Source organism: Vibrio sp. H11, from assembly GCF_004804295.1.
Lineage (GTDB): Bacteria > Pseudomonadota > Gammaproteobacteria > Enterobacterales > Vibrionaceae > Vibrio > Vibrio ostreae.
Genome location: NZ_SSHN01000007.1, coordinates 115,343 through 173,013 on the forward strand (window position 1 = coordinate 115,343; position 57,671 = coordinate 173,013).

Below are 57,671 nucleotides of genomic sequence, written 5' to 3' on the forward strand. Positions count from 1 at the left end.
CTTGCTCGCCGTAACATTGAAACGTTGAGCAAATATGAGTTCAACTGCATTGTGACCACAGACCCGCACGCGTTCCACGTACTGAAGAATGAGTATCCGGATCTGTACCCTGAAGACGAGAAGCCTCAGTACCAGGTTTGGCACCATACAACGTTCATTAACCAGTTAGCAGAAAAAGGACTGATCCAATTGCGTGCCCATCAGGGTGGCAAAGTGACGTACCACGATCCTTGTTATCTGGGCCGTTACAACGGTGAATACGATTCTCCTCGATCACTGCTCAAGCAGTTGGGAATCGAACTGGCTGAAATGGAACGTTCCGGATTCCGCTCACGTTGTTGTGGCGGTGGTGGTGCGGCGCCAATCACCGATATTCCGGGCGAACGCCGTATCGCAGATATGCGTATGGATGACATCCGTGAAACCGGAGCTGAGTTGGTGGCTGTGGGTTGTCAGCAATGTACAGCGATGCTGGAAGGTGTGGTTGAACCACGCCCTGAAGTGAAAGATATCGCCGAGATTGTTGCCGAAGCATTGCTTGAAGGTGAGGCCGGATCCAGCGATAACGCTGCCCAGGTCTGGACACCTGACGCTGTTGCAGAAACCGTGTAGGAGATCAGCATGAGTGAATTTATTGTCCGACGTGACCGTCGTGCAGAATGGATTATGCGCAACCGACTGCATCCCCAGCACGACAGTTACATTACTTTACCGACCGAAGAACGCGGACCGAGCGGCCTGATTCGCCGCTACCCGCACCGGGTAGGATTTATCGGCCCGAATGGCATCAAACGTATTGACCGCCTGAACGGTACCAATGTGTCAGCTATGGGCGCTCGCAGTAAAGGCGCTGCTCAAGAGGTTGAGCTGCCACTGCATCAGGTGGCTAACCCGGACTTTTACGTTCTGGTGGTGCCGGATATGGCTGGTGGTCGTCTCTCGAGTCATGATCGTGATGTTCTGGGACAGGCGCACCAGTTGGTGAAACAACATGGTGGTAATGGCGCAGTGATGGCGGTTGTCCTGGGCTCACATCGTGAGACTCAGTTCGACACGGCGGGTGCTGATCGTCTTCTGCATCTGGATGATGAACGTTTCGACGCTTACTGTCCGGAGCTGAAGGCTGATGTACTGGCTCAGATTGATGGTCAGTTTGCGCCAAAACATTGGTTGTTCCCGGACAGCATTGCCGGCGGTTTTGAACTGGGCGCGCGCCTTGCCGCACTGATTCACGAACGTCCGGCTACTCAGGCGTGGCAGGTCAACAGTGAAGAAAGTGTTTGCCGTGCAGCCGGTGGCCGTCGCGATATTAAACGTAAAACACCACGCCTTCTGCTCCTGGCTGAAGAGTGTGCGGCTCAAATCGACGAAACGCGTCACGAAGCTCAGGCTGTGGAATTCAGCGCTGATCTTAAGCTCAAGGCGCAAATCGAAGACCTTGGTCCGATCGCGGTTGATCCGCAGGCGGTTCCTCTGGGCGAAGCGGAATTCATTCTGTCGGCGGGTAACGGTATCCACGATTGGGAGCAGTTCCATAAAGCAGCCGAAGTGCTCGGTGCAACAGAAGGCGCCAGCCGCGTGGCGGTCGATGATGGCTTTATGCCACGTAGCCGTCAGGTTGGTGCAACCGGTAGCTGGGTGACTGCCCGTGTGTATGTCGCGGTAGGTATCAGCGGTGCAGTACAGCACCTGCAGGGTATCGGTGGCTGTGAAAAAGTGATTGCGGTCAACACAGACTCTGGCTGTGACATGGTCAAACGCGCTGACTTGAGCGTGATTGTCGACAGTAACGAACTGCTGGCAGAACTGATCACGCTGATGGAGAACTACCAAAAGGAGGAGTTGAAGGATGCAGCTTAGAACTTCTGAATCATTAAATATCAGCACTCTGGTTTCGATTGGTGCGCATCCTGATTCCGGTCGCGCACGTCGGGCCATGACTGACTCGAGAGCTGTTGAGCTGGCGATGAATCTGGCGAACAGCAAACTGGAAGTCATCCATGCTGGTGACCCGCGCGATCCCGCGCTGGGTTACTACAGCGGCATGGGTCTAAGCCAAATCCGCGTACTGGCTCAGGAATCTAACGCTGATGCCATTGATACTCTGACCGAATATTTTACCGACAACATGCCCGACATCCTGTTGACAGGAACGCGCGCTGAAAGTGGTGAATCATCCGGTTTGTTGCCTTTCATTCTGGCTCAGCGTCTGCAGTGTCCGGTTGTAACCGGCATTGCGGAAATCATCAAAGTTGAAGACGGAATCGCGGAAGTGCTGCAGGCACTGCCGCGAGGTCAGCGCCGTGCGCTTAAAGTGACGTTACCTTTTGTTGCAACAGTGGATGTTGCCGCTAAAGCGCCACGACAAAGTGCATTTGGTATTGCCCGTCGTGCAGAAATCGATGTCAGCAACAGCACTGCAAACACGATTGATGAAGAGCGAATCAGTTGGGAGGAAACTCCCGCTAAACCTAAAGCTAAACGAATGAAAGTCGTAAAAGCAAAAACAGCAGCGGACCGCTTTAAAGCGGCGACTGCAAAAGCGGCCTCTTCAGGCGGTCAGGTTATGAAAGATCAGCCTGTCAGTGAAATGGCGAAGGCGGTCTTCGACCTACTGTTAGAAGAAGGTGTTATACGCCAAAAATAACGGTTCATTCGCGGTCACAGGAAGTACCGAATGAATTGGCCTTTGGGCGTGTTTAGAAGATTGATTAAATTCAAAGAGGGATCGAATGAAAACAATAGCAGGCTCTGCACCTAAGGGCCGCGCTAGTGTGTCGCGTGTCAAATATGACACTGACTACTGCGCGGGCCAGGACAATGTGAAGATCTGGGGAATGGATATTCACAACCCGGTGTTTGGTATCAGTGTCGGATTAATTTTGCTGTTCATTATTCTGACACTTGCTTTCCCGGAAGGCGCAAAAGACGTGCTGACTGTGGCACGCAACTGGTCAATCGAGAACTTTGACTGGTTGTTCATGGTTGGTTGTAACCTGTTTGTCGTGTTTTGTCTGGCACTACTGGTTTTACCTGTCGGCAAAATCCGTATCGGTGGTGTGGATGCTCGTCCGGAGTTTTCTACACTTTCCTGGTTCAGCATGCTGTTTGCTGCCGGTATGGGTATTGGCCTGATGTTCTGGAGTGTGGCGGAACCGGTTGCTTACTACACCGATTGGTACGGTACGCCGCTGAACGCCGCACCACTGACAGAGCAGGGTAAAGAGCTGGCTCTGAGTGCAACTATGTACCACTGGGGTCTGCATCCTTGGGCGATTTACGCTGTAGTCGGTCTGGCTTTGGCGTTTTTTGCTTATAACAAAGGGCTGCCTTTAACCATCCGCTCGGTATTTTACCCAATTCTGGGTGAGCGTTGCTGGGGACCTATCGGTAACTTTATCGATATCCTGGCGGTTCTGGCGACGATTTTCGGTCTGGCGACATCATTGGGCCTGGGTGCGCAGCAAGCCGCTGGCGGTCTGAGCTACCTGATGGGGACCGAAAACAGTATTGAACTCCAGATAGGCTTCATCGTTGTGGTTACCCTGATAGCCATTATTTCGGTATCACGCGGATTGGACGGTGGCATCAAAATCCTGAGTAACATGAATATGTTACTTGCGGTTGCTTTGATTGCTCTGCTGATCGCGATCGGCCCGACACTGGCTATCGGCGACACTATCGGCACTATCGTCACCGGTTACGCAGATAACTTCCTGCCGCTATCGAACTGGATTGGTCGTGAAGATGATACCTGGTTCCATGGCTGGACGGTGTTCTACTGGGCTTGGTGGGTTTCATGGTCACCATTTGTCGGTATGTTCATTGCCCGCGTGTCTAAAGGTCGTACTGTGCGTGAGTTCATTACTGCGGTACTGCTGGTCCCAACCCTGTTGACCGTTATCTGGATGGGCGTGATGGGTGGGGCTGCACTCGACCAGGTGACTCATGGAGTCGGTGAACTGTCGAATGGTATTTCAGATGTGTCACAAGCTATGTTCCAGATGTTTGATAACTTACCGTTAACAACGTTATTATCAGTAATGGCGATTGTATTGGTTCTGTTGTTCTTCGTGACCTCATCTGACTCAGGTTCATTAGTCATCGACAGTATTACCGCTGGCGGTAAAACCGATGTACCGGTTGCGCAGCGAGTGTTGTGGGCATCTCTGGAAGGGGTGATTGCAATAGCACTGTTGCTGGGTGGCGGTTCTGAGGCGTTAACGGCATTGCAGGCCGGCGCTATCACAACAGGGTTACCGTTTACTGTCGTACTGATCATTATGTGCTGGAGCTTGTACCGTGGCCTGTGTACAGAAAAACACCTGTACTAAACTGTTATAACTTAATTAGGCTGGCCGCAAGGCCAGCTTTTGATTCACCAGGGAGAGAAAAATCAATGATGTATGCAGAACTGATCGATATGGATGATTTTATGTTGGTGATGACCAGACTAGGAATTACCACAGATGAACGACGTGACTTTGAGTACGTTACTTCCCGTATTGAGCAATGGCTGAATGAAGCCAGTGAAAAAGACTCACGCGAATTTTGGCAAACGATCGACGATATTGAAGAAGATGGCATCCTGTTGCCTGACGTCGAGAATATTATCCTTTGGAGTCGTAAATTGCCGATGGCCAGCTAATACCTTTTTGCTTGCTAATACACTATTGCCAGCGAATAGACGCTGTACGGAAAGTTAAGCCACGTTCTTGTCTGAGAGCGTGGCTTTTTAGTGACTAACGTTCGCCGTTCACTTCTGCCTGTTGGTTACGTGACGGTTTTCGAGACTTTGCGCTCATACCTGTTTTCTGCCACGTCGCTTTATGTCGTTCTTTCCCCTCATCCCATTTCCTTATCAACCGTGACCTTGTAAAACACGCCACAACTGTTTTTTATCCAGTGATAACCTTGAGTAAATAGCGCTGAGGGAACAGAGCTGGGGCATATAGTTGGGTGTCTGTGCTGCTGGTTTTGGCGGGCTTTAAAAAGCTGCAGATAAAACAAGGCCTCGCATAGCGAGGCCTCAATATTATCCTGACAAGCTAGGTTTATTTGCCATCCAGGTTGGTCAGGATGCGGTCTGAATACCAGTTCAGGAAGTCGATAACGCCAAACTCGTAAGTTTTCGAGTAAGGACCTGGCTGGTAACTCAGAGAGTTGATACCACGTTGGTTTTCTTCGCCCAGAATACGGTCCTGGTCATTGGTTGCATCCCAAACCTGGCGCAGACGCTCTGGATCGTAATCCACGCCTTCTACTGCATCTTTATGCACGAACCATTTGGTGGTAACCATAGATTCCTGAGCAGAGATAGGCAGTACGCGGAATACGATGAAGTGGTCGCTCTGCATGTGGTTCCATGAGTTAGGAAGGTGCAGAATACGCAGTGAACCAAGGTGACGGTTCTGGATACGACCCAGGGTCTTAGCACTACCCTGAGAGCCGTCGATGGTCATGACTTGAGTGCCTTCTTTCAGTGGCATACGGACCAAACGGTTGCGTTTACCAAAGTTTTTATGCTCGTGCGGAATGTTTTCGTCATCCCACTCTTTAGCCATGCGGGCACAGTAGTCAAGGAACTCTTGAGATGCTCGTGGGTCAGTCGTGTCATCCCACTCCAGCAGTGTGTTCAGCAGCTCAGGGTGGCTACCGGCACAGTGGTAACATTCGCGATTATTCTCGAGAACCAGTTTCCAGTTCGCTTTTTCATACATGTTAGACTCAACAGCCAGTTTGGTGTTTTCAACGTCGTAAGGAGCCATGTATTCGTCAAGCGTTGCCAGGAATTCATCGAAGTCTGAATCCGGAGCGTTTTCGCCCAGACAAACGAAGATGAAGCCGCCTGCGGTTTTACAGTGAACTGAACGCAGTTTGTGGTCGCCGATGTTAAAGTCGTCGCCCATTTCTGTACCTGCGTACAGAAGGTTACCTTTGGTATTGTAAGTCCATTGGTGGTAAGGACATACCAAGTTGGCAACTTTGCCGCGGTGTTCTGTACAGATACGAGAACCACGGTGACGACACGAGTTATGGAAGGCGTTTACTGAACCATCAGCATCACGCACAATCAGAACTGGGCTTTGAGCAATTTCAACGGTGAAGTAATCGCCTTTTCCTGGAATTTCGCTTGTCATACCGACAAACAGCCACTCTTTGTGGAAGATTTCTTCAACATCAATACGGAACAAGAACGGGTCGTTATACAACGGACGTGGGAGTGAGTAATCCGGTTTACGGTCACTCAGTAGCTTGGTCATTTCAGTGCGAGCCATGTCCAGGTTCGCGTAGCTGATATTTAATAAGTCGTTTTGTGTCATTGCTACTGTCTTCTTCTCGGAATTGTGGGTAATACGCCCGAGTAGGGCTTCCTTGCTAATGACCCAACTCCAGCCCAAAACAACAGGGAGCGAGTATGTGTCTGACCGTATCCTGCATCAATGTAAAAACCAGCAATAGTCTATTCACGACATTAAATGATGCTGTTTGAGACAAGCCTGAAAAAAAGCCGAAATTGGTGACTTTTTTAGACAACCCAGTGTCGTAAACGGATAACTGCCTATTACGTTATGGCTAAACAATACAGCCAACCCCAAGGAGGGATAATAACTATTCAAACCGTTGCGGAGATGCCGGACATGACTACTACGAATAATGCACTCGCCACCAATGGCGCTTTTATACCCGTTACGACACAGACTTGGAGCAACGGCCGACACGTCGTCAGGTGTGTAAAGACGATTCAGGAGACGTGGGATACTAAAACCTTCTGTTTCATGGCTGAACAGCCAATTATGTTCTTCTTCAAACCAGGTCAGTTCGTGACGCTGGAATTAGAGATTGGCGGAGAGCAAATCTTCCGCTCTTATACGATCTCCAGTTCGCCATCCGTACCTTACAGCTTCTCAATCACAGTAAAACGTGTTCCGGGTGGTTTCGTTTCAAACTGGATTCATGACAACATGGATGTGGGCACTGAGCTTGCAGTGCATGGTCCGGTTGGTGCGTTTAACAGTATTGATTTCCCGTCAGAAAAAGTTCTGCTTCTATCTGGTGGTGTTGGTATTACCCCTTTGATGTCGATGGCTCGCTGGGCTTACGACACCAATACCGATGTTGATGTTGCTTTCGTACACAGTGCACGTACTCCACGTGACCTGATCTTCCATCGTGAACTGGAGTTCATGTCATCTCGTATCTCTAACTTCCATTTGCATTTGATTTGTGAGCGTCTGGAATCTGGCCAAAACTGGTCGGGTTACCGCGGTTATCTTGATGAAGCAAAACTGAAGATGATGGCTCCGGATTTTATGGAGCGCGAAGTGTTCTGTTGTGGTCCGACACCGTACATGAGAGCGGTCAAGAGCATGCTGGAAAACCTGGGTTTTGACATGGATCGCTACCATGAAGAAGCGTTCGGTCCAACTCCTGAGGCCGTCGAAGAGCAGGTTGTTCACGATGCAGAAATGGCGGCTGAAGAGGCGGATGCTATTCTGCCAAGTGACATGATTGAAGTCGTGTTTACTAATAGCGACAAATGTGTACAAATCGCCCCGGGTGAAACGGTTCACGCAGCTGCCGCTAAAGCGGGTCTTACTATCCCGAAAGCGTGTGGTATGGGTATCTGTGGTACCTGTAAAGTTAAAAAGGTCAGTGGTAGCGTCGAAATGGCCCACAACGGTGGTATCACCGATGAGGATGTCGAAGACGGATACATCTTGTCTTGCTGTAGTATTCCAAACGACAACGTTGTTGTTGAATACTAAGCAAAGTCATAGACACTGAGTCATGATAAACACCCGGTTGCAGCAATGTAGCTGGGTGTTTCAATAATGAAATGTTAATTTATAATTATGACCTTTCTTGCATACTTAGTGCTAATGTGACGCAATCTGCACCGATATAGCTAAAATAACGTGAAATATTAATATAAAACAACATGATCGCAGAATATGGGTGACTTGACCCGATTTAGGGTGAAGAGTAATTTCAGCTATCTGTGTCATATACAGTTCTCGCTCTTAACCATTTAGTCCATTAACCATTAGTTCACGGGTATGAATACCTGATTGTTTTGTCCGGGGATTCGTGTTTAGAGTTTATCGACAGCAACCTGCGGACTATAGTTACCTGAGGACGATGGTTACCTACGGACTATGGTTAAAGGACGTTGACCAGTAATTAGAATCATGCCGGAAAAAACTGCCAATTCATCTCGTTGCACATCGTCGGATGGAATAAGTCGTGTTTATCGCCAGCGTTTCGATCATGAAACCGGACTGCACATCGAACACGATCCTCTTGCTATCGAAGAACCATTGCAGATCAGTTTGCAGTGGCAGGATCCTGACTCGAAAAAACGGCATAGTGAAGAGTGGAGTGTCACTATGCGCACGCCGGGTGACGACGCTCATTTAATCCGTGGTCTGCTGTACTCACAGCAGGTGATTATGCATTTTGATCAGATTCTGGCGCTCGAGCTGGCCGATGATGAGGCGTGTAATGCTGAAAATCACTGGTTAGTGACGCTGGATCATGCTCAGGCTCACGCGATGGATAATCAGACCCGGCGTTATATCAGCCAGTCGAGTTGTGGTGTTTGCGGGGTAACTTCAATGCGGGCGCTCAGTCTGCAAAGAGAAATCAGCGTAGACAACAGCGTTGAATGGCTTGATGTTGCCACGGTTAGCGCCATGCCGGAATTACTGTCTGCTCAGCAGCCTTTATTTGCGGCAACAGGCGCGGTGCATGGTGCCGGTTACTTCGCTGACGGTAAGCTGATTGCTGTCGCTGAAGATGTCGGCAGACATAATGCGGTGGATAAACTGATCGGCAGACTGATGCATCAACAGCTGTTGCAGCCGCAGGGGATTCTGGTTTTGAGTGGTCGGGTCAGCTTTGAACTCATGCAAAAGGCTGCCATAGCGGGCATCGCTGTGGTAGTGGCAGTGGGCGCACCGTCACGTTTAGCGGTTGATATGGCGCGCCAATTTGATATGACACTTATCGGCTTTACCAAACGCCACCGGTTCAATATTTACCACGGGCATACCCGGTTGCGGTCAGTGAAATAGTGAGAAGAATACTATGAGCATTAAACAATACACAGGATCAGCCGGCGGATGGGGCGCTTTGAAAAGTACTGCGCAACATCTGTTTAAAAGTAATAACGTCGCAAAAAACATCTCTAACTTGCTCAAGACTAACCAGGATCACGGATTCGACTGTCCCGGATGTGCCTGGGGAGAAAAACATGAACCGGGCCGCTTTCGTTTCTGTGAAAACGGAGCTAAGGCGGTCAACTGGGAAGCGACTTCGCGCCGTGTCGGCGCTGATTTCTTCCAGCAATATTCAGTGAGCTGGCTCAATAAACAGAGCGATTATTTCCTCGAATATCAGGGGCGTCTGGCAGAGCCGATGCGCTACAATGCGCAGACCGATCACTATGAACCTGTTAGCTGGGATGAAGCGTTTGAGTTAATTGCCCGCCATCTCAATAGCCTGGATGACCCAAACCAGGCTGAGTTCTACACTTCAGGTCGTGCCAGTAACGAAGCCGCCTTCTTATACCAGTTATTTGCCCGACGTTTCGGTACCAATAATTTCCCGGACTGTTCCAACATGTGTCATGAAGCGACCGGTGTTGCTTTGTCACGCACCATAGGTATCGGTAAAGGGACCGTAACCATTGATGACTTTGAAAAAGCCGATGCGATCTTCCTGTTTGGTCAAAACCCGGGAACGAACCACCCGCGTATGCTGGAAACCCTGGCCGCTGCGTATAAGCGTGGCGCTCGCGTGGTGGCATTCAATAACCTCAAAGAGCGTGGCCTGGAGCGTTTTACCAATCCGCAAAGTCCGTTTGAAATGCTGAGTAACGGTTCAACGCCGACCACCAGCCACTATTTTATGCCTAAATTGGGCGGTGATATGGCCGTGGTTCGCGGTTTGGTCAAGATCCTGCTGGCCCGTCATGAACAGGCCCAGACCCGCGGCGAGTCCTTGTTTGATCTCGATTTCATCGCTCAGCATACCGAAGGGATGGATGCTTATCTTGAAATGGTAAAAGCGACTCCATGGGAGACGATCCTGGAGCAATCCGGTCTGACCCAGAACGATCTCGAAGCGGCGGCTGATATTTATCAGGGAGCCAAGCGCGTTATCGTGACCTGGGCCATGGGGGTTACCCAGCATAAGCATTCGGTTGCGACCATTCAGGAGCTGGTGAATCTGCAACTGCTGTTTGGTCATTTAGGCGAGAACGGGGCAGGTTTGTGTCCGGTGCGCGGCCACTCGAATGTTCAGGGTGACCGCACTGTGGGGATTAACGAGAAACCACCTGCGTTGCTGCTGGAGAATATCGAAAAAGTGTTCGGCTTTGTACCACCGAAAGAGCATGGTCACAATGTTGTTAATGCTTTGCAGGCATTACATCGTGGTGACAGCAAGGTCTTTATTGGGCTGGGAGGTAACCTGGTTGCTGCCGCTCCTGACACCGACCGAGTGGCCGAAGCGATGCGTAACAGCAATTTGACGGTAAATATTGCCACCAAGCTTAACCGCAGCCACGTTAATCCGGGTAAAGACTCTCTGATTCTGCCTTGTCTGGCCGCACGGATATCGACATGCAAGCCGCTGGCCCGCAGAAAGTGACCGTTGAGGACTCGTTCTCTATGGTGCATGCATCATCAGGTCGTGTGGATATGGCCGGCGAACAGATGCGATCTGAGCCTGCGATCATCGCCGGTATCGCTAAGGCTACGCTGGGTGAAAATAATCCGGTAAACTGGCAGTCGATGGCGGACAATTACGACAATATCCGTGATCTGATTGAGCGTGTTATTCCCGGTTTCCAGGACTTCAACCAGCGCATTGAAGGCCCGGGAGGGTTCTATCTTGGTAACTCGGCTCGTGACCATAACTGGAAAACGCCGAGTGGCAAAGCTCAAATCAGCACCAATGCGTTGCCGCAGTCGATTGTTCCGTTAAACACGGCGGCAATGACTAAGAAGCCGGTATTCGTGTTGCAGACCATGCGTTCACACGATCAGTACAACACGACAGTGTATGGTATGAATGACCGTTACCGTGGCGTATATGGTGAACGTAATATTATCTTTATGAATGAGAAAGACATTGAACAACAGGGCTTTAAAGCCGGTGACTTGGTTGATGTTCAAACCTTGTGGACTGACAACACCAAACGGGAAATTTTTGGCTTCAAGATTGTTGCTTACAACATTCCGCAAGGTAACGTCGCGGCTTATTTCCCTGAAGCGAATGCGTTGATTCCGCTCGACAGTAAGGGGGATTTCAGTGATACCCCGACCTCAAAATCAATCGCAGTGCTGATAACACCAACCAAAGTCGCGCCGTTACTGGCCACCGCACAGTAAATCGTCAGATGATAAAACCCACTTCACCGTGGGTTTTATTTTTCCTGCGACACCCTTCCTACTGGAAGCTGCAGCGGTGTTGGCTGCATTCGTTCACCCCAATCACCGCATTCACATCGTCTATCATGCTCATGAGGATTCACTCATTTACCGCCACCTGTAACTCCAGGTAGTTTGGGTATATGCTGAGTAAATGCCAGCCTTTTCAGTAAGGTTTCTACTCGAAGTCCGCATCTGGAGATCTTGATGAACATTTTTGCAGATATTCCCGACCAACTACCTGAAGAGCAATTTACCAACTTATGCCGCGGGCAAAATATGCGTATTGAGCGTATTGTTTCTCACGGCCACACTTCACCCACGCAAGGCTGGTACGATCAGGATGCAGATGAATGGGTGATCGTCCTGTCCGGACATGCCAGGCTCGAATTTGAAAATGGTGGTATGCAGGAGTTAAGTGCCGGTGATTACATCAATATTCCTGCTCATGTTCGTCATCGGGTCGCTTATACTGACCCCGATGAAATCACTGTATGGCTGGCGGTATTTTATCTGGCCGTCGAGTCGTGAATCTTTACCGGTTTGATCCCATCTAACTTTTTCACTGTATTTAGTATGCAGATTGGCTCTGTGGTTGAGATGCTGTTGCTCTCTTTTGCCTTGGCCGCAAAATTTAACGATATGAAACGACAAAAAGAGCGCGCGCAAGCTGAACTACTGAAAACCCTTACTGAGCAAGAAAAAGTGCTGGAGACCCGGGTCGTGGAACGCACTACAGAACTGGAGCAGGCGAAACGGCAACTGGAAGTGTTTGTGACCCGAGACAGCCTGACCGGTGTATTCAACCGACGGGGCCTGGATCGCTGTTTTGACCAGATGAAACTGCGCTTTAACCGACCCGGTCATACCATTGCCGTTATGCTGATTGATTTGGATGAATTCAAGCCGGTCAATGACCAGTTCGGGCACCAGGCTGGCGATATACTGCTGCGCGAAATAGCGCAGCGGATGCAAAGCCTGCTCGGGACCACGGCGTGTCTGGGGCGTCTTGGCGGCGATGAGTTTGTGGTTATGATTGACGGAGACGAGATTGAATCACTTGCCGCACTGCAGGTTAAAGGTCGGCAGCTCCTGGAATCGATGGCCCGGCCGGTTTTTGTGGCGCCTGATGTGGAAGTCCAGGTTAAAGCCAGTATTGGTATTTATTACTGTCAAATCGCTAATCATCAGTTTTCGTCTGCTCTGCGAAATGCCGATATGGCGATGTATCAGGTTAAGCATCGCAGCAAAAATGATATTCAGCTAATTAGCGATAACGATAACGATGGCGAGGGAATGGTTTTGCCTGAGCAAAACGCCTGATTTCTGCTCAGGCATTTTTTGTGTTTCAGCTGGCTTTGTTCACTTACTTAGTGACGGTCGTGTGTCAAGGTATTACGGAGCCTACTGGCCAACAGCAAGTGCAATACGCTGATTGATTGCTTCCGGCAGGCCAAGGTAATACCCCTGATAGCCACAGAGAGCAAGTGCAGTCATTGCCTGAAATTGTTGCTCTGTTTCAATGCCTTCCGCTATGACGATGGCATGATGGTTCCGGGCGGTTTGCACGGCACTCAGCAGTGGCGACTGTATGCCCGCCATATAATCGACCAGTAACTGCCTATCCAGTTTGATCATGTCCGGGTTGAGCAGTTCCACGCGTTCGGCTGTTGATGCATTACAACCAAAGTCATCGATCGCTATCTGATATCCGAGATTCGACAGCCATTGAGCGGTAGTTTGTAAACGCTGCTCGTTGTCCGAATCGACTTCAATGAATTCCATCACTATCTGCGAGGGGCTCAGTCCTAATCCCTTTACCTTGTGCGTCAGATCTTTGTGATGCTGCTGTTGCTGAATGGATGAGCCGCTGAGTGGTAAGGTATTCAAAAATAAATTGCCCGATCGGTGTGACGATATAGCGAAGTTGTGGAGGTGCAACATGCGGCTCAGATATTCGATGTTCAATTTATCAGCCAGTGAAACGCGTTCAGAGTGGAAAAACAGATCCGGTCTGAGAGCAGAGCCATCGGGCAGGTAGATTCGTAGCAGAGCTTCGACCCCGATAACCAGATTATGACGGGTCACAATCGGCTGAAAGACGCTTTGTAAAGTGATGTGACGATAATGCGCAATGTAGTGGCCGTCTTCGCAGTAGGACAGGTGTTGTTTAAGTGGCGCATCGCTAGGGCTAATCATACTGCTGTTTTTGAATCCTTACTTACTCACGCACGCTTCGTTTTGCCTAGCATAGGGAGGGCTTAGGCGGTTGTTTAGTTTGTGAGTGTCGTTCACTGCTTTTGAACAGTTAATGTTTAATAACTCATCATTAAACAGTTGCTTAGTTGCATTTTTATGAAAATGACACATAAATTGATGAAACGACAGGAGCGCAAGATAGCTACTGTTTGTCAAAGAAATTACTGCTTGCCAAAGAAATCACTGTTTGTCGAAGAAATTACCGCTCGTCGAAGAAATCTTTATTGCGGATATAACGGCTCATTAAATGGTATGAGAACGGGCGGATTAACCACGACACCAGCGAACGGCCGAGGCGGATAAAGGTCGGGGTGTTTTCGTAAATTTTGCCGTTATGCAGCCACAACATCTTGCCGACGTGCCAGTAGTACAAAGGAATCGGCGGTAAAAAAGTGACAATATCGAGGTCGCAGCAAACCCGGTAGGTACGATTGGCCAATTGATAGCGTTGATAGAAACGGTAGCCGCCGATAGCGGGCTGACCAAAGGTGACGATGCGTTTGATCGAGAGCGGATAGCGGGTTTCCAGCATATCCGCCAGAACGCATCCGATGGCGCCACCGGAAGAGTGGCCGGTTATGGTTATCCGTTTGCCTTGCTCTATCAGCGGGATCACATAGCTGAGCAGACGCTCAAATACCGACAGACCGAGTTTATCCTTGTTATAGCCAGGCTGGCTTTCCTGACACATCAAATAATGAAAACCGGCATGGATCGGATAGTTGAGCCCTAAATGGCGGGTGTGTTTTTTCCACATGGCCAGGTTAAGTAACCAGTCTGCGACAGAGTGAGAACCTTTGATGACGACAATCGCTTCTTCATCCCGCTTACTCCACAGCACTCGCATCATGATTTTACCGTGCCGGTTGTAAATGATCCGTTGTCCGTTCGGATCAAACCCATAATTGGTCTGTTTGAACACCCGTGGATAGGCAAGGTTACACAGAACGGCGTAGCGTTCATATTGATAGCGCTTGAGGCTTTTCACTTTGCTTCGGCGATAATGACAGTTCGACTCACTATGCGTGACAAGTGTGAAACTTGTGTGAAAGATGCCACCTCCGGGGCGGCGGTCTCACGGGCAAACCTGACTTCACAGTAAACAGAATGCTAACAGAAACACGGATACTAATCGTGGCACCTGAGGACGTAACGCACGGTTACGCCCATTGTAGGACTGCATATAGCTGGATATATTTTCTCACCAGTTGCTGATTATTTGAGCGCTTGAGAGGATGACCAAACTTTACGTAACAGGGGCTGATATTGAAATGGTGATCTAAAGCCTGGGTCAGTTGTGATTCGCTCTCATATAAAGTAATGCCCTGCGCGCTGTACTCGTCTATTTCATCGGGCAGTTGACCCGTCCACCAGTGCAGCAGTTCCCGGCTGCGATGGCTGCGGCTTATCCAATGGTCGGTCAACAGCAACAGCAGATCATTTGGCTGAATGGCGAAAGCATACTCCTGTTTCCACTGAATGATGTCGTGCATGAGTTTGTCACGACAGGTTTTTCCTGCGCTGACCATGTGATGAGTCAGAACCCAGACCGTGCCTGCGTCGCTGCTGATGCGGTAGTGATGTGGCTGGTCGGTCTGGAGTACAGACTCAATCGGCGCATAATCACACTGGTGACCGAATTCGGTCAGGGTGCGTGCCAGCCTTCGCGCGAAGGCCAGTCCCAGATGATGCTCACTCATTCCCTGATTGTGAATCGTCGGGTAGTGCTTTTCACACAGCTTTAAACAGTCTGTCTGGAACTCATTGACACTTTGGGTAAGAATGTCCAGTAACAAGTAGTTGTTCTCCTTTACGAAAGCACAGCTAGACTACCACAGTTCCGTATATTCAATAGTGACAATCCATCACTTCTTGATCTTTTGCCGCTTTATCCATTGTGCTGTAAAGCGTTTGATTGATAATTGACCGACTCGTTGTTATTCCAGATGGGCTATGTGCCATGAGTGAGCCATCCAAAAGCCAACTCTGGTGTCGTAAGGTCAGCTCCCTTAAATCATACTGACGCCTGATAAAGACGCTCACGTCATAACGAAAAATGTGCACACAGAGTTTCACATTATCATTGTTTGTCAGAGTTTGTTACAAATAACCAACCTGGTTTCATCAAAGTAAAGACACATGATACGAATGATGGCGAGGCGATGAAAAAATCAGCGGCAATGAATTAAGTCTATCATTTTGAAATAAAAAATGATTTCATGGTGTGGTGCGATGGCCCTTTTACTTCAAATAAATTGAACGACTACATCAAAGTACCTGTCTATTCGTGACCCTAATATTCAGAAATACTCTGTTGCGAATATGTTGTAGTTCACTGATTGGGCTATTTTATTCTGATTACCAGTAAAGAGAGACGAAATGAGTACTGAAGTAACCCATTACAACCGAACCTTACAGATAATTCACTGGCTGTCTGCTATCGTCGTGATAGGGATGTTTGCGGTGGGGATCTGGATGGTGGACCTGTCTTACTACAGTACGTGGTATCAGGAAGCCCCACATCTGCACAAATCGGTAGGTATCTTACTGGCGGCCCTGACTATGTTCCGTATTGTCTGGAAAGCAGTGACGCTGTCACCAAAAATAGACGGTGCAGCCTGGGAAAAAGTGTCAGCAAAATTGGCGCATGGCTTTATTTATCTGGACTTAATCGTTCTCTTTGTCTCCGGGTACCTTATTTCGACTGAAGACGGTCGCGGTATTGACGTATTCAACTGGTTCTCGGTTCCTGGTGCTGGCGCCCTGTTCGACGGGCAGTCAGATTTGGCCGGGTTAATCCATGTTTATGCAGCTTGGACGCTGATCGGGGTAGCGGTACTACACGCACTGGCAGCATTGAAGCACCATTTTATCAATAAAGATAATACGCTACGCAAAATGATAGGAGCATCAAAATGAAAAAGACGTTATTGGCATCTGGCCTGGCACTGGCTATGGCACTACCATTCGGTGCAAGCGCAGCGGACTACGTGATTGACACGAAAGGCGCTCACGCGTCAATCAACTTCAAAGTCAGCCACCTGGGTTACAGCTTTACTATGGGGCGTTTCAACACATTCAGTGGCGAATTCTCTTACGATCCCGCCAACGTTGAAGCATCAAAAGTGTCGGTAACAGTCGATACGACCAGCTTGGATTCTAACCACGCAGAGCGTGACAAGCACATTCGCAGCGCAGATTTCATTGATGCATCAAAATACTCAACAGCGACATTCACCAGTACCAAAGTGGTTGATAAAGGTGACGGCAAACTGGCTGTAACCGGTGACCTGACTCTGCATGGTCAAACCAAACCAATCACTATCGATGCTGAATTCATCGGTGCGGGTCAAGACCCTTGGGGTGGTGAGCGTGCTGGTTTTGCCGGTACGACACGTCTTGAGTTGAAAGACTTCAACATCGCCGAGATGGGACCAACCACATACGCGGACATGCAACTTTACATCGAAGGTGTGAAGCAGTAATCGTCTGATCACTCAGAGTTGCCATTAAGGTGATTTACGCGTATTTCAAAGCGAGTGACGTGAAATAAAGGCGACTGACGTGAAATAAAGACTAACGCAAATGTAAGATAAAGCCCCTGACGGGGCTTTTTTGTGTAATTTCACACTCATCAAAAAAACTTAAGCTGGCTATCAGCTATTAGTTTAGTAACGATGCGCAGTCTATTAGGCGCGTGCTAACGTTTGCTGTTCGTTAAGGTCATCTTTGCGGGGGTGATTATGTTTATCTTCAAGTGCGAATGTTTCACTGTAGACCGGACGCAGCGCTGCGAGCACATCGTTGCGCTCCAGAATACCGACAAACTGACCGTTTTCCAGTACTGGCAACATATGGGGTTTACTGACTTTCATGCTTTTGGCGCGTTCTTCGACCGACAGTGAATTAAACTGGGTTGCAATGCCCATATTGGTTGTCGGGAAGAGCTGCTGTTTATCGATACAGAAGAACTCAACCACATCAACCAGTTTGTCATGAACATCAATAGCAATCACATCGCGAGTCATCAAATCCACTACGGTCTGCTCTGCGCTTGGTAGATAATCCTGACACCAAAGGTCGACCATGATGTCATGGGCTGAAATCACGCCAACCAAGCGGCCATGTTGATCCAGCACCGGCGCGCTGTTCAAATTGTGTCTGACTAACGTTTCAATAGCAGCAGGTGTTGTAACGTCAGTTGTCAGTGTGACTGGTTTGACGTTCATCATCTCTTTAATGGTAGTTTTATGTTTCATAGTAATGGCCTTAGTTGACGCGAGTACGGTGGTGTTCGTGATAATAGCGATAGGAGTGGGAGCAGAATGAGGGCGGCGATAGATAAACCAGTTAGACAAGCCGACTAACACTGCACCGCCGACAATATTGCCCAGAGTCACCGGGATCAGGTTAGCGCTGATGAAGTTGCGAATATTCAGATCCGCATATTGCGCTGAGTCGACGCCCAGATGCTGCCAGAAACTGTCTGGTGCAAAAGCATGGATGGTGATGCCAAGTGGAATCATAAACATGTTAGCGACACAGTGTTCAAAGCCACTGGAGACAAACATGGCAACCGGCATGATTGTCATCACGGCTTTGGTCATCGCATTCGCGGAGCTGAATGTCAGCCAGATAGCGAGACACACTAATAAGTTACAAAGCACACCAAGAGCAAAGGCTTCCAATAGGGTATGGTGCAATTTGTGCTGAGCGATATTGAGCGCATTCAGCCCCCATTGACCATGGTCCATTTGATAAAGTCCGGCAGCGCTGACCAGCAGTAACAGGAAAGAAGCACCGATAAAGTTACCGATATAAACCTTGCCCCAGATAGAAAGCATTTTTCCAAAACTTATTTGCTTGTTGGCCCAGGAGATACTCGACAACACTGAGCTGGTAAATAATTCACCACCGCAAATCACAATAAGAATCAGGCCCATACTGAAGGCGACTCCGCCGGCCAGCCGGCTCAGTCCCCAACCAGCACCCTCACTGCCGGTGGTGACGGTAATGTAAAACAGAAAGGCCAGGCCGATGAACGCGCCAGCCATCATCGCCAGGCTCAGCGTCATACCACTGGTCTTTTTGGCTTTACTTAGCGCGAATTTTTCTGCCTCAGCCATCATTTCGTATGGCGAAAAATAGTTTTGGTTATCGGAATATGCAGTCGACATCTTAGCTCCCTAATACAATCAATATTCAGCGGCAACCTAAGTTACCGTGCCAATAAACCACACACGGAGTGTGCAATAGCGGGGAGAGTAAGGCTCAGGCTAGGTTAGGTAAAATTGATAATTCTCAATACCCTTATAAATTTCACTGATATAGTGATCGCATCAGTGAAGTGAAACTGTTTGCTCATGACTGGAAAGCCATTTAGAGAGATAGGAATATCAATGCGGTACTCATTAAAACAATTAGCAGTATTTGATGCGGTGGCCGACTTCGGCAGTGTCAGTATGGCGGCGGATAAGCTCGCGCTGACGCAATCTGCAACCAGTATGTCGTTGGCTCAGCTTGAAAAAATGCTCGGGCGTCCGCTCTTTGAACGTCAAGGGAAACAGATGGCGCTGACCCACTGGGGAATGTGGCTCAGACCTAAAGCCAAGACGCTGCTGCAAGACGCACAGCGGATTGAAATGGGGTTTTATGATCAGCATTTGTTGAGTGGCGTGATTCGCCTCGGGGCCAGTCAGACTCCGGCTGAACATTTAGTCCCCGATCTCATCAGTATTATTGATAGTGATTTTCCTGAGATTCGGATCGAACTCGGGGTACGAAGAACCCAGGCAGTGATCAGTGGTGTTCTTGATTATCAGTACGATCTGGGCATCATCGAGGGACGTTGTGATGACAACCGTATCCAACAGGAAGTGTGGTGCCGGGACCATCTGATCGTCGTTGCGGCTGCGCATCATCCTTATGCCAAACACTCTGAAGTGAGTCTGGCGCAGCTTGAGCAGGCCAAGTGGGTGTTAAGGGAACCCGGTTCCGGCACCCGGCGAACGTTTGACAGTTGTGTACATAATCTGATGACAGAGCTCAATGTATGGCGTGAGTATGAACATGTACCAGTGCTGAGATCTCTGGTGGCTCAGGGGTCGTATCTCAGTTGTTTGCCGTATCTGGATGTTGAAAAACACATTGAAAGCGGTCACCTGGTCGCACTGAATGTGCCTGAGCTGAAAATGGAGAGAACCTTGTCCTTTGTATGGCGGGCGGATAGGGCGGAGAATCCTCTGGCTGACTGCATCAGACGAGAAGGGTTGCGAATGATGAAAGGGCGTCCTTTGGTGATGTAACCGATGAGATGAGAGCCGAGAGTGACACCGGACGTTAACTTTTTCTGATGGTATATCGATTGCGTCACACAAAAATAATGAAATAATTTATTGTTGCATTATAAGTGTGACAAATGTCTCTTTTATCCAAAGTGTTTAGCTCTTAGTATTCTGGCTTGATTAACGATGTCACACCCAGCGTGATGTGATTTCTCAGAGGATACTATGAGTACTTTATTTACCATTTCACTGACCACAGGAATCTTATCGGGCATTTGGGGCTGGCTCGCCGTATCACTTGGACTACTGTCCTGGGCAGGCTTTCTGGGTTGTACCAGTTACTTTGCTTCCCCAAAGGAAGGTTTACGTGGTTTGGCTGAGAGCCTGGTGACTAATCTTAGTGGTGTGTTCTGGGCGATGGTGATCATCTATGCGTCAGACTTTCTGAGCCTTGATGTTTTGGGTTACGCTGTCACTGCGCTGATCGCATTCTTTATGTGTATTCAGGCCAAAAAGCAGTGGCTGGCATACATCCCCGGAACATTTATCGGTTCGGCAGCAACATTTGCTGCTCATGGTGAATGGAAAATTGTGATTCCCTCACTGCTGCTCGGTGGCGTCTTCGGTTATCTAATGAAAAGCAGCGGTGTCTGGTTACACCGCCGCGCGCAATACGCATCAGCGCACTCGACTAGTCAGTCAGCCTGAGGCTGTTTTGCTTTACGTTATGTATTCCCGTTTGCCATGGTAATAACCCGTTTTAAGGTCCAGCGCAGTAACACTGGAATACAATCCACGCCGTTCTCCTCACAGTGGGAGACAATAGCCAGCGCCAGATCAGGCTTGGCATGTTTTTTCAGTACTCTGGTAACGACTTTCTTGGCCGGAATTGGATGGTCATGGGGGATTTTCACCATGTCTTTAAAGAAGAATTCGAAACCGTGAGCATAGAGAAAATGCTCAATATCCCGATCCGGTAATTCGGTGAGGCGATGACGTTCCTGGTCATGGCCCAACATCCCCTGAACCGTTGCCGCGTACTTTTTACCGGCGGCATCGCCATCAGTGACGACGTGCCATTCGATACCAAAGGCTTTGGCCACCTTGATTAAAGATTTCAGCCCCGACTGAGCAAACTCAATAATCTGCACACCTTCTGCCGCCAGGTTATAGCCGCATTGGCGCGCCAGTTCGCTGAATAACCATACTTCAGTTTCACCTTCGACCAGCAGCCAGCAACGGGCAAATAATGCGCCGGAGCGATGGAAACGAATGTGAAAGCCGATGCGGCGCAGTTCATCCTGGCCTAAACCTTTGACCGGCATGCTGGTGGCGACGGTGCGGTCGGACTTTCTCACCAGGCGGCGAATCGAATGCAGCGGTACCGAGCCGAGCAGGTCGCCACTGTTCGTGGTGAGGATCTTCTGCATTGGCAGCAGGGCCAGTAAGCTCCACGCGCGGGCGAGGTGTGTCGGGTGCAGACGGCCCTCAGGATCTTCAATGATCAGAATCGGACGCGCAAAACGCCGCAGCTGATGGGGCCCCTTGGCCTGCAGATAGGCGTTCAATAAACCCAGTAGCAGCAAACGAGTCTGGCGGTTTTTGGTTTCATCAACAATTTGAGTCAGATTTTTTTCATTGGTTGGTGTGCCGTAAACCAGGCTTTCCCGCTCTCGGCGCGGATTTTTGCGCCCCTGATCTTTGAAGGAGAAATAGTGCTCTACCAGAGCGTGCATCGCATTGAGGCTACTGCGCATTTCGCCTTTATTGACATGACCGGGAATCGCCATCAAACGCCGGCAAGTATTATTGATACGCTTTTCCACCCGGGAGTTTACATCGTGCTTGTTATCAAACGGACGCTCAAACTGACGGGAATCGCGCAGGCGGATAACAGGATGTAAGGTCATCAATTCTTTAGCGAGGTTTTCCGGATGATGAATCGCGATAGGATTGCCATCCAAATCGAGGAATGCGTAGTCAGTGGTAATATTATATTGCACCCGTGAGCCGCTGATGCGATAGATAATCCGGCTCTGGCCCTCCTCATCTTCGCGCCACACCGGTTTGAGACTGCGGTAACGGCCTGCTTTAGGCTCCTTGCGGTCCGAGGCGATAAAACTGAGAATGATCTGGATGTCTTGGGTCTGCGGGTGCGAGATAGAATAGTCGACGTGAAAGTCCTGCAATTCGAACTTATATGGTTCGCCATTGGCTGGCATCATCACCGCAAGTGCGTCGAGCAGCGACGATTTACCCCAGGTATTTTCACCGATCAAAGTGGTAAGGTCATCGAATGTGAGCGATAAACGACGAATGCCACGAAAACCTGATACTTCAATTCGCTCTAAATGCATAGGCTCAACTTCCTTGCTAGATGTTCGTGTTGAGTTCTTTTGTTAAAGAATAAAGGAAAAAGCGTGTTTCGGCCGATGGATACTTCACAAACTCGTTGCAATAGTTAAATAAATGCTTGAAGCAGAATAAAAATTTTCTGTTTTTGTTGCCTAAAACCTATCGATGGTTGTAGTCCTCTGCCTGATTTCCTCCCTGTTTACATCACTTTATACGCGTTAAATGTGATGTACGTCTAAGTGGGTAAGTTTCTTTTCAAAGCCATTTCATAAAAGTCACGTTTCTGTCATGATCACATGGCTAGGATGAAAGAGAGAAAAAAGAGATAAAAATGATATGAATAAAACAAAAGAGATAACGTCCGTCACTCTGGCTCACATCAACGATACCCATTCTTACTTCGAACCAACCTCTCTGCAGCTGACTCTGGAAATCCAGGGTAATAAAATGATGCCTTTCGTCAGTGCGGGCGGTTTTGCCCGCATTGCGACCCGAATTCATCAGTTGCGGGAGGATGCTAAGCGCATGCAACGCAGCTTTTTGTTTGTCCATGCCGGCGACTGTTTTCAGGGTACGCTCTATTTTTCCCTATTCAAAGGCAAAGCCAACGCCGACATGCTCAATGCTCTGAACATTGACGCGATGACCCTCGGCAATCATGAACTGGATATGGGCAACGAACCGGTCGCGCAATTTGCCGAGCGAATCAACTTTCCGTTGCTGGCCGGTAACTGGGATTTATCGGCAGAGCGAGCCAACAAGGCCTATCGTCTGTCTGAGAACCGCAAAGTAAAAGCGTACGATACTGCACGCCGTTGCGCGAACTGGATTACTAAGCCTGCCGGAGACTCCCAGGTTGCACTGTTTGGATTGTCGCTGGATAAAATGGCCGATATCGCCAACCCGGACAGTGATACTCCGTTTGTTGATGCCTTAGAGACTGCGCGTAACACCATTGATGAAATTCACCGTGCTGGCATCAATAAAATTATCCTGGTCAGCCATCTGGGCTATCAGGCCGATAAAGAACTGGCGGCAAAGGTCGATGGCATCAGCCTGATTGTAGGTGGCCACAGTCATGTGTTACAGGGTGACTTTAGTGCGCTGGGATTATCTCGTGAAGAGGCGTATGGTCAGCATATCAATGAGACCTACGTGGTTCAGGCTGGTTTACATGCGCTGTCGCTTGGTCACTGTCATATCGATTTTGATGAGCAGGGTAAGGTGATCAGTTTTCAGGGGCGTAATGAGCTGTTGTTGGGCCGTCGTCTGTTCCTGGATGCGAGTATGAATGAAGCTGGCAGTGATTCAGCGCACCTTGAAGCCTGCGAATGGGTCAACAACCATCCCAACGTGGTGGTATGTAAAAAAGATCCAAAGGTGCAGGGCATTCTGCTCAACAAATACATTCCCCGCGTACGCGAGTTGCAGAATCAGGTGGTAGCGCAAGCATCACACACGCGCCGCCATGTACGCATTCCTGATGATGAGGGCCCCAGCCAGCTGGCACCCCTGGTGGCGCAATCCTTTGTGCATGCGATGCAAAGCCGCGGATATCCGGTTCAGTTTGCTATCCATAATGCCGGAGGTGTACGTACTTCAATCCTGCCCGGCAAGGTCACGGTGGCAGATATTGCCGGGAAGCTGTTGCCGTTTGCCGTTCCTATCGGGGTCTATCACGTCAGCGGGCAAATCATTGCCGATACGCTGGAAGGGGCGATCAATAATGCGATTAACAACGGCGTCGAAGGAACCGGCTCCGGCAGCTATCCTTATACCTGTCATCTCAAGTTTGATTACGATGCGGAAAAACCGAAAGGCGAGCGCATCAGCCAGCTTAAAATTTTGTTGGGCAGCGAATGGCAAACTGTTGAAGCCCATCAATATTATTGTGGAACGTCGTCCGCTTATACCATGAAAGGCAAAGAGGGCTATGACGCTTTGCTGAACATGAAAGATGAAGGGATAGTGACCAATGTGTCGATGGCCGATGCCTTTATTGAAGTCCTGACTGACTACCCTGATCTACTCAGTCACCATTCGCAGGCGGCGTTGACCAGCAGCTCCCGCTAATGTGGCACACTCTTTGCTCCAGCTTATAAGGACTCTGTTTCCAGGTCGACAACGTACCGGAGGAAAGGATGTGGGGTAACGATTGGTTTGATGCCGCGGTCGTGGCAGCCTGGGTTGGCGTGTGGTCCGTACTTGTCTACGTACTGCCCTTAGCCGGGATATAAGAAAAAGGAGTGCGATTGCGCTCCTTTTTGCTTTCGGACACCGGACGTTATTTAACCGCACAATATCTGTCAGTATGCAGCTCGTCCAGGTTAGATAGGGTCAAACCATTCTTGTATCAAATTGATATAATTAAGTTGACTAAATCTTATCATTTTTTCATGATTATATCAGTCTGATATAAAGTTACTAAGGACGTTTAATGGATGAGTAGTTCAGAGCCTTTGAAAATTGCGGAATTTCCGCTTACACCAAAATCAGCAAAACGTATCCTAAGAGACCTGGTGGAAAATCATACAGCCCGGGTGAAGTTTTCAAACACGCAAGGGAAAGGTTGCTAGAGCGCAAAATCACGATTCAACAGGTTTTGTGTGTTTTGAAAAGTACATCTAATCGTTTTCATGAAGGCCCTTATCAAACCGAAAAAGGTGAAACCTCGATTCCTAAAAACGTCGATGCGACGATGCGACAACTCTTTTTAGAGTCAATCGATGAAGACAGTAACCTGGGTTTACTACTGCAAAAACTGGCCGTTGCTGAAGCAGAAGTGATGATGACTGACATTGTACTCGAAGAGCACGACAATCATTGGTTGAAAGCTTGCTAATGGCTGAAACAGTTAAGCTGAATGCGTGACAGCAAAGCGCAAAAATAAAAAGAGCCTTTGAAAGGCTCTTTTTGCATTCTGTGAATTTAACGGATTAATCTTCCAAGAACTTAACGGATTAGTCTTCCAAGAACATTAATCTGACCACTCAGACTTATTTCTTACGGCAGTACTCAGCAATGATGAACATTGACTGGCCGTTGACCTTGCCTGAAACGTGCTTAGGATCGTCGCTCAGGCTAATGCCACGAACGACAGTGCCTTGTTTGATCACCATAGAAGAGCCTTTCACCGGCAGGTCTTTGATTACCGTTACGTCGTCACCTTTTTTCAGTTCAACGCCGTTCACATCACGCGGTTTTTCAGCGTCGTCGTCCAGGCCGATTTCTGCCCATTTCTGGGTTTCTTCGTCCAGGTACATCATTTCCAGCAGGTCCTGAGCCCAGCTTTCTGCTGACAAGCGCTTTAGTTGACGCCATGCCAGTACCTGAACCGGCTGCACCTGGCTCCACATGCTGTCATTCAGACAACGCCAGTGGTTTACATCTACTGTCTCTGGCTCTTCAATCTGACCTTTACATGTATCACACAGCATAACCGCGTGATCGACAGTGATTTGAGTATGCGGCGCCACCACGAAAGGAGACAGTGAAGATTGGGCTGCACAAAGTTCACATTTAGATTCGCAGCGCTCAAGTAGTGTTGCTTCAGTAGACATAAGTCCCACCTTATAAATTTTAGTAAGCGCGTATTATCCACGTTACACACAAGAAAGAAAGGGATATTCTGACTTACACTTAAAATCAGTGGGTTATTTACCGATAATTGCTGATAAATAACCCACAATCGCTGTAATTAAGCACTGCCACAGTTAGGACGCGGGGTCGAAAAAGCGGGCATCGACTGGATTTTAGCCGTCAGGTCTTTAATTCGGGTATTGTGTGAAGGGTGGGTAGAGAGCAGTTCAGGCGGTTGACCGCCACCTGAGGCTTTATCCATATTTTTCCACAGTTCAATACTCTGCTTAGGATCAAAACCAGCCTTGGCCATCAATTCCAGGCCTACAATATCGGCTTCAGACTCCTGCGAGCGGCCATAAGGCAGTATTACGCCATATTGCACACCCAGGCCGAGCGCGGCCATGGTTGCTTCTTTATATTGAGCATACTGGGTAGAACCGATCGCAACATCGGTAATTTGCATGCCGACATTGGCTAACTGGGTTTGGGACAGGCGTTCGTTACTATGGTTGGCGAGGACGTGGGAGACTTCATGACCCAGCACGGTCGCCAGTTGATCTTCATTAACTGCGACTTTCAACAGACCGGAATAAACGCCGATCTTACCGCCCGGCAGGGCAAATGCGTTAACTTCATCACTGTTGAATACCACCACTTCCCAGTTATCAAAGCCACTTTGTTTAGGGATCTGGCGGGTAATCGCGTTAGCCACACACTGTACATACGCATTGGTTTTTGCGTCCTGATTAATTGGCACTTCCTGCTTCATCTGGCTAAATGACTGGTCACCCAGGCTGGTCATATCCTGGCTGGAAAAAAGTAGCAGTTGGTTACGCCCGGTTGGTGATGCCGAGCAGGCTGTTAAACCGATAACAGCCAGCGCACAGCAGGCTTTGGTCCATGAACGCATTGGAGTCTCCCGATCAAAACAACACGAATAAAATGTGATAGATTTAAATCCTAACATGACGCAAGAAAAATGGAATGATTTTGGCGGTTTGTCATTATCATTCAGCTCGTTACCATATTTTTTATCGTTAATGTCGCTCGCATGCCTTGCTCCGGGCTGCGCAGACAGCGATTTATCACCGTCAGGAATACTGCATGGAAATTTGGAAAAAGCCGATCAGTCTTGAGATCCTCAATCGCACATCGGCTAATACATTGATTGAACACCTTAATATTGTTTACAGCGAAATCGGCGATAACTTTATCTCGGCCACAATGCCGGTATGCCATTTTACTCACCAGCCGTTAGGCATGTTACATGGCGGGGCATCCGTGGTACTGGCGGAAACTCTGGGTTCGGTTGCGGCAAACTTTTGTGTGGATGATGACTCGTATTGTGTCGGTCTGGATATTAATGCCAACCATATCCGTTCTATGCGTGAAGGGCATGTGACTGGCAAAGCAGAGCCACTGCATTTGGGCGTCTCGACTCAGGTGTGGCAGATTACCATTACGGATCCGCGCGGCCGCCTGGTATGCACCAGTCGTTTGACGATGGCTGTGCAGAAAGCGAAAAACAACAAACAAAAACTAAATAGCGGTGTCTGAATGGTTATTGATTTTAAAAGCGGAAAAATCGTTGTGACGCCCTTTGAACTGGTTGTCCGCCTCAATGGTGAACATCGAGTCACACTGCAAGCACAAAGCGAGGCTGTACAGCTGATCGGAAAAGGCGCGAATGTTATCTCGGTCAATGGTAGTGAAGCCAAGTGGTCAATCAAGCTGGATAACGAACAGCAGTTGCAGCAGATTGCGGCTGAACTAGGGTGTGAAATCCTGTGACACGCCCACTTGTAATATGAGCCTAAAATAAGGAAAATATCTGAACAATATCGATCTAAGAGATTTCCTCCTTTATGAGCAGCCCGCGGTTACGAATCCAGTTTGAAACCCTGTTTGAACACTTCAACGGTCTTGATGCTGAAACCCAGTTAGAGGACGTCACAGAGATTCTGTTCTGTACCCGTCGGAACGCGCGGATAGTGCTCAATAAGATGGAAGAGGCCGGTTGGCTGGAATGGCATCCGGCGGCCGGACGGGGTAAGTTATCGCGCTTGATTTTCAAGCGTAGTCGCTCTGATGTCAGCGAAACGCTGGCCCGCCGTTATCTGGATGAAGGCAAAATTGGTCAGGCTCTCTCTGTACTGGATCAGGATGCGGCTAAGCTGACTCAGGTGATTCAAAGCTACCTTGGCGTTCAGCATCAGGAAGGTTTGCAGGTTGTACGTCTGCCGTATTATCGTCCGCTTTCTATTCTTAACCCCGCCAAACCGATGCGCCGCTCGGAGCAGCACATCGCCCGACAAATTTTCAGTGGCTTAACCCGACTGGATGAAGATGAACAGCTGCAGCCGGATTTAGCTCATACCTGGCAGGCGATCACACCTCTGCAATGGCGTTTTTATTTGCGTCCGGGGGTTCGTTTTCATAACGGCGAACTACTGACTACCGAGGTTGTGAAGCAGAGTCTGTGGGCGCTGCGGTTTGTTAACTTATTTGCTCATATTGACCGGGTTGATTCTCCGGGAGACTGGGTGGTCGACGTGCACCTGCAAAAAGCGGATCATCGTCTGCCGCTGCTGATGGCTGAAGCGTGTGCCAAAATCTTGTTACCCGAAGCGGAACGCCCGGATAATTTCGACCTGATGCCGATTGGCAGCGGGCCTTACAAAGTCGTCGTCAATGACGAGAAACGTTTGGTATTACAGGCTTATGACGGCTATTTCGGATTCCGGCCACTGCTGGACAGAATTGAAGTCTGGGTCATTGATGAAGCGCATTCTTCACTGGTGTTCCCGAGCCTGTCGAATCCAATCAAAACAGCTCGTGGATCGTTTACCGAGGATGTCGAACTCGATCCCGGTTGTACCTATCTGTTGCTTAACCGCAAAAACGGTATCGCTGCGAATGATCAATGGGCGACTTATTTTCAGAATAAACTCAGCACACTGAACCTGTTCCGGCGTCTTCCTGAAGAGAAAGTTGTTGAGCTTGGTGTACTGCCTGCGTACGGGCTGAAACCGGGCTGGTATCATCAGGCTCCGAGCAATAGCAGCATTCAGCCGCCGTCAGCGCACAAAGTCACCGTAGCTTATCATGCCCAGCACCCGATGTTTCCCACCTTGGCACAAGTGATTCGCCAACTGCTTAACGAAGATGGTATTGATGTAGAGTTTATCAAATATGAAGTAACGGTCGCGAAAGTCGAACAGGTGGATATCTGGATAAAAGCCATGGGGATCGCGAACCATCGTGATGACGCGCTAGCCGGCTGGCTGCTCAATTACTCGGATACCGAATACATGAGCCGGGCCGATGACTTTAACAGCTGGTGCGAGCTGGTTGATGAATGGCGAGCAGAGGCGAAGGCGGTATTTCCGGCTAAAGAACTCGGTAAAGCGTTGGTGGAACAGCAGCAAATTGTTCCTATGTTCCACTGTTGGCTCGGTGTGTCGAAAGATCAATGTGGTTCGTTACAAAACGCAAAATGCAATGCGTTAGGCTGGTTTGATTTCAGTCAGGTCTGGGTCAAGCCGGAGTTGGACTGAAATGGCAAAACCACGTAAGAAGTTACCCGAAAAAACCGTCGATATATTCTGCAGTAAATGCCGTACCCAGTTGCTTAAATATCACAAGGGTGGCAAAGGTGCTTTGGTGAAATGCTTTAAAGAGAGGATTAGTCAGGATTTTACTCTGCATGAAGGTATCTGCCCGCAATGTGGCAGTGAATTTGCCCGCTCTACTTTAATTCGAGGTACGCCCGCGCTGAAAATTGCTGGTGGTAAGGTGATGATAAAGTAGCCTTTTTTAGAGTTAAGTGAGTAAAAATTCACAAATACAGCAAAGAAAATATATGTTTTTACCGCTTCCGAAAAGAATTTGATTTTTATCTATAAAAACTGTCATTTTCTGGTTAATAAACTACCATTATGGCGGTAAAATGGTAAACTACGCGCAGTTTATATATTGCTGTTTAAAAATTCTGCCAGGGGGATTCAATGGAACTCGCGTTAATCATTACTTTTATCGTTGCTGCTGTCGTTATGGTCAAAAAAGAGATGGCTGAGAACAAATAATTAACCTATTCGCAATCTTTTTTATCCATTTTTGAATAAGTTAAGTTTCTCAAAACGAGTAAAATGTAAAAAGCCAGCTTTCGCTGGCTTTTTTAGTTTAAGTCTTCGTGTACTCAATCAGAACTCGTACTTCGCCGTCAGTGAGAAGTTACGTTTTGGTTGCGTCAGGTCTTTATCTTCAGCAGACTGAGCACGAACATCGTTCCAGTGGTAGTACTCTTCATCCGTCAGGTTGAATACACCAGCGCGCAGGGTGAGGTCTTTAATCGGCTTGTAGTAAGCGGTGATATCAACCACAGTAGCGGCTGAAATCGGCTGGTAATCGCCGTTAATATCGCTCTGTTTCTTCTTCGCGGTGTAGTTCAGAGTCAGGCTGGTTCCCCAGTCACTGGCGGAATCGTAATTGATACCGGCCACCGCGTTCCAAGGGCTCACGCTGTTAAGCGGGTTACCTTCATCATCTTCACCTTCACTGTATGCGGCAACGATACGGGTGCTGAAACCCTGAACGGGTAAGAAGCTGTCCCATGATAGTTGGTTAGAGAATTCGACGCCTTTGATTGTTGCTTCGTCGATGTTGATTGACTGATACACCGCATCGCGAGTCGCAAAACTACCGGAAACCAGTTGATTGTCGATGAAGTCATCGTAGTCACTGTAGAATACCGATACTTCGGTGCTGCTGGCATCGGTATTGAACCGCCAGCCCATCTCGTAAGAGAGACTCTTTTCTGATTTCAGATCCGGATTGGGCTTGTTGACATAGCCGAAGGCCGGGTTACCGTAAGAGTAGTACAATTCCTGGAAATCCGGTGCGCGGAATCCCTGGCTGACCTGGGCAAACAAGCGATGTTGTTCAGTCATTTTATAAACGGTGCCCAGACGCGCGGTTACTGCCGAGTCTGAGTACTTGGTATATTCACTGACATCGTTCAGGCTAGGGTTCGCACTGGCGTCACCCGGATTGGTTTCAAATGAATCGTAACGTACGCCTGGAGTGATGATAAAATCATCCAAGGTAATTTCATCCTGAACAAACAGTCCATAGCGGGTTTCGCTCGCTTCTGGAATGTAGAAAATCACCTGGTCAGAACCGACGCTGTTAAACTCTTTGTTGGTATTTTCGATATCTTTATCGCTGAAAGAGGCGCCGTAGACCAAGTAGTGATCGGAACTACCCAGGGCAAAAGACTTATCAAACTGGGCATCCAGCTGAATGCCTTCATCTTTATACAGGTAATCTTTGTGCTGCACATTACCGGTTGAAGAGCTGGTACGGTCAGTGATACCGGTTTCTTCTTTGCTCATCCAGTCCGCTTGCCAGGTGATGCGGTCCGCAATCAGAAAACCTGCATCCCAGATATGCTTAATGCCGATTTGGTACTGTTCGGTTTCGTTCTGGCCGCTGGCATTAGTGTAACCATTATATGCCAACTCTTTCAGGTCATCTTTATTACGAATAAAGTTGCCTGAGAACTCCAGGCGATGCTCCGGATTGAGTTGATACTGCAGTTTTACCAACAGGTTATTTGCGCTGTGGTCGGTTTCATCCGGGCTACCAAAGTTGTCTTGTTGCTCACCATCACGGCGAGTGTAGGCAACCAGAGACTCCAGATCGCCGGTTTTATTAGCCAGAGCGATCGACTCGCTGAAGGTTTTGTCCGCGGAGCCGTATTGCAGTTTGGCATAACCACCAAAATGGCGACCTTTGAGTATATCGGCCGGATCTTTGGTTTCGAATGCGACAATACCACCAATTGCATCAGACCCTTGTAAAGAGGAGGCCGCGCCTTTGACAATCTCTACCGATTTGAGCATATCGGTATCCACTTCAACACGCGAAGAGTTTACAAAAGAAGAGCCTGAGTTGAACTGGTTGGCCTGTGACACACCGTCCACAATTACCTTAATACGGTTGCCTTCAATACCACGAATATTGATACTCTGAACACCTTGTCTGGCGTTCGTCTCCAAAGTTACCCCCGGGGTATACTTGAACAGGCTATCGAGATCCGAAACCAGATTCTTTTCAATCTCTTTATCGTCAATCACCGTGACAGACGCGGCGGTATCGGTAATTTGAGTGTTTGTCCGCGTCGCGGATACCACAATTTTTTCTGTTGGGGCATTATCATCTGCATAAGCAGTAGGAGAGAGCGCAAGCAATATAGCAATAGACAATAAGGATCGATTATACATCTGCTTTACCTTGTTATAGTTCATTAACGTTGTCGGCGGCAGAGTTTATTGGATCTAAATAATAATTACTATCATTTGCATTTGTATTGTTGCGATTTTTTGTGATCCTCTGCGAATAAATGTATGTTTATTTTGATATTAATCAATTGGTTATAAAACTAGACTGGCAAGTTGTAAAGTTTTTACTTTATTAACTAAGTGTGACGAAGATCACTGTGAGGTATGCCATTCTGTAATGAGAGGATAATAATTTGCAAAGTCCAATTACGTTAGAGGCGCTCCATATTCTGGATGCCATTGACCGTCGGGGCAGTTTTGCGGCGGCAGCAAATGAGCTCAATCGCGCGCCGAGTTCACTCAGTTACCAGATTCAAAAGCTCGAGCAGGATCTGGATATCATGATCTTTGATCGTTCAGGACACAAAGCCAATTTTACCGATGCGGGTAAGCTGATCCTGGAACGGGGGCGTGGCATTCTGAACGCGACCGAAAAACTGGTCAATGACTCCACTCTGCTGGCGAATGGCTGGGAACTTGATATTACTTTAGCGTTCGACGGCATTATCCCTATTGCTAACTTTTTTCCGCTGGTCGAAGCTCTGGGAAATGTCAGCAAAACGCGGATTCGTCTCCAGGAAGAGATTCTGGCCGGCTGTTGGGAGTCTTTGGCTGACGATCGCGCTGACTTGTTAATTTGTCCACGTATCGAAACTTTGCCACAAGATGTCAAAGCAGAAACGCTGGGCAGTATGGAGATGGTGTGGGTGGCTGCAACCCATCACTATGTGCATAAACGCACTGGTGGATTTGATGCCGAAGCACGGCAAAAGTACCGCGCTATCGCGATTGCTGACACCGCACGTGACCAGCCGGCAATGAGCGTTAACATTCTGCAAAAGCAGCCCCGTCTTACCGTAACAAACTTTAATGCCAAATGTCAGGCGTTGTTAAGCGGCCTAGGGATCGGCACTATTCCGAAACACGTCGCCGAACCGCTGATTGCCGAAGGTAAGCTGAAGATTATCGAGGGCAGTCCGGAAAGTCATATGGAACTGATTATGGCCTGGCGCCGCAACAAAATTGGTGAAGCCAAATCCTGGTGCATCCAGTATCTCAAAAAGCACTGGTCTCTGGTTTAACCCGAAACATCGTTGAGGTATTGGCGGCATAATGATGACGCAGCCCGGCAGGCTAAATGGCTTGGCGGGCTTCATTTTCTTGCACCGCTTCAAGCTTGAGGACCATATCGGCGGTCCCGTCTTCAAAATGAACGTCCACGGCAAATCCCAATCCTTTTGCCAGCCCTAACATTCCACGGTTGGTTGGCATTGTCATGCCTGACATCTGCAGGGTGCCTTTACTGCGGCAGTAATCGATGATTTTACCCATCAGAATTTTACCCAGGCCTTTCCCCTTAAGATCAGAGCGGATCAGGATCGCAAACTCGGCATCGGTATTTTCCGGGTTAATCAGCGCGCGTGACACGCCGATAATTTCTGGCTTGTCGCCCTGATGAGTCACAGCGACGAAGGCCATTTCCCGGTCATAATCAATCTGAGTCAGATTGGCCAAGGCTTCATGGTTGAATTCGCCGACATCAGAAAAGAAGCGTTTGTAGAGATCTTCCTTGCTGACCTTTTTAATAAACGCGGCATGGTCTGGTTCATCTTCAGGCAGAATAGGGCGTATCGTGACAACGTCACCATCTTTTGCCGTTACTTCTTCCGCCATCTCTGATGGGTAAGGTCGGATAGCCAACCGGCCCTGGGCATCACCCTTAAAGCGCTTGAGCGTTAAATCCGCATCGAGAATAGTAAATTGGCTGCCGTTGACCAAAACTGGATGAATATCCAGTTCGTGTACTTGCGGGCATTCGACCACCATTTGCGAGATTCGGACCAAAAACTCCGACAGACCATCCACATCAATCGGGACGGGCAGTTTTTGCAGCCGTATCTTACCTCCGCGAATGGCCCGCACAATCAGATAGCGGGCCAGGGTCATATTAAGCGGCGGCAGCGCGGCAGCCGCATCGATCGCCTCATTCCATTCCGAACCGCCCTGGCCGAGCAGAATCACCGGCCCGAAGGTGTTGTCATGTTTAACTTTAATTCGCAGCTCTTCACCACCGGCTAATTTGGCCATGCCCTGAACCAGCAGGCCGTGGATATTAGCCGAAGGATAGGTGAGTTGGGTGCGGTCGAGAATCGCCTGGGCGGCATTGGCCACTTCGGTGCTGTTACGCAGGTTGAGCATGACCCCCTGAACATCGGATTTGTGCGTAATATCCGGAGAACGTAATTTCACCGCGACCGGATACCCTATGGTTTCCGCAATATGAACCGCTTCACTGGCATCGGATGCAATCCAGGTCGGCAAGACGCTGAAATTAAAACATTTGAGCAGGCTGCCAATTTGGTGGGTATCCAGCTCGACCTGATCACTGTCTTGCAGATGCTCGTCAATCCACTGTTTGGCACTGTTCACTTCTGAGACGTGAACGGCTTCTGCTGTGGTGGGCGTTTCCATCAGTTGCTTCTGGTTTCTGCGGTATTCGACCAGGTGCATGAAGGCGACCACCGCGCTTTCCGGAGTCCGGTAAGTGGGGATCCCGGCCTGGGCAAAGATTTGTCGCGCCGGACGGGCGGTTTGTTCTCCGGACCAGTTGGTCAGAATATTAAACCGACGAGATCGCGGGTGTGATTTGATTACATCCACAATCGCTTGTGCGGTCTGCTCTGACTGAGCAATCGCAGAAGGACTGTGCATAATCAAAATGGCGTCAATGTTGTCGCCATCAAGCACCGCTTTTAATGCATTCACGTAACGCGTGTGGTCACCATCGCCGACGATATCAATCGGATTACTGTGCGACCAGCTTTGTGGCAGGCACTGGTTAAGCTTCTCATACACGTTCTCTTCCAGTTCGGCCAGCTTACCACCGCGTTCGAGCAGGGTATCTATCGCCATAATCGCAGGCCCGCCACCGTTGGTGATGATCGCCAGGCGTTCACCGCGCAGCGGTACCGAGTGGGTTAAGGTCTCTACTGCCGCGAATAATTCGTGGCTGTTGTTGACCCGCAGCATACCGGAACGCCGAATCGCCGAATCGTAAATGATGTCTAACGTATCATCACCGCCGGTGTGCATTTGCGCCGCCTTACGACCAGCGGCAGTGCGGCCACCTTTGAGGACCAGAATGCGGCGGTTACGCGACGCTGCACGAGCAGCCGAGATGAACCGACGTGCGTCCTGGATGGTGTCGACGTAGAGCAGAATAGCATCAGTGTGTTTGTCCGTACTGAGGCAATCGAGCAAGTCTGAGAATTCAATATCACTGGCGTTGCCGAGGGAGACAAAGGCTGAAAAGCCAATTTGTTTATCGTTCGCCCAATCTAGAATGGTGGTGCACACGGCGGCTGACTGGGAAATGAAAGCAATATTACCTTTCAGGGCGGTAACTGGTGAGAACGAACCGTTAAAATTTATCCACGGCAGAATGAGCCCCAGGCTGTTTGGGCCGAGAATACGCATTCCGGCTCTTTTGGCGATCGACTGGCACTGCTGCTGAATCTCGTTACCTTGCGCATCCAGCGTATGCATATCTGACGAGAGCACAATGACGCAGGACACACCTTTTTCAGCCAGTTGCTGAAAAATAGCGGTGTTGCGTGAAGCGTGTGTACATAGAATCGCAATGTCAGGAACCAGCGGCAAAGCCTCAATCGTTTTATAGGCCAGAACGCCGCACACTGAAGGATAATAAGGCGTAACGGGCATAATCGCACCATCAAAGCCGCCCTGAAGCAGGTTCTTCATCACGATATTGCCGGCCCGGAACGGGCGAACCGATGCACCGATCACGGCAACGGATTTCGGTTTCAATAACTGGCTTAAATTATTCATGAATTAGGCTCACACGCGCACAGATGACGTGGATATATCTTAACCAATAACCTATACCTCTGTTACTGTATTTAATCTGGTTGTGATCCTGACAGCATGCGGGTGATGCGACTTTGTGTCATAAATCACAGGATATCGATGATAATTCTACTGCTGCGCTTGATTCTGAGCGCTGCTATCGGCATGATTTAATTACTTTCTACTCAGAGTGTTTAAGATTCCATGAAAAAAATTGCAATAGTCGGCCTGTCAGCGCTACTCGGTGCATGTTCATCGGGGAGCTACATTACAGACGTAACGACCGAAAGTCATACTGAAGAGTACGCTGCCGCACCGGTTTCTCAGCCTGTTGTGTCTGCACAGGGCACCGCACAAGGCGTGACAGAGCAAAATGTTGAAATGAATGTTGTCAGAACGGCTCCGGTTACCGCGCCAACCAACACAGTTCAGACAAGACCTGCTGCTCAGCAAAAACCAACGGTTTCTATCACACCCCCATCTGCGAAACAGGTGGCGATGAACCCGCGTTACGGGTTCACCATTCAAGTGGTAGCGGTTGGCACTCAGAATAAAGTCGACGAGTTTGCGAATAAACTGCCTGGCAACGGCCAGCCTATCTGGGAAAACTACAAAGTCGTAAACGGCACCAAATGGTATACCGTGCTATTTGGTGATTACGCCACTCGTAAAGAAGCGGAGGCCGCAATCGCAACTCTGCCGGGCGAATTTAAGTCCCTTAAACCGTTCGTGAAGAGCATCGATACGATTAAAAATTCACAGTTCCCGACGCTGAATAAACTGAACTAACTCTGACGAGTCATGATTAAAGGGGCAGGAAGCCCCTTTATTGTTTGTTCTATGACCATTTAAACCATGATTGTGTGAGAAATTCGCAGGAACGGTGTAAGTTGAGCGCGAATTGATTATCATAGCCAGCTAATAATTCCTGATGTCACGGAAAGATTTCAATGACAAAAAACACTATCTTACTGTTGTGTGGCGGTGGCTCTTCTGAACATGAAGTGTCACTTGTTTCTGCAAACTACCTTCAGCAGCAATTAGCTTTGACTGCAGATTTCGATGTTATTCGCGTCGAAATGAAACAAGACGGCTGGTTTACCGACGCCGGTGAGATTGTTTATCTGGATACCAATTCGGCGACACTGAACGGTGAAGCGCTGTCAGTTAAGATCGACTTTGTGGTTCCTTGTATTCACGGCTATCCGGGCGAGACCGGCGATATTCAGTCGATGTTCGAACTGGCCGGAATTCCTTACCTAGGCTGTGGTCCGGAAGCGAGTTCTAACAGCTTCAATAAAATCACCTCCAAACTCTGGTATGACGCGTTAAACATTCCGAACACGCCTTATCTTTTCTTGTCTGAAAACAGCGAGCAGGCGTATCAGGATACATTAGCGGCCTTTCGTCAGTGGGGAAGTCTGTTTATCAAGGCTGCACGCCAGGGCTCTTCAGTAGGTTGTTACAAGGTCACTAAAGAGCATGAAGTTGCTGATGCTATCCAGAATGCATTTAAGTTTTCTGAACAGGTATTGGTTGAAAAAGCCGTTAAACCACGCGAACTGGAAGTGGCCGCGTATGAGCTGAACGGTGAACTGTTTATCACCAAGCCTGGTGAGATTATCGCACCGGAAGATGTGTTCTACACCTATGAAGAAAAATACAGTGCTTCAAGCCACTCGAGAACTGAAGTTGAAGCACAAAATCTAAGCGATGATCAGCAACAACTGATTCAGGATGTCGCGCGTAAGGTGTTTACCCACATGAAGCTGCGTCATTTGTCTCGGATTGATTTCTTCCTGACACCGGAAGGTAACGTGTACCTGAACGAAGTGAATACCTTCCCGGGCATGACACCAATCTCTATGTTCCCGAAAATGCTGGAACATAACGGCCACAAATTTTCAGAATTCCTGGCCGATTGCGTACGCTCATCACTGAGCGCAAAAGCGTAATCAATCCAGCGGCTTAAAGCTGACAAATTTCAGCTTTTCTTGTTCCGCGGTGTTCTTACTCCCTATGTACTGGTAAGGCATCGCGGCACTGAGCCAGCGTCCGAATTCCTGAATATCCCTCGCTTTATACCCTTGTTTTGCCAACTGACGTGCAGCACCTATTCGCGCCGAATGGCCGGAGAATTTCAATTCAGGCTGCTGCAGATATTCGCCAGCATTTCTCAGAATTCTGAAGATAGATGAGTCATCCAAAGCTCCAGCGGAGATATTGCCGTGGCGATCGATAGCACGGAATAACACACCTTGTTGCTGGGGCAGTAATGCCACCCAACGTGATAGCGTCACTTTGGCCTGCGACGATAAAGCATAGGTCGTTTCACCAAACTGAATCGCATAATCATCGCTGTCTTCACTCAGGCAAACCAATTGCTCAAAGCTGAGTTTTTTCAACTCCGACCGCTTCAATGCGCACTCAAACATAACGTGATAAATGGCCAAATCGCGGATAACTCGGGTCGCCGGATTATCATTGAGCAGTTCAAACAGGTCATCCAGGTGATGTTGATCAAAGCTGGCTGCCTGAGTATCGTCACCATGTTTCTCAAGTCGTAATGAGGTGAGTGTCGTTTTTACCTGGCTGGTCGCTGTCGGATCCTTCTGATTAAGCAAGGTATGAATCAGGCTTATTGTGACAGCGTAACGCTTTATCGTGCTGTATTTTCTGGAACGAGCCTCAAACTCAAGGAATTGACGAACAGCCGTCGCAGAAGCAGGAATAGGGCGTACCGAACGAGAAATGCAGAATTCCAGGAAGATATTCCAATCTTTCGTGAATGCCAGTAACGAGTTTGCACTGTACTGGTGCTGAGTCAGCTCATTCAGTTGGTCACGAGTGACTAGGCGACCGAATTCATTAACCTTCTGTTTTACAATGGCTTGATCTGTGATCACAGTTAGATTTTTTTTCATTCTCACGCACTATAACTAACTTATTTGCCCATAAATATACTTGCTAACATGAAATATACAATTATTATTTAATTAACCGTAACCAAAAAAACAGATGCTTATGCCAATAGCGACTTATCGAGGATTTAACCTCCAATCTGCGAACAATTCTACGGAAATATGGCAAGTTAAGATTAAGAACCATCTTTTAACTGGTAACTTAGCCGCGGTAAAAAAGAGCATCGACTGGTGGTGTGAAACCGCTTCGATCATCGACCCGAAAGAGTTCGACTCGGTTGGACGTAAACGGGAATCTGCTGCCGGAATTCAGGAGAACTTTAACGGATTTGCTCTGAAGAACGACACTGGTGAAGCGAATGGTTGGTATTGTTTTTTCAATGGACGCTTAATTAAAGGCTCAAAAGTTGCCATTCAAAAGCATATCGAGGCATACTTACTCGCTAGACAACGCGCTGAAGCCCAACAAAAGAAGTAGTAGATTGTTATGACACTTGTATATTCGACAGAAGTCGGCCGAATTCAACAGGAACCAGAGAAAACCGAACGTCCTAAAGGTGATGGTATCGTTCGTATTCACAAAGAAACCAAAGGCCGTAAAGGCAAAGGCGTTTGCATCGTCAAAGGTCTGGACCTGGAAGACGCGCCACTCAAACTTTTGGCAGCGGAACTTAAGAAAGTCTGCGGTTGCGGCGGTTCAGTAAAAGATGGCGACATCGAGATCCAAGGCGACATGCGCGACAAAATTAAAGCGCTGCTGGAAAAGAAAGGTTTTAAGGTCAAATTAGCCGGCGGTTAATCGGCTAATAACCAGGTTGATATCGGCAGATAGCAAAGTAGTTATTAGCTATTTTATGGTAAATACAGTTATGTTCAATAAACCATGCCGTAAACCGCATAAAGCTTTCCACCAGAAAAGAGAGAAGAGTACCTCAGACAGGTACTCTTCTTAATAGCGAATATAATTTAACATAACGTACATAATGCGCACTGGAGCATTTGCTCTATAGAGGTGTAAGCCACCAACATTAGTCCGTCCAAAGCCATTGATAAGATCACCCAGCCAATGAACTTGGTATCGACTGGGATTTCCGAACGCAGTTTGACTCCAGTAAATTTGGCTCTTTCATCGTTTCAACCCATTCATTCATTAACGCGCCAGCTTTGACACCGACACGATGACCGAAGTGTCTATCGAGTGCTGCGCAGAGTTAAGCTAAGTGCATGGCCATCATCGCGGTTAAAGGCCCGAGTTTGTCGTAGAAGATCACCACAGCATCTTCAACTTTGGTGCGGGACGTCAGCTCCTTTCTTAGCACAGTTGTCCGGTTTACCCTGGTTACATTCAATGTACGTTAGCTTATCAAAGTTTCCCTTTGGATTTCATGCGCACTCCAGTTATCTTTACGTGCTTCATCAACATTTGCTGGCGCTGAGCAACCGGTCACCGACGCTGACCCAATGGCTCTGTCGTCATTAATCCCATGGCGGAAAAGCTGCTGATCAAAACGCTGGGTTATCTGCCCAACGACATCTGCTGGTCAGGCTTTCGCATTGACGAACCGCGTTGCGTACTCATCACGCCGACCGGGCGCGAATTCAATCCCAAAGAATTAGAGTCCTTTGCCATCTGGCGCGATGAATACCAACAATTGATTGAGTTACACGGTCACATTTAATACCCCAAGATTTACCCGGCCAAGCCGAACTTACTGCCGTTTCGTGGTGGTCCCCGTATGACCGCCGCACCTTAGATCCCGACTAAATTTAAATAGCAAAAAGCCCGCGTTGTACGGGCTTTGAATATTCAGCAAGCTAATTAGAGATAACGAGAAATCTTGTTGTCATCTACTTTATCTAACCAGATATCAACTTCTGCAACATCCAGGCTACTAGCCGCAGATTCACCTTCAAAAAAATATGTATGCAGCACGTTCTTTACTTCGTAATAACCAGTGAAAGCTGAATCCGATAATGCAATCCATTCACCTATACGCGGCACGACGTCAGACTCAAATTGACTAATTGGACTTCCGCTACCATCTATGATGTTTATTGTTTGTTTCATGATGTTTCCTTCTAGGTTGGATTCGCCAACGACGTTACTCATTATGAGTCTAACTTTTATACCAAAGTTACTAAGCAGCGGGAATAGGAATAATAGTTGACATGTTAGTTTAACTATCTGTTTTAAATGAACTTTGTTCGGACATCAAATTGATCAATGATTTTCTTTATCCAACCAATATCCGTTTTAAGGGCAATCACCGTGGTGTAACTGGACGTACCCCATTCGACCGGCCTGTTATCACCTGCTCCACCATCTATTTAAACTCTTGACCACTTCCCACAGGCCCAGCAGTACAGGGATGGCCGTACCAATCAGGCCACCATATTGGTCACACTGGCGGTGAGTAATTCCGGGTGGTCTATGGCTAGTACCGAACTCGATAATGCCATCATTAATCTTCAGCCAGCCGACGCCACTCCCGGGATGCTGCAATCATTACTATATAGGTTTCATTGCATGAACTGATTTTGCTATCAGAAACCATTATCTAATACAGTTTTTGCCTAGCGTCGCAGTGCTTGTTTCTGTCTGAAGCTGTTAGTCTGGTGTCGCTGATATGACGTCTATTGGGATACTCATGATGATTTCGTAAAGCATAAACTTAGTTATAGTGCACTAGGTATACATTGCTGGTATTCAGTTAAGCACGGTTTGTCACTTTGCGCAGTTCCGCGAAAATACCAAAAGTTTACGGTCGGTTATCACCGATAAGATAGGATGCGACGAGATAAATAAAGGGTTACAGATCGGCCACCTTTGAGTGACGCCGTCACAGATAAGGTTACCCTCAACGAAAGACACTCCAGGTTTTATTCCCCTATTCAAAGTGTTGTGAAATTTTCTTATCTTGCTGCAATTGTACACTGTTTTATAGTTTCACGACTCAACACAAAGTACGTGATCATAAGTAAAATGAAAAAACAAAATTACGTCTATCACTTTCGCTGGGCAGAGCAAACCTTTTGGCTTAAAAAACGCGGTGAGGACAAACGAAACCTTCTCAACCGAACGCTGAGCACTCTGGCACGTGTTAACAAACGTTTTCGCAAGCTGGCATTACATAGTGCCGATACGCCGGAGCAGCGATTCTTACATGAAGTGAAAGCGTATCAATATGCCATGGCGCACCAACTACCGGTCGCCCGACTTCGCTATGTCAATAAATCCTGGTTTATTACCGAAGATGGCGGCTCCCCAATCAATAAAACAGACGCCAATTCGCCTAAGTTACTCTTCCGCCGGGCGATGTGGGCATTAAATGAGATGCATCAAAAGAACTTTATCCACGGCAGGCCGGCAATGCGTGACATTCTGGTCAATCAAAATGGTAAAGTCACGTTTGTCGACCTGGAAGAGGCCCAGGTCAGTAGTGACCCGGCGCGAAAAGTTCGAGATGTCGTACTGTTTCTGCTCGACTCATACCGTCTACACAGCGTGAGTCAGCAAACGCGTATGCGCGCCGTAGAAGCCTGGATTGCCGGAAGTAATGAGTCGGTTCGCGCTGAGTTCAAACGTGTCAGCAGAAAATTGAATCGTTATATCTGGCTTGCTCATACTGTCTTGCTGTTCAAGCCCAATCGACTGTCTAAACAGTTGGTGCTGTTGGCGCGCTTTCTTGCTTGCATCGACCTTAATTAGTCGTCACCAGCGCCATAGCGCCTTGTCGCACCTGAAAACATCCAATGCCATCATCAGGAGCCTGTATACTGAACACATTCAGGCAGGCTCAACATCCCGGATTCACTACCCGTACCGCGTCTATAACCCCGTTGGAAGATTATCTGGTTCTTACACACACTGGTTCTTATTTTACGTTGAATCTGGCTTGCGGGGCGACCTCTGCCGCACGCCAGGATTCAGATTAAACACAACACCTGCCTAAACCCTCTCAATCCCGCTGCGACTTTGCATCTGCCAAGAGTAAGCAATCACACCGTCACGTATCAGCATAAAATACTGGCTTATTTTTTAACCTGAATCCAGGTTGTAATAAAATTACAGGAAACTTTCAGGCGAAGAAACGGACAGCATTTTACTCTGCGGTAACTTTATGTTTATTAAGGGTTATACTGGGCCAGATCTGAAATGTGGCGGGTAGACACAGTGATGGGGAGTTTTGAAAGGCAAAAAAAAGAGCATGTTACGTGCCCTATTCTTGGTTGTCTGCTTGTTGCTGCTGCTCCTTGCGGATTTGCTGCGCTACGATTTTAATTGCTTCTGCAGTACTGATGCCCTGCGCCATCAACTGCTGAATTTTTTCGACCGCCGCCTGTTGCTCGGCGTGGCTTAAGGTAGGTAAATCATCAAACATAAAAAAGGCTCCTTAATTAAGGAGCCCAACTATAGAGGTTCGTTTAGTAACTCGCAAGGAAGTTTACGTATCCGCCCATGGCATTTTCATTGGTGTAGCTGGCACCGATATCAAGCTGGAATAAATTAAGTGGCGATAAACCAATACCCGCGGTCACCGTCCCTTCACTGCCACTGTATGCCAGGTTCTTGTTATAACCGGCGCGCAATTTTAGCTGACGCATCAAGTCGATTTCACCACCGACGCGAATCATCTGGGTGTTATCGGCAAAGTCATCAAAGCGTTTGTCTTCATTCAGATCGTAATCAACACTCAGAGTAACGTAGTCAGCAACGATGCCCGCCCCTACGGTGTATTGCGGACGAATCTGATACGAGTACTGCAGGTTTGGATTACCGGCTACCTGCGAAACCACGCTCCGCGTTTCGATATCACGGCTGATCAGATTGCTGGCAGCCAGACCAATACGGAACGGACCATAAAACCACAGTGCACCAGCATCGATGTTAAACGTAGTTTCGCCACGGCTGTTTTCACGTAAGTCAGAAATATCGTAGTTGTCGATGCCCGCTTCATACACATAAGTGTAGATACGTTGTAATTTCGGGCTGATACCAAACGACATGTGTTGGCCAAGGAAGGTTTGATACTTGGCCAGTGAAATACCGACTTCCGTCACTGCAACCGATACCGCATTAACGGTACTGTTCTGAGCATTCTCAAGGGTACACAAGTCGGTGTTCGCCGGTGTGCTGCAATTGTCAGCAATGTGCGGCGTGGCAAAAGTTTCAGCATAGGCCTTGCCGAACAGGTTCATAGACAGGTACTGGTTCGGAATACCAAAGGCGACGACACCGCCAACGTTGGCATTGACTACATCGCCGTTCACTTCATCCATTTTAGCCTGCAGCTCGGCAGCGCGGGAAACATCACCGCTGTCGATCAGATCAGAAATGGCATCCATATTATCGACCAGATTGTCCGGGTCGTTGTAGTTGATACCAACGCTGGGAAGAATCATACCGGCATCATCGTTGCGACGATAAATCGCCACAATCGCCGGATTATAGAAAGGAGCTGTCAGGTAGTTTGCCGCCACTACTCCGACACCACCCATCGCATCACCACGCGCTTCAATCGCGTAGTTGGCTGCGAATACGCCCGGAGCTGTCACAGAGACAGCCAGCGCGAGAAACTTTAATTTAGTATTCATGCCGTTACCCAACCATTGTATCCATTCGGTTATATAACGGCGTATTTTCCATGAACTTTAGTTATTCATCTAGCGAAACGTCATATGTTTTGCTGATAACTTGAGATTGCTCAATAACTATTGGACCTTGCCAGCGATGATGGGTCATCGAAACCGCTAACACATAGCGATCATTGGGCAAGTCTTCCTGCTCCAGTTTGGTCGGATAGTCTGACTCATAGGTCTGTTTCCAGATCTCTTTGTACTTACCATCTTCGTAATCAAACAGGGAGACACCCAGTTTAGGTAGCGGGCAATAGCGGTTCAGCAGCGCATTTTTCTCGACTACCCATTGGTCTTTCGAAGCCCAGCGCACAGTCTGTTTTGCTTGCGGGTGACCGAAAATAATCCACGAGCTCCAGGTTTCTTTATCCGCAGCGGTGATATCCAGACGGTAAAGGCCCATGTTGAGTTTGGTGTTGAGATTGTAACGTTTCAAATACGATTGCGTGCTTGATGTGACACTGTCACGATCGGTTCGGGTAAAGGTACTGTCACTGGAAAGTGGTTTATCGACCCACTGCGTCAGCTTGATGTCGCTGATCGCTTTGGTCACTTTGGCATCAATCAGAACCTGGTACGCATCACGCCCCGGGCTTTGAATATCAATTCTGCGCAGAGTTACTCCTGAAATCCAGTCCGGAAATGCTTTGTTATCTAACCCTTTACCGCAATCGACAGTCAGTGATTGCAGCAATAGTTCATCGAGGTGTGAACGAATGTTTTTGTTGTGATCGAGCTGCCAGACTTCAACCAGAGAAGCGAACATGCTTGCCAGATCGTTGTTGAGCAGGTTTTGATGCGCCTGAGTCAGCGGAGTGCTTTTTTGAAACCACTCCACTGCCTGGGCAGATAAAGGCACGCTGAGCAGCGTGCCAATCAGTAAAGCCGATGATCGCATTGTTATGCTTTCATTTTATATCCGACGCCGCGTAGCGTCTCGATATCCAGGCCAGGTAGTTTCTGACGCAGCTGCAGTACGTGTGTATCCACGGTACGAGTCGTTGGAAAATGGTTGTAGCCCCAAACGTGGTCAAGCAGTTCATCACGAGTGAACACCCGGCCCAGGTTGCTGGCCAAAAACAGCAGCAGATCAAACTCAGTACGTGTCAGAGTCACAGACTCACCGTTAAAAAACACTTCACGCGTTGCTTTATCGATGATCAGATTGTCAGTCACAACTTTGCTGTCATCCATCTCATCGTTATCCGGCAGGCGAAGCTGCGCACGAACGCGGGCAAACAGTTCTGCTTCAGCAAACGGTTTAGTCAGGTAGTCATTCGCACCTGCATCCAGACCGGTTACTTTGTCTTTCACTGTGACCAGTGCGGTCAGAAGAATAACAGGAATATCTTTAATTTCTTTCCAGCCGGCAAGATGCTGAACTGAGTCACCATCCGGAAGCTGTCGATCGAGAATAACCAAATCGGCTTGATCCCAATACTGCTTTACCGCAGCGATCGTTTCTGCATGTAAACAGTCATATCCTGCTTGCTCCAGACTGACCAACAGGCCGTCAGCGAGGTTTTTGTCATCTTCAACAAGAAGCAATGTCTGTTTCACAGGGTATCTCCAATATAAATGTGGTCGGTGGTCCAACGAGGTTCATTGTTCCCCCCATTCTTCCGACCATCGATTCTACTATAGTTAAACCAAGTCCTAAGCCACTTTTACTGACGAAAGGCTTGCGTAAATGACGCCAATCCTTATTGGTGAGCGTTCCCTGGTCCTTAACCTTAATGGTCACAGCATCCGCTCGGGTGATGACTTCCAGCGTCACCGGTGCAACGCCGTACTTTACCGCGTTGCGTATTAAATTGTCGACACATGTACCAAGCCAGTACACATTCAGCTTAGCAGCAATGTCCTGGTTGATGATCAGTTCTACCGGTTCGGCGAACTCTTCCTCAACCTTAAATCTTAACCATTCTTCTACGGATGGAACCCAGTCTGTCGCTAGCGGTTTATTATCCGATTGCAGATAATCTTTACTTGCTTCAGCGAGTTGGCGTAAACGACGTGAATCTTCACACAGGCGACGAAACTCATCGTATACAGACTCCGGTAAATGTTCGAATTCACGTCGGAAGCCTTCCACCGTCAAGGACAAACTGGCGATTGGGGTACGCAGTTCGTGAGTCAGGATTTGCAGAATCAACATACGGCTCTTCATATCCTGACGCTTTGAATTCCATCGGTAAACCGACCAACCCATCACCAGCAGGATGTTGGCTATGACCAACACCACCATACTTATACGTAACAGGTCAGAATGGTCCTCAATATTCCAACAGATATTACCACGCTGCACAAAACAGGTGTTTTCCGGTGACGCTATGCTGAAAGAGAGTCCGGCCTTGTCGGCGTTTTCGTTCCAGGTATCGTCATCAAAGACATAGTATTCGTCACCTTTACGCAGCCAAAGTTCCCCATCATCACCAAACATAACGGCGCCGGCAATCAATGCCGAGATGGTGTCTTCGCTCATACTCTGCAAACGGCCCAGTAACGTACCAGCTGCCGCTTTCGGGCGCTCCTGGATATGCATGTATTGAGTCAGCTTGTTCATCAGTTCAGGATGCACTTCTGCATACCGTGACGCATAAGTACCGCCACCAGGATGAATCAATGCACTGCGCCCGAACCAGCGCAATGGTAATTGGGTGCCTTTACACAGTGCCCGGGTAAAGACCAAAGGTTCCGTCACTAAAGGGTTGAGTGGCAGTTTACCTGAGCACGTTCTAGCTAGCTGATACAGCTGCTGGATGTCCCGGATTGGATACGATGATGTTTGCGGCAGCATCGTATCCGGTGTCAGTAACCGGGTTGGATAGTCATTCTGTATTGCACGTATATCGTAAGATACCACCGCGGATTTATAGTCAAACAGCGATATAAACAGATCGATACGCTCAGGTAACGAATCTGCATAAGTCGCTGAGGAGAAAGAAATCCCCAGTAACGCTATGGTATTTAGTATCGCTTTAATCAATTTGAATCTTCGGTAGATCATAGGTTTACAAAACTATATCGTATTATCCGAAAAAGATACATTTACCGTGTTATATTGTTGTCAATAATGCATAGATCACAAACAAAGAAGCCAGCTAAATGCTGGCTTCTCAATTAAATGCGGGATTTTCCCCGTATGCTGAACGGTTTACAGTGCGCGGGAAATCGCGTCAACGCTCTCTTTTGCGTCACCAAACAACATATGTGTGTTGTCTTTGAAGAACAGCGGGTTTTGCACACCGGCGTAACCTGTGTTCATTGAGCGTTTGAATACAATGACGTTTTTCGCATTCCAGACTTCCAGTACCGGCATGCCGGCAATCGGACTGTTCGGATCTTCTTGGGCCGCCGGGTTAACTGTATCGTTAGCACCGATAACCAGTACGGTGTCGGTGTCGCTGAAATCATCGTTGATTTCATCCATTTCCAACACGATGTCGTACGGTACTTTGGCTTCTGCCAGCAGTACGTTCATATGTCCAGGCAGACGACCGGCAACCGGGTGAATACCAAAGCGAACTTCAACACCCAGTGTGCGCAGTTTTTCGGTAATCTCATGCACCGGATACTGAGCCTGAGCCACCGCCATACCGTACCCCGGTGTGATGATGACTGAGGTTGAGTTTTTCAACATATCCGCCACATCTTCAGCGTTGATTTCCCGGTGCTCACCCTGCTCTTCATCACTGCTGATCACCACATCCTGACCAAAGCCTCCGGCAATGACGCTGATGAAGGAGCGGTTCATCGCTTTACACATGATGTAAGAAAGAATCGCACCGGAAGAGCCAACCAGGGCACCGGTCACGATCAACAGGTCGTTGGCCAGCATGAAACCTGCCGCGGCTGCCGCCCAACCCGAGTAGGAGTTCAGCATAGAAACCACAACCGGCATATCCGCACCACCGATCGACGCCACCAGATGGTAACCAAATGCAAACGCGATCAGTGTCATCACGATCAGCGCAAACATACTGCCATCAGCATTAACAAACTGAACCATCAGCAGCGCGGAGATAACCACCGCCGCCAGGTTAAGCTTATGTTTGTGCGGCAGGTTGAGCGGAGATGACTTGATCAGGCCACGCAGTTTACCAAATGCAACGATAGAACCAGTAAACGTCACTGCACCGATGAATACACCAAGGAACACTTCAACCAGGTGAATCACATGCTCGGCGTGCGTTGCCGCTTCAGGCGCATCCAGGTAGCTGTTATAGCCAACCAGTACTGCCGCCAAACCTACGAAGCTGTGCAGAATCGCAACCAACTCCGGCATTTCGGTCATTTCCACTTTTTTCGCAAAATGGATACCGATCGCCCCCCCAATCAGCATCGCTATGATGATCCAGACGAAACCTTCTGAACCCGGGCTGAAAATAGTCGCCAACAGCGCTATCGTCATCCCGGCGATACCATAATAGTTACCGGACTTGGCTGATTCCTGCTTAGACAGACCCGCCAAGCTTAAAATAAAAAACAGAGCAGCAACAATGTAGGCCGCCTGTACTAATCCTGCAGACATTGTGTACTCCCTTAATTTTTACGGAACATTTCAAGCATGCGTTTGGTGACGGTAAAACCACCAAAGATGTTGATACTGGCAATTAATACCGCGATAAACGCGAGGAAGGTAACGACTCCGTTACCCTGGCCGATTTGCAGCAGTGCACCCACCACGATGATGCCTGAAATCGCGTTAGTGACCGACATCAGCGGGGTATGCAAAGCATGGGTCACGTTCCATACCACGTAGTAACCCACCACACATGCCAGAACGAAGACCGTAAAGTGACCCAGGAAAGCAGCCGGAGCAACAGAAGCAATCCAGGCAAATACTCCCACGCCAATCACCAGACCAGCCAGCTTTTTCACCGGAGAGACTGGCTCGGGCGCTTTTTTCTCAGCCTTAGGCTGCGCTTTCGGTTTTTGTTGTGGTTGTGCTGATACTTGAATTGGCGGGGCCGGCCAGGTGATTTCACCGTCTTTGACCACGGTCACGCCACGCACGACCACATCTTCAAAATCGATATTGATGTTGCCGTCTTTTTCTTTACACAACAGCTTCAGCAAGTTAACCAGGTTGGTCGCAAACAGTTGGGAAGATTGAGTAGGCAGACGACCGACCATGTCGGTGTAGCCAATCACTTTGACGCCATTCGGAGTAACAAACACCTGATCTTTGACCGTATATTCACAGTTACCGCCGTTTGCGGCCGCCAGATCGACAATCACACTGCCCGGTTTCATGCTGTCGACCATCTCTTTGGTGACCAGTTTTGGCGCAGGTTTGCCCGGGATCAGCGCAGTGGTAATAATGATGTCGACATCTTTCGCCTGAGCCGCATACAGTTCAGCCGCTTTACGGTTGAAATCATCCGACATCTCTTTGGCGTAACCGTCACCTGAGCCTGAGTTTTCCTGATAATCGACTTCCAGGAACTCAGCACCCATTGACTGAACCTGCTCTTTTACTTCAGGTCGCACGTCGAAGGCGCGCACGATAGCGCCCAGGCTACCTGCCGCACCGATGGCTGCCAAGCCCGCCACACCGGCACCGGCGACGAATACTTTCGCTGGCGGCACTTTACCCGCCGCAGTGATCTGACCGGTAAAGAAACGGCCGAATTCATGCGCCGCTTCTACCACCGCACGATAACCGGCGATATTGGCCATTGAAGAGAGAGCGTCTAATGCTTGAGCGCGAGAAATACGCGGTACGCAATCCATCGCCATAACATTGATGCTTTTCACGGTCAGTTTTTCCATCAGCTCTGCATTTTGTGCAGGCCAGATAAAGCTGACCAGTGTAGCGCCTTCCTTAAGCAAAGCAATTTCATCGACACTGTCGTCGCTAAGCGGTGCATTGACTTTAAGGATGATGTCCGATTGCCAGGCTTCATCTTTAGTCACTACTTTTGCACCGGCAGCTTCGAATGCAGCATCTTCAAAACTTGCCAATTCCCCTGCGTGAGATTCAACGACAACCTCAAAACCTAGCTTGATTAACTGTTCAACCGACGAAGGTGAAGCAGCAACTCGCGTTTCCCCGGCGAGTATTTCCTTTGGTACACCAATTTGCATAGCTTATCCTTGACTATTGGCACAATGAATATTCTTTTTTTATCTAACGACTGACCTAACTTCAAGCTATTTGTTATATAAATACAAAGTGTTATTTCATATAACGTCAGGTATTAAAAAGATGTGATTAACTCTACACCGATAGCAACTTCACCGACAACATGGCAGAGGCGCAACCAGTATAAGCATATCCATCTGTAAACTGGAATTTGCAATGTGCTCAAAAAACAAAAGAGCCACCAGCATATCGACTAATGGCTCTTTTATTTATGATTTTTGTCAATGACTTGAGGGTTAGGAGAAGATATTACCGCTCATTTGATCGATGAACATCTGCGCTTTTTTCAGCATCAGTTCTTTCGCATCTTCTTTACTTGGCAGAACATCGGAACGAATGAAGCGATGGGTTTTCAGTTCACCGTCTATTTCTTTGGTAATCCGACCGGCAATACGATACTGGCCGCCTTCCGCCTGTGGCTCCTGATAAATAAGAAAGCCTTTGTATTCGACAGGCTGGACAACTTCAATTTGGTTCTCTGACTTACCGCCAAACAAACGAGAAAACAATCCCACAATGACTCCTTTGGCTCATGTATTTTGTGATTGATATCGGGGCGAATGAAACACAAGCTCAGACGCAACACAGCTTTGCGGCTCATAGCGGTAATGGCCGACCAGTCTTAATTACCGACTAGCCTTAATTACCTGGCACCCGGCTTAAACATCCGGTTTCGGATGACGCAGAATCGGCTTTTCATACCATTCCAGTTCTGCGTCTTCGTCAAAATGGGTCTGCGTCATCACTACCGGTACATCATCACGGTTTTTACGGCGATCATCAAGGATCATTGATTCAGCAGCTTCGACAGCGGTCTCGGCCCGTTTTTTCAGCGTCAGCAAACGGGTTTCCGGCAACGCAGCGAGAAAGTCAATATCGTGGCGGATATAAATCGGCCTGATTTGGCTCAAAGCCAGGCAGGCCAGGTCAGCCAGTTGTTCTTGAGAATATTGCCGTATGTAATGCTCTTCTGCCAAAACATGGCCCACCAGCACTTCCATATAGTTGTGCACATCAACACTGATTTGCATGTTTCCACTCCTGATCATGAACAATCGTCGCCAAAACGTCCTGATTAATGATTTTCAACTTAACGCGCCTTGTTAAAACACACAAGCACTGCTGATAATTTCGCCTTTAATCTATGCCTTACGCTCGGTTTACGAGATAAGTTTAGCAAAAAGCTTGGAAAATCATTAAATAGAAGTATGCTAACGATCATAATAATTTTTAAACTATCAATAGTCACCTTGTAGCATGACATCGAGTTTAGTTAACTCTTATTGGTTTCGCTTTTTCTTTCCAATCGCATTGCTGTGCGCCCTGTGGCTGGGAATGAACAACGTTATTTTGCTCACCCGCGCCAACTTTGGTATCGCGGGCAGCTTGCCCTACGTGTTATTCATCACCGCCATCGCTATTGCGCAGCTATTCAAACAAAGCCGGATCGGCATGATCGCCAGTGCGATGATGCTTGGTTATTGGATCATCCAGACTCGTTTGCAAACCTCTCTCGATCACGGTTCTGCGCTACTGGAACTCTCCTTGCTGGCCACCCTGCTGCCTGTTGCGTGCCTGCTGGCGTATACCTTCAAGAATACCGGATTAGTCAGTCGTGGCTTTACGCTTTATCTGGCGATATTAGTCATGTTTTTAGGCTGGAGCAGCCTGATCATAACCCAGTATCAAGCTGGAGAATTTAGTCTGGGCGGTGGTGATGGCATCTTGTTTGCCTTGCCGGGCATTTCAAAGCTGCCGTTTATTGTCGTTCTCTATCTTTTGGCACTGACCGGCCTGACCGGAATCTTCGTGCTGACCCGTAACCACCTGATGGACGTGGTTATCTATAGCTCGATCCTACTCGCCAGCAATACCTTTATCTTTTTCCAGGTTCAATTTGTCTCCTGCACCATGTTTTCTCTGGCAGGAATTCTGCTGATCCTGCATCTGCTGTCCGCTAGTCATGAGATGGCGTTTATTGATCGTCTGACTCAACTTCCCGGTCGTCAGGCGCTTGATCTCGATATTCGGCATCTGCGCGGCAATTTTGCTGTCGCGATGATCGATGTGGACCACTTCAAAAAGTTTAATGACACCTATGGGCACGATACTGGCGATGATGTGCTGAAACTGGTTGCCAGTCGCCTGAGTTTAATTCAGAACAAAGCACGAGTATATCGTTACGGCGGCGAGGAGTTTACCGTGGTGTTCAAAGGCAAAAGAGCCCGCGATGCGATGGAGTATCTGGAATTATTGCGCTCCGATATTGCCCAGTATGATTTAGTAGTGCGAAATCTGACTGCTCGCCCGAAAGATGATAAAGACGGCGCAAAACACCGCAAAGGCGCAAAGAGTCAATCCGTCAATGTCACAGTGAGTATTGGCGTGTGTCACAGTGCACAGCAATCCGACCCGTTTGCAGCATTAAAGCTGGCCGACAACGCTCTGTATAAAGCCAAACAATCGGGGCGTAATTGCGTTAAAAGCGCCGAGCCAAAGGTGCATCACTCCTGATTAAAGAACAGAACAATACTGCCGCCTTTAAACGCACTGCCGTAATTAAGCGAAAGACCAACGCCGACATTGTCTATCCAGTCAGTGTCAAAAGGCGGTGTCATCAGCCAACCGAAGGTTGTTTCGTAATAAACCGGTGTCCCCAGTGGATGCCTGATATCTCCGCCGACATCCACACGCCGCAAGCTGGCATAGACGGATTGCACCGAGGGTCCCAGTTGCGAAAAGTCATACACCCCGGTGATGCTGTTGGCACCGTACCATCCTTCCGGATTACCGACATCTCCCTGGTTGGCCTGCCCCCATCCAAAACCGTAAAAATAATGCCAGGCAGAGCTGATATACCAGTGGCCCCAACTTTGCCGCGATTCATATTTCACTCTCACCTGAGGCTCTAAAACCGATGCCCAAGCGCTGGTGTTAAACAGTAAATCATCCAGATAAGGTTGCAACATCCGTCCGGTCGGACTGTGGTAATCGACATGGTTTTCGTAATGCATCAGATGATGTCCAAGACCGGGTTCCAGCGACCAGTGTTGATCAAACCGGTGCTTAATCCGGTAAGCGGCATAAAAATCAATCACTGTCTGATGAAAATCATCAGCAGGCTCGTCCTGATTAAAGCGCAGGGTTTCATCACTGATCATACCGGATAAGCGCAGCATGACACTATGTTGATCAACCGCATCTTCGTCACTCAACTCAATCCTATACGGCAGCGCAGCAATGGCATAGGTCTTGCGGTTATCTAACGATCCCTCGGTTCCCCAGTTCTCATTCTCAGTATTGAGAATTTCATTTGGGTTAAAATCGCTGATACCAACGCTGAATACGTCACTGTCGCTGAGTACAATACTGGCAGCAAAGTTATTCTCCAGAAATTTTTCCAATTCGGGATAACCGGCATAGGCGGTAACAACATTGGTAAAAAAAGTACCACATAGTAGGTAACGTAATGCGACAACGCGCGGCTCGGACATGCATGCCTCTTTTTTAACGGGATATGGATAAACTACACCACACGTGGTGAATTGAATAGTAGTACCCAACAAATGACACTGAAACCGCGATGTGGTCACTTATTTCGCAGTACCATCAGCTCACAATGGTGTAATGTTAATTGTGGAAATACACAATAAGATTAATTATGAAAACAAATAACAAGAGCAACAGATTACGATGAAGCCCAGGAGGATATTTGGCTGTTAATCAAGAGGCACTGGCCAAGTTTGGCCCTCTGGTTCGTACCGGTTGGATTCGTCCTTTAATCGTGGCAATGATCTGGCTGTTATTGTGGAGAGCCGCTTCACTGATGGAATATGAACCGCATGCCAGCATCTGGTTTCCACCGGCCGGTGTCACTTTCGCTATTTTCCTGGTGTTGGGCTGGTCTTATCTGCCGGTATTGATCGTCTGTTGTATTGGCTCCACATTTTGGGAAAACAGTCTTTACCAGGCACAGCAGTCAGCGTCGACCCTTATCTCGACTGGCTTATTGTTTGCCGCCATTCACAGCAGTTCCTATTGGGTCGGAGCCACCATACTGAAACGGTCCAGTGAGCGCAGCGGCTATCTGAAGGTTCCGCACCTGATCCTGATTTTCCTTCTGGTCGCCGTATTATCATCAATACTGGCTGCGCTTGGCGGTTCCGCTGCACTCGCACTGACCGGCATTATCTCAAACAACGAAATTGCGTCGTTGTGGGTACCCTGGTGGATTGGCGATTTAATTGGTGTTGTGGTCGTTACACCGATTATCGTGACACTGCTTGGCGGCATTTATCCGGAAGAAGGTCGCTGGCTGACTCAGTATTTTAAACCGCTGATCACCGATGCACCGCTAGGACAATTTCTGCTTAAGCTCGCAACTTCCATGGTCATGTTAACTGTGATTAGCCTGCTGGTTGCCTACTATCCGTCCTCGCATATTGTGTTTACGGTTTTCTTCCTCGGTATCGCCCAGATGTGGATTGTCTTTACCGAAACGGCCACGCGCTCTTTTCTTAGTCTCGCTCTGCTCAGCACCCTGACTGCACTATTGATCGCCTGGCTGGGATTATCCGAGAAAGCCATGGTCTACCAATTCACTATCTATCTGCTGGCGGCAAACACCTACTTTGGCTTATGGGTACCGCATATTCTGGTCGATAATCAGAAACTGCGCCGTTTATCCGAGCAGGACATGTTGACAGAAGTGGAAAGCCGCGGCTATTTCATTCGTAACGCTAAAGAGGAAATCGTACGCGCCAAACGCTATAACCAACCCATTTCTTTGCTGCTTTTTGATGTCGATAATTTCAAAGCGATCAATGATACCTATGGCCACAGCGTCGGTGACAAGGTGTTAACCCATATCGCACGCTTAGTGGATGAAACCATCCGGGCATCCGATAAAGTCGGCCGCTTTGGCGGCGATGAATTTATGGTGTTACTACCGGGTGATGACGAACAGCAAGCTTTGCTGCTGGCAGAACGCCTGCGCCACGTTGTTGCCTGCGCAGATTTCGATGAGCTTGATTACCCTGTCACCTGCAGTTTTGGTATCGCCGAAGTGCACGAGAACGATACGTTCAGCAGCGCATTTGAGCAGGCGGATAACTGTTTGCTGGAAGCCAAACGTGCCGGACGCAACCAGGTTAATGCCTGAGTCACAAGTTAAGCTTCAACCGGAACCGTACAAATATTCTGAGCACTCACGACCTGTCCCCTGAAAACAAACAAGGAGCCTCGATGGCCCCTTGTTACGTGTCGTTGGCTTTACCTGCCAATCATCATCAGATCGTTGCCATCATCCACTGACTGCCATCACATCAGCTCCATGCCTGACAAGTCTGACGCAAGACGATTTGATTTTGCGCCAGCTCTTCAAACTGCCCGCTCTCAATCAGATCTGCAATCTGCTCTGCATCGATGCGGGTTGCATCGTAAAGCACTGCACACAACTCATCGCCATCCAGCAACTGATGCTGCTCGCCATATTCAGTGTAACGTGACGAGCCCAATGAAATGATCATACGTTCTGGATAACCGGCTTCAGCAACCAGTTGACGCAGGTCATGCAGTGCACCTTGATCTCGCTGGGTATTAAACTGACTCATTACCCAGGTAATCAGCTTTTCATAACTGTAGCTGTAGTCTGACAACGAAACGTCTTTACAGCAGGATGCCCATTGACCATCACGATGGTGGAAACTGCAGAAGCGATATTTATCGAGATTGTCGAGTGCGCCAAAACGCTCAAGCGGCCACACTTTTTTCGCAATCCCTTTCGAGGCCTGGCCCCAGTTCTTTTTCTCAGCCAGCTTCGTCACTTTGGCGTTGCGGTACGTAACGTCATTGAGCAGAGTCATCGACTCCGGCTCGATACCTATCACCGAATCACCCAGATATTTGATCCGGGCCACCAAAGCAATTTCCGGTTCCATCTGCACTTTGGCAGACGGTTCTTGTGGCAGACGCACCGTATCAAATGAATACGGATTGACCGTCAGGTAGGCTTCGGAAGCGCCGGAGACATAAAATGGGAAAATAGCCTGAGGGCTGCTTGCGTCGATCTGGCCTTGTAAACCATTGGCTTCACCCGTTTGCTGCAGGTGGCCGGCAAAATTTCCTGCGATACCGACCCCAAATAACGGGACTTTCTTATTATTTTTCGGGCTCAATCTGTCCTCCATGAACCTGATGTGTTAATGAGTTACACTGTCACTTGTAACCCGCGTAATACCATGCCGACCAAAAACTCCTGCGCCTGCTCAAACTCTTGCTCAGTCATAGGTGCGCCTTTAATCAACTGAATTTCCGTATCAAAATCGGCATAAAACTGGGTTGCGCCCCAAATCAGAAACAGCAGGTGCAGCGGCTGAATCGGACGAATTAATCCCTGTTTTATCCATGCTTCAATGATGGTCGCCTTACCGGCTGCCCAGTTGACCATCGGGAATTGAATCGCATCAGCAATCACCGGTGCGCCCTGAATGATCTCCTGGGCAAAAATTTTCGATTCCTGCGGATGCGTGCGGCTGTATTGCATTTTCCCGACAATATAATTTCGCAAAACCGTTTCCGGAGGCAAGCTGGCCGCCTCGGCTGAAAACCCATCGTTCCACATGGTGAGAATTTCTTGCAGCAGAGCCTTATACAGCCCTGTTTTGGATTTGAAATAATACAGGATATTCGCTTTGGGTAAATTCACCCGGTCGGCAATCGCTTGTACCGAGGTCCCTTTATAACCATGTTTTACGAATTCATCGGCCGCAGCCTGCAAGATCATTTCCTGATTACGACGTCGGATCTCGCCTGAAATAGATCGTTTTTTCTGTCCC

51 protein-coding genes and 3 pseudogenes (2 of these 54 running past the window's edge) are annotated in these 57,671 nt (G+C 48.4%); 29 read left to right on the plus strand and 25 right to left on the minus strand.

The features are described from left to right. The 5 genes from E6C74_RS12585 to E6C74_RS12605 form a co-directional block, all read left to right on the plus strand. Positions 1-612, plus strand: the end of a protein-coding gene (locus tag E6C74_RS12585) for a (Fe-S)-binding protein (RefSeq protein ID WP_136485697.1). Its footprint begins 1,374 nt before the window's first position; only the last 612 of its 1,986 coding nucleotides appear in the window; its start codon lies off the left edge, out of view; the stop codon is at positions 610-612. A 9-nt stretch (positions 613-621) separates the two neighbouring features. Continuing rightward, complete coding sequence (locus E6C74_RS12590; RefSeq protein WP_136485700.1) at positions 622-1,860, plus strand: electron transfer flavoprotein subunit alpha/FixB family protein; 1,239 nt, start codon at positions 622-624, stop codon at positions 1,858-1,860. Continuing rightward, positions 1,850-2,647 carry an electron transfer flavoprotein subunit beta gene (locus E6C74_RS12595; RefSeq protein WP_136485702.1) on the plus strand — a complete coding sequence of 266 codons (798 nt, stop codon included), beginning with the start codon at positions 1,850-1,852 and terminating at the stop codon, positions 2,645-2,647. The genes E6C74_RS12590 and E6C74_RS12595 overlap by 11 nt, the downstream gene beginning before the upstream one ends. Before the next feature lie 85 nt (positions 2,648-2,732). After that, complete coding sequence (locus E6C74_RS12600; protein ID WP_136485704.1) at positions 2,733-4,334, plus strand: BCCT family transporter; 1,602 nt, start codon at positions 2,733-2,735, stop codon at positions 4,332-4,334. Between the two features lie 65 nt (positions 4,335-4,399). After that, the gene (locus tag E6C74_RS12605; RefSeq protein WP_136485706.1) at positions 4,400-4,648 is read left to right on the plus strand and encodes a hypothetical protein; all 249 of its coding nucleotides are present in this window, start codon (positions 4,400-4,402) and stop codon (positions 4,646-4,648) included. A gap of 406 nt (positions 4,649-5,054) precedes the next feature. Here the strand turns inward: E6C74_RS12605 and E6C74_RS12610 are convergent, their stop codons facing one another. Beyond that, positions 5,055-6,323: an aromatic ring-hydroxylating dioxygenase subunit alpha gene (locus E6C74_RS12610; protein ID WP_136485708.1), complete on the minus strand. Its 1,269-nt coding sequence runs from the start codon at positions 6,321-6,323 to the stop codon at positions 5,055-5,057. A gap of 318 nt (positions 6,324-6,641) precedes the next feature. Between E6C74_RS12610 and E6C74_RS12615 the strand changes: the two genes are divergently transcribed. The 5 genes and pseudogenes from E6C74_RS12615 (at position 6,642) to E6C74_RS12635 (ending at position 12,761) form a co-directional block, all read left to right on the plus strand. Continuing rightward, positions 6,642-7,769, plus strand: coding sequence for a hybrid-cluster NAD(P)-dependent oxidoreductase (locus tag E6C74_RS12615; RefSeq protein ID WP_136485711.1), 1,128 nt, complete (start codon positions 6,642-6,644; stop codon positions 7,767-7,769). Positions 7,770-8,192: 423 nt separating this feature from the next. Continuing rightward, positions 8,193-9,077: a formate dehydrogenase accessory sulfurtransferase FdhD gene (locus E6C74_RS12620; protein WP_136485713.1), complete on the plus strand. Its 885-nt coding sequence runs from the start codon at positions 8,193-8,195 to the stop codon at positions 9,075-9,077. 13 nt (positions 9,078-9,090) lie between these two features. After that, positions 9,091-11,399, plus strand: a pseudogene (locus E6C74_RS12625) (FdhF/YdeP family oxidoreductase). 243 nt (positions 11,400-11,642) lie between these two features. Further along, positions 11,643-11,969: a cupin domain-containing protein gene (locus E6C74_RS12630; RefSeq protein ID WP_206208409.1), complete on the plus strand. Its 327-nt coding sequence runs from the start codon at positions 11,643-11,645 to the stop codon at positions 11,967-11,969. A 45-nt stretch (positions 11,970-12,014) separates the two neighbouring features. Next, a complete protein-coding gene (locus E6C74_RS12635; RefSeq protein ID WP_136485717.1) occupies positions 12,015-12,761 on the plus strand; it encodes a GGDEF domain-containing protein in 747 nt (248 codons plus the stop codon). An 81-nt stretch (positions 12,762-12,842) separates the two neighbouring features. Here E6C74_RS12635 and E6C74_RS12640 read toward each other — a convergent pair whose 3' ends face one another. The 3 genes from E6C74_RS12640 to E6C74_RS12650 all read right to left on the minus strand — a co-directional run bounded on the left by E6C74_RS12640 (position 12,843) and on the right by E6C74_RS12650 (position 15,493). Further along, positions 12,843-13,637 carry an EAL domain-containing protein gene (locus E6C74_RS12640; protein WP_136485719.1) on the minus strand — a complete coding sequence of 265 codons (795 nt, stop codon included), beginning with the start codon at positions 13,635-13,637 and terminating at the stop codon, positions 12,843-12,845. A 259-nt stretch (positions 13,638-13,896) separates the two neighbouring features. After that, positions 13,897-14,685, minus strand: a complete 789-nt coding sequence (locus E6C74_RS12645) for a lipase (RefSeq protein WP_136485721.1) — start codon at positions 14,683-14,685, stop codon at positions 13,897-13,899. Between the two features lie 172 nt (positions 14,686-14,857). Continuing rightward, complete coding sequence (locus E6C74_RS12650; protein WP_136485723.1) at positions 14,858-15,493, minus strand: hypothetical protein; 636 nt, start codon at positions 15,491-15,493, stop codon at positions 14,858-14,860. A gap of 583 nt (positions 15,494-16,076) precedes the next feature. On the opposite strand from E6C74_RS12650, the gene E6C74_RS12655 reads away from it, so the two are divergent. Continuing rightward, positions 16,077-16,616, plus strand: a complete 540-nt coding sequence (locus E6C74_RS12655) for a cytochrome b (RefSeq protein ID WP_136485725.1) — start codon at positions 16,077-16,079, stop codon at positions 16,614-16,616. Continuing rightward, a complete protein-coding gene (locus E6C74_RS12660; RefSeq protein ID WP_136485727.1) occupies positions 16,613-17,182 on the plus strand; it encodes a YceI family protein in 570 nt (189 codons plus the stop codon). The genes E6C74_RS12655 and E6C74_RS12660 overlap by 4 nt, the downstream gene beginning before the upstream one ends. Positions 17,183-17,386: 204 nt before the next feature. Here E6C74_RS12660 and focA read toward each other — a convergent pair whose 3' ends face one another. Next, on the minus strand, positions 17,387-18,874 hold the full coding sequence (gene focA, locus E6C74_RS12665) for a formate transporter FocA (protein WP_136485730.1): 1,488 nt from the start codon (positions 18,872-18,874) through the stop codon (positions 17,387-17,389). 222 nt (positions 18,875-19,096) lie between these two features. Between focA and E6C74_RS12670 the strand changes: the two genes are divergently transcribed. Together E6C74_RS12670 and E6C74_RS12675 are read left to right on the plus strand one after the other, a co-directional pair. Further along, the gene (locus tag E6C74_RS12670; protein WP_136485732.1) at positions 19,097-20,002 is read left to right on the plus strand and encodes a LysR substrate-binding domain-containing protein; all 906 of its coding nucleotides are present in this window, start codon (positions 19,097-19,099) and stop codon (positions 20,000-20,002) included. 204 nt (positions 20,003-20,206) lie between these two features. Beyond that, positions 20,207-20,689, plus strand: coding sequence for a DUF1097 domain-containing protein (locus tag E6C74_RS12675; protein ID WP_136485734.1), 483 nt, complete (start codon positions 20,207-20,209; stop codon positions 20,687-20,689). 17 nt (positions 20,690-20,706) lie between these two features. Here E6C74_RS12675 and E6C74_RS12680 read toward each other — a convergent pair whose 3' ends face one another. Then, complete coding sequence (locus tag E6C74_RS12680) at positions 20,707-22,338, minus strand: ATP-dependent endonuclease (RefSeq protein WP_136485736.1); 1,632 nt, start codon at positions 22,336-22,338, stop codon at positions 20,707-20,709. A 334-nt stretch (positions 22,339-22,672) separates the two neighbouring features. Here E6C74_RS12680 and E6C74_RS12685 point away from each other — a divergent pair, with 334 nt between their 5' ends. Then, the gene (locus tag E6C74_RS12685; RefSeq protein ID WP_136485738.1) at positions 22,673-24,409 is read left to right on the plus strand and encodes a bifunctional UDP-sugar hydrolase/5'-nucleotidase; all 1,737 of its coding nucleotides are present in this window, start codon (positions 22,673-22,675) and stop codon (positions 24,407-24,409) included. A 538-nt stretch (positions 24,410-24,947) separates the two neighbouring features. Then, on the plus strand, positions 24,948-25,178 hold the full coding sequence (locus E6C74_RS12690) for a hypothetical protein (RefSeq protein WP_206208410.1): 231 nt from the start codon (positions 24,948-24,950) through the stop codon (positions 25,176-25,178). A 154-nt stretch (positions 25,179-25,332) separates the two neighbouring features. On the opposite strand, the gene E6C74_RS12695 is transcribed toward E6C74_RS12690, so the two are convergent. Beyond that, on the minus strand, positions 25,333-25,896 hold the full coding sequence (locus tag E6C74_RS12695; protein ID WP_168797023.1) for a PhnA domain-containing protein: 564 nt from the start codon (positions 25,894-25,896) through the stop codon (positions 25,333-25,335). Between the two features lie 137 nt (positions 25,897-26,033). Beyond that, entirely contained in the window at positions 26,034-26,828 is a 795-nt protein-coding gene (locus E6C74_RS12700; protein ID WP_136485742.1) for a M48 family metallopeptidase, read from the minus strand. Between the two features lie 194 nt (positions 26,829-27,022). Between E6C74_RS12700 and E6C74_RS12705 the strand changes: the two genes are divergently transcribed. From E6C74_RS12705 to E6C74_RS12720, 4 genes are all read left to right on the plus strand, one after another. Continuing rightward, complete coding sequence (locus E6C74_RS12705; RefSeq protein ID WP_136485744.1) at positions 27,023-27,475, plus strand: hotdog fold thioesterase; 453 nt, start codon at positions 27,023-27,025, stop codon at positions 27,473-27,475. Beyond that, positions 27,476-27,709 (plus strand): DUF3389 domain-containing protein, encoded by a 234-nt coding sequence (locus E6C74_RS12710; RefSeq protein ID WP_136485746.1) that lies wholly within the window; start codon positions 27,476-27,478, stop codon positions 27,707-27,709. It begins immediately after the preceding gene. A gap of 74 nt (positions 27,710-27,783) precedes the next feature. After that, a complete protein-coding gene (locus tag E6C74_RS12715; RefSeq protein WP_136485748.1) occupies positions 27,784-29,475 on the plus strand; it encodes an SgrR family transcriptional regulator in 1,692 nt (563 codons plus the stop codon). 1 nt (position 29,476) lies between these two features. Continuing rightward, positions 29,477-29,728: a hypothetical protein gene (locus E6C74_RS12720; RefSeq protein WP_136485750.1), complete on the plus strand. Its 252-nt coding sequence runs from the start codon at positions 29,477-29,479 to the stop codon at positions 29,726-29,728. 392 nt (positions 29,729-30,120) lie between these two features. On the opposite strand, the gene E6C74_RS12725 is transcribed toward E6C74_RS12720, so the two are convergent. Then, positions 30,121-32,202 (minus strand): TonB-dependent hemoglobin/transferrin/lactoferrin family receptor, encoded by a 2,082-nt coding sequence (locus tag E6C74_RS12725; RefSeq protein ID WP_136485753.1) that lies wholly within the window; start codon positions 32,200-32,202, stop codon positions 30,121-30,123. 251 nt (positions 32,203-32,453) lie between these two features. Between E6C74_RS12725 and E6C74_RS12730 the strand changes: the two genes are divergently transcribed. Beyond that, positions 32,454-33,341, plus strand: a complete 888-nt coding sequence (locus E6C74_RS12730) for a LysR family transcriptional regulator (RefSeq protein ID WP_136485755.1) — start codon at positions 32,454-32,456, stop codon at positions 33,339-33,341. Between the two features lie 52 nt (positions 33,342-33,393). Here the strand turns inward: E6C74_RS12730 and E6C74_RS12735 are convergent, their stop codons facing one another. After that, positions 33,394-36,108, minus strand: coding sequence for a bifunctional acetate--CoA ligase family protein/GNAT family N-acetyltransferase (locus tag E6C74_RS12735; RefSeq protein WP_136485757.1), 2,715 nt, complete (start codon positions 36,106-36,108; stop codon positions 33,394-33,396). 222 nt (positions 36,109-36,330) lie between these two features. Between E6C74_RS12735 and E6C74_RS12740 the strand changes: the two genes are divergently transcribed. Next, on the plus strand, positions 36,331-36,915 hold the full coding sequence (locus E6C74_RS12740; RefSeq protein WP_136485759.1) for an SPOR domain-containing protein: 585 nt from the start codon (positions 36,331-36,333) through the stop codon (positions 36,913-36,915). 161 nt (positions 36,916-37,076) lie between these two features. Next, positions 37,077-38,081, plus strand: a complete 1,005-nt coding sequence (locus tag E6C74_RS12745) for a D-alanine--D-alanine ligase (protein WP_136485761.1) — start codon at positions 37,077-37,079, stop codon at positions 38,079-38,081. Here the strand turns inward: E6C74_RS12745 and E6C74_RS12750 are convergent, their stop codons facing one another. Further along, a complete protein-coding gene (locus E6C74_RS12750; protein WP_136485763.1) occupies positions 38,082-39,050 on the minus strand; it encodes a tyrosine-type recombinase/integrase in 969 nt (322 codons plus the stop codon). 100 nt (positions 39,051-39,150) lie between these two features. On the opposite strand from E6C74_RS12750, the gene E6C74_RS12755 reads away from it, so the two are divergent. Further along, positions 39,151-39,525 carry a DUF3319 domain-containing protein gene (locus E6C74_RS12755; protein WP_136485765.1) on the plus strand — a complete coding sequence of 125 codons (375 nt, stop codon included), beginning with the start codon at positions 39,151-39,153 and terminating at the stop codon, positions 39,523-39,525. 9 nt (positions 39,526-39,534) lie between these two features. Continuing rightward, entirely contained in the window at positions 39,535-39,846 is a 312-nt protein-coding gene (gene yciH, locus E6C74_RS12760) for a stress response translation initiation inhibitor YciH (protein WP_136485767.1), read from the plus strand. Between the two features lie 349 nt (positions 39,847-40,195). Here yciH and E6C74_RS21270 read toward each other — a convergent pair. Continuing rightward, positions 40,196-40,366, minus strand: a pseudogene (locus E6C74_RS21270) (gcrA cell cycle regulator family protein); the annotation flags it as partial. Positions 40,367-40,507: 141 nt separating this feature from the next. Between E6C74_RS21270 and E6C74_RS12770 the strand changes: the two are divergent. Further along, positions 40,508-40,801 (plus strand): annotated as a pseudogene (locus E6C74_RS12770) (phage protein); the annotation flags it as partial. 65 nt (positions 40,802-40,866) lie between these two features. On the opposite strand, the gene E6C74_RS12775 reads toward E6C74_RS12770, so the two are convergent. Continuing rightward, positions 40,867-41,115: a hypothetical protein gene (locus E6C74_RS12775; RefSeq protein ID WP_136485769.1), complete on the minus strand. Its 249-nt coding sequence runs from the start codon at positions 41,113-41,115 to the stop codon at positions 40,867-40,869. 915 nt (positions 41,116-42,030) lie between these two features. On the opposite strand from E6C74_RS12775, the gene E6C74_RS12780 reads away from it, so the two are divergent. Beyond that, positions 42,031-42,756, plus strand: a complete 726-nt coding sequence (locus E6C74_RS12780) for a hypothetical protein (RefSeq protein ID WP_136485771.1) — start codon at positions 42,031-42,033, stop codon at positions 42,754-42,756. A 511-nt stretch (positions 42,757-43,267) separates the two neighbouring features. On the opposite strand, the gene E6C74_RS12785 is transcribed toward E6C74_RS12780, so the two are convergent. The 9 genes from E6C74_RS12785 to E6C74_RS12825 form a co-directional block, all read right to left on the minus strand. Continuing rightward, positions 43,268-43,429: a YoaH family protein gene (locus E6C74_RS12785; protein WP_136485773.1), complete on the minus strand. Its 162-nt coding sequence runs from the start codon at positions 43,427-43,429 to the stop codon at positions 43,268-43,270. A 43-nt stretch (positions 43,430-43,472) separates the two neighbouring features. Next, entirely contained in the window at positions 43,473-44,642 is a 1,170-nt protein-coding gene (locus E6C74_RS12790) for a conjugal transfer protein TraF (protein ID WP_136485775.1), read from the minus strand. A gap of 61 nt (positions 44,643-44,703) precedes the next feature. After that, complete coding sequence (locus E6C74_RS12795; protein ID WP_136485777.1) at positions 44,704-45,582, minus strand: DUF2861 family protein; 879 nt, start codon at positions 45,580-45,582, stop codon at positions 44,704-44,706. A 2-nt stretch (positions 45,583-45,584) separates the two neighbouring features. After that, entirely contained in the window at positions 45,585-46,244 is a 660-nt protein-coding gene (vxrB, locus tag E6C74_RS12800) for a response regulator transcription factor VxrB (RefSeq protein WP_136485779.1), read from the minus strand. Next, entirely contained in the window at positions 46,219-47,694 is a 1,476-nt protein-coding gene (vxrA, locus tag E6C74_RS12805) for a sensor histidine kinase VxrA (protein WP_136485781.1), read from the minus strand. Before vxrA ends, vxrB begins: the two co-directional genes overlap by 26 nt. A gap of 147 nt (positions 47,695-47,841) precedes the next feature. After that, positions 47,842-49,218: a Re/Si-specific NAD(P)(+) transhydrogenase subunit beta gene (pntB, locus tag E6C74_RS12810; protein ID WP_136485783.1), complete on the minus strand. Its 1,377-nt coding sequence runs from the start codon at positions 49,216-49,218 to the stop codon at positions 47,842-47,844. A gap of 11 nt (positions 49,219-49,229) precedes the next feature. Continuing rightward, positions 49,230-50,777, minus strand: a complete 1,548-nt coding sequence (locus E6C74_RS12815) for a Re/Si-specific NAD(P)(+) transhydrogenase subunit alpha (RefSeq protein ID WP_136485785.1) — start codon at positions 50,775-50,777, stop codon at positions 49,230-49,232. Between the two features lie 294 nt (positions 50,778-51,071). Continuing rightward, entirely contained in the window at positions 51,072-51,350 is a 279-nt protein-coding gene (locus tag E6C74_RS12820; protein ID WP_136485787.1) for an HlyU family transcriptional regulator, read from the minus strand. Positions 51,351-51,494: 144 nt separating this feature from the next. After that, the gene (locus E6C74_RS12825) at positions 51,495-51,866 is read right to left on the minus strand and encodes a late competence development ComFB family protein (RefSeq protein ID WP_136485789.1); all 372 of its coding nucleotides are present in this window, start codon (positions 51,864-51,866) and stop codon (positions 51,495-51,497) included. 226 nt (positions 51,867-52,092) lie between these two features. Here E6C74_RS12825 and E6C74_RS12830 point away from each other — a divergent pair, with 226 nt between their 5' ends. Further along, entirely contained in the window at positions 52,093-53,349 is a 1,257-nt protein-coding gene (locus E6C74_RS12830) for a GGDEF domain-containing protein (RefSeq protein ID WP_136485792.1), read from the plus strand. Here the strand turns inward: E6C74_RS12830 and E6C74_RS12835 are convergent. Then, positions 53,340-54,227, minus strand: coding sequence for a Solitary outer membrane autotransporter beta-barrel domain (locus tag E6C74_RS12835; protein ID WP_346762937.1), 888 nt, complete (start codon positions 54,225-54,227; stop codon positions 53,340-53,342). The two genes, E6C74_RS12830 and E6C74_RS12835, sit on opposite strands and share 10 nt — an antisense overlap. A gap of 320 nt (positions 54,228-54,547) precedes the next feature. On the opposite strand from E6C74_RS12835, the gene E6C74_RS12840 reads away from it, so the two are divergent. Next, complete coding sequence (locus tag E6C74_RS12840; RefSeq protein ID WP_240798183.1) at positions 54,548-55,996, plus strand: diguanylate cyclase; 1,449 nt, start codon at positions 54,548-54,550, stop codon at positions 55,994-55,996. A 163-nt stretch (positions 55,997-56,159) separates the two neighbouring features. Here E6C74_RS12840 and E6C74_RS12845 read toward each other — a convergent pair whose 3' ends face one another. Together E6C74_RS12845 and E6C74_RS12850 are read right to left on the minus strand one after the other, a co-directional pair. Continuing rightward, entirely contained in the window at positions 56,160-57,011 is an 852-nt protein-coding gene (locus E6C74_RS12845; protein WP_136485796.1) for a DUF5718 family protein, read from the minus strand. 32 nt (positions 57,012-57,043) lie between these two features. Beyond that, positions 57,044-57,671, minus strand: partial view of a TetR/AcrR family transcriptional regulator gene (locus tag E6C74_RS12850; protein WP_136485798.1) — the 3' portion only. 14 nt of this gene lie beyond the right edge of the window; the window shows 628 of its 642 coding nt (coding positions 15-642); the start codon falls outside the window, past its right edge; its stop codon occupies positions 57,044-57,046.

Coding starts and splice junctions, on each gene's coding strand:
- E6C74_RS12590 (WP_136485700.1), top strand. CDS start 622: ATGAGTGAATTTATTGTCCGACGTGACCGTCGTGCAGAATGGATTATG.
- E6C74_RS12595 (WP_136485702.1), top strand. CDS start 1,850: ATGCAGCTTAGAACTTCTGAATCATTAAATATCAGCACTCTGGTTTCG.
- E6C74_RS12600 (WP_136485704.1), top strand. CDS start 2,733: ATGAAAACAATAGCAGGCTCTGCACCTAAGGGCCGCGCTAGTGTGTCG.
- E6C74_RS12605 (WP_136485706.1), top strand. CDS start 4,400: ATGATGTATGCAGAACTGATCGATATGGATGATTTTATGTTGGTGATG.
- E6C74_RS12610 (WP_136485708.1), bottom strand. CDS start 6,323: ATGACACAAAACGACTTATTAAATATCAGCTACGCGAACCTGGACATG.
- E6C74_RS12615 (WP_136485711.1), top strand. CDS start 6,642: ATGACTACTACGAATAATGCACTCGCCACCAATGGCGCTTTTATACCC.
- E6C74_RS12620 (WP_136485713.1), top strand. CDS start 8,193: ATGCCGGAAAAAACTGCCAATTCATCTCGTTGCACATCGTCGGATGGA.
- E6C74_RS12635 (WP_136485717.1), top strand. CDS start 12,015: ATGCAGATTGGCTCTGTGGTTGAGATGCTGTTGCTCTCTTTTGCCTTG.
- E6C74_RS12640 (WP_136485719.1), bottom strand. CDS start 13,637: ATGATTAGCCCTAGCGATGCGCCACTTAAACAACACCTGTCCTACTGC.
- E6C74_RS12655 (WP_136485725.1), top strand. CDS start 16,077: ATGAGTACTGAAGTAACCCATTACAACCGAACCTTACAGATAATTCAC.
- E6C74_RS12660 (WP_136485727.1), top strand. CDS start 16,613: ATGAAAAAGACGTTATTGGCATCTGGCCTGGCACTGGCTATGGCACTA.
- focA (WP_136485730.1), bottom strand. CDS start 18,874: ATGTCGACTGCATATTCCGATAACCAAAACTATTTTTCGCCATACGAA.
- E6C74_RS12670 (WP_136485732.1), top strand. CDS start 19,097: ATGCGGTACTCATTAAAACAATTAGCAGTATTTGATGCGGTGGCCGAC.
- E6C74_RS12675 (WP_136485734.1), top strand. CDS start 20,207: ATGAGTACTTTATTTACCATTTCACTGACCACAGGAATCTTATCGGGC.
- E6C74_RS12680 (WP_136485736.1), bottom strand. CDS start 22,338: ATGCATTTAGAGCGAATTGAAGTATCAGGTTTTCGTGGCATTCGTCGT.
- E6C74_RS12685 (WP_136485738.1), top strand. CDS start 22,673: ATGAATAAAACAAAAGAGATAACGTCCGTCACTCTGGCTCACATCAAC.
- E6C74_RS12695 (WP_168797023.1), bottom strand. CDS start 25,896: ATGTCTACTGAAGCAACACTACTTGAGCGCTGCGAATCTAAATGTGAA.
- E6C74_RS12700 (WP_136485742.1), bottom strand. CDS start 26,828: ATGCGTTCATGGACCAAAGCCTGCTGTGCGCTGGCTGTTATCGGTTTA.
- E6C74_RS12705 (WP_136485744.1), top strand. CDS start 27,023: ATGGAAATTTGGAAAAAGCCGATCAGTCTTGAGATCCTCAATCGCACA.
- E6C74_RS12710 (WP_136485746.1), top strand. CDS start 27,476: ATGGTTATTGATTTTAAAAGCGGAAAAATCGTTGTGACGCCCTTTGAA.
- E6C74_RS12715 (WP_136485748.1), top strand. CDS start 27,784: ATGAGCAGCCCGCGGTTACGAATCCAGTTTGAAACCCTGTTTGAACAC.
- E6C74_RS12720 (WP_136485750.1), top strand. CDS start 29,477: ATGGCAAAACCACGTAAGAAGTTACCCGAAAAAACCGTCGATATATTC.
- E6C74_RS12725 (WP_136485753.1), bottom strand. CDS start 32,202: ATGTATAATCGATCCTTATTGTCTATTGCTATATTGCTTGCGCTCTCT.
- E6C74_RS12735 (WP_136485757.1), bottom strand. CDS start 36,108: ATGAATAATTTAAGCCAGTTATTGAAACCGAAATCCGTTGCCGTGATC.
- E6C74_RS12740 (WP_136485759.1), top strand. CDS start 36,331: ATGAAAAAAATTGCAATAGTCGGCCTGTCAGCGCTACTCGGTGCATGT.
- E6C74_RS12745 (WP_136485761.1), top strand. CDS start 37,077: ATGACAAAAAACACTATCTTACTGTTGTGTGGCGGTGGCTCTTCTGAA.
- E6C74_RS12750 (WP_136485763.1), bottom strand. CDS start 39,050: ATGAAAAAAAATCTAACTGTGATCACAGATCAAGCCATTGTAAAACAG.
- E6C74_RS12755 (WP_136485765.1), top strand. CDS start 39,151: ATGCCAATAGCGACTTATCGAGGATTTAACCTCCAATCTGCGAACAAT.
- yciH (WP_136485767.1), top strand. CDS start 39,535: ATGACACTTGTATATTCGACAGAAGTCGGCCGAATTCAACAGGAACCA.
- E6C74_RS12775 (WP_136485769.1), bottom strand. CDS start 41,115: ATGAAACAAACAATAAACATCATAGATGGTAGCGGAAGTCCAATTAGT.
- E6C74_RS12780 (WP_136485771.1), top strand. CDS start 42,031: ATGAAAAAACAAAATTACGTCTATCACTTTCGCTGGGCAGAGCAAACC.
- E6C74_RS12785 (WP_136485773.1), bottom strand. CDS start 43,429: ATGTTTGATGATTTACCTACCTTAAGCCACGCCGAGCAACAGGCGGCG.
- E6C74_RS12790 (WP_136485775.1), bottom strand. CDS start 44,642: ATGAATACTAAATTAAAGTTTCTCGCGCTGGCTGTCTCTGTGACAGCT.
- E6C74_RS12795 (WP_136485777.1), bottom strand. CDS start 45,582: ATGCGATCATCGGCTTTACTGATTGGCACGCTGCTCAGCGTGCCTTTA.
- vxrA (WP_136485781.1), bottom strand. CDS start 47,694: ATGATCTACCGAAGATTCAAATTGATTAAAGCGATACTAAATACCATA.
- pntB (WP_136485783.1), bottom strand. CDS start 49,218: ATGTCTGCAGGATTAGTACAGGCGGCCTACATTGTTGCTGCTCTGTTT.
- E6C74_RS12815 (WP_136485785.1), bottom strand. CDS start 50,777: ATGCAAATTGGTGTACCAAAGGAAATACTCGCCGGGGAAACGCGAGTT.
- E6C74_RS12825 (WP_136485789.1), bottom strand. CDS start 51,866: ATGCAAATCAGTGTTGATGTGCACAACTATATGGAAGTGCTGGTGGGC.
- E6C74_RS12830 (WP_136485792.1), top strand. CDS start 52,093: ATGACATCGAGTTTAGTTAACTCTTATTGGTTTCGCTTTTTCTTTCCA.